Raw genomic sequence first — 57671 nt, 5'->3', positions numbered from 1 at the left:
CAATACTCTCTTCCCCTGAATCGATAATATCGGCTTTTTCAATCAAATTTTCCATCGCTTGATCAACAAAGCTGGGTAAAGGCAGTTCTTTTATCGCTTTGGCCATTTTTTCTGGATAGATATGCCCGTAGATTTCAATAGCCATAGAGAGCTCAGATACCGATAATTCCCTTCCGTATTTCTTTTGATAGTTTGCTTTCAGTTTCCTTGCCAGCTTAATGGCTGTTTTAGGGTTTGGGATGATGGATTCCAATTCTTTATTATTGTCTATATGAACAGCTTTTTCACTCAGAAAATAGGTTATAGGTACTCCGCCCACTTCTACTGTCTCTTTTTCCTTCATTCTCTAATCCCCCTTTTATTAATAAATGTTATTTTCTTATATCCAAGTCACCAATTTATAAACCTCTTTAAGGATTGTCCGTTAGTCGGATAAAGCTAGAATTTTAATTAAACGCTTTTTACAACCTCAATAAAACTGTTATACATACTTATCCACATTTCTTCATAATATGTACAAGTTACTAATACATAAGAAGATGGAGTGAAAGCGTGAGCGGACATATTATGTTTAGTTATTTTTTGTTAGGAATAACATTGGCGGCACCCATTGGTCCGGTTAACTCAGCCCGAATTGATAAGGGGATCAAAAACGGTTTTTTACATGCTTGGATAGTAGGCGCAGGATCTATGATTGCGGATGGAATATTCATGTTATTGGTCTATTTGGGTTTTGTACAATTCATTACGATTCCATATGTCCAGATTTTCCTGTGGCTCTTCGGAGGATTTGTTCTTATTTATACCGGAATTGAAAGCATTTTGAGGGTCCATACACTTTCATTGGAAGATTATCGTACGAAGGACTCGTTATCGAAATCTTTTTTAACTGGATTTATAATGTCCATTACAAGTCCATTATCCATCCTCTTTTGGATAGGGATATATGGGTCAGTTCTCGCTAAAACAGTCACTTCATACGGCACTAGCTCTCTTCTCGTATACAGCTTGATGATTTTTCTCGGGCTAACTTTTTGGGACATTACCGTTGCCTTTCTAACAACCGGGTTCAGAAGATTTCTGAATGACACTAGCTTGAAAGCTATTTCAGCCTTTTCTGGAATTTCTCTGGTCGGTTTTGGAGTATATTTTGGTTTTCAGGGCATAAAGACATTGTTTTTTTAAGCATTAAAAATAGGAACAAGAAAAAATGGAGTTCCCTATATGGGAATCTCCATTTTTATTATCACAATTCTATTCATTTAAATGATAGTGTCTTCCTTTAATCATATAAAGGGTTTCTTCTGCCATATTTGTTATATGATCGCCTATTCTTTCATAGTGACGGACAATAAATAATAACTGAGAATTTTCGTTAACCGTAGCAGACTCAGGATGCTTCATTTCAAGTATTTTACGGATTTCCTGTCCATATAATTCATCTACTGTATCATCGAGCTCTGCGAGTTCCTTAGAAAGGACAATATTTTCCTCCATAAAGGATTTATTAAACATATCAAGCATCTTCATACAAGTGGCGTGCATTTCGGCTACAGCCTCATTAACAAATGGCCTTTCTTCCTTTGATAATCTAATCGCGGTTTTGGCAATATTCTTTGCATAATCACCAACCCGTTCAATTTCTGAACCTATTTTAATAGCTGAAACAATATGCCTTAAATCCGTTGCAACAGGCTGCTGCTTTGCAATCATCAGGATAGCCAGTTCATCAAGCTCTTCTTCCATTTTATCAAGCTTTTTATCATCCTCTATAACAGAAAGTGCTAGCTCTACATCATTTTTCAGCAACGCTTGGTACGATTTATTCAAGGCAGATGAAGCAAAACGTTCCATATCTATTACTTTAAGCTTTAATTCCTTTAGCTCGCTCTCGAATTTTTCTCTTAAAACCATTTTTTATTCTCCCTTCAAAATGATCTGGCTTATCCGAAACGTCCTGTTATATAATCTTCTGTTCTCTTATCATATGGGTTTGAGAAAATCTTATCTGTCTTGTCATATTCAATGACTTCACCGTTCAAGAAGAAGGCAGTTTTGTCAGATATACGAGCTGCTTGCTGCATATTATGCGTAACGATAATAATACTGAATTTCTCTTTCAACTCTTGTACGAGTTCTTCAACCTTTAATGTTGAAATTGGATCTAATGCGGAAGTCGGTTCATCCATTAATATCACATCAGGAGAAACGGCAAGGCATCGTGCCAAACAAATACGTTGCTGCTGTCCGCCTGATAGTCCGTTGGCGTTTGTATGCAATCGATCCTTAACTTCGTCCCAGATTGCTGCACCACGCAAGCTTTTTTCTACAATTTCATCCAATTCTTTTTTGTTTTTAATACCATGTATTTTAGGTCCGTATGCTACATTTTCATAAATAGACTTTGGAAAAGGATTTGGCTTCTGAAATACCATGCCAACTTTTGTCCGTAATTCTTCCACTTGAAAATCTTTATCAAAGATATTCTGTCCCCGGTAAAATATATCACCAGAAGTACGAACACTTGGAATAAGTTCAATCATTCTATTTAATACTTTAATATAAGTAGATTTCCCACATCCAGATGGGCCAATAATGGCTGTAACCTCATTTTCATTAATGGCAAGATTAATATCCTTTAAAGCATGGTGATCACCATACCACAAATCCAAACCCTGTGTATCGTAAACAAGTTTACTAGACTTTTCCGTTTTAGCCGGGTTGGCTTCTTTTAATTCTATCATCTCAATTTCCCCCTTGGTAATGGTGATTTCACTTAAGACACAGATGCCTTTTGTTTTGTTTTACTTTTGCCGCCTTCAAAATGTTTTTGGATAATTTTTGAGAATAAACGTGCAAGGAGATTAAAGATTAATACCATTATAATCAATACTGCTGCTGATTTAGTCGCGATTGCCGTTGCATCCGGAACAATTCCTTCAGAATTTAATTTCCAAATATGAACAGCCAATGTCTCTGCAGGTCTGAATATATTAAAAGGATTAACCGGACTTGTTAGATCGGCTGCTGTATTCAAGATTGGTGTTGTCAATCCTGCTGTAAAAATTAACGCTGCTGCTTCACCAAAAATACGACCAGCTGCCAGGATAACTCCCGTTATAATTTGAGGCATTGCTGTAGGAAGAGCAATTTTTACAATTGTCTGCCATTTGGTAGCCCCAAGTCCCAGACTGGCTTCTTTAACACCGGCTGATACCTCTGTAATTGCCGCTTCACTGACACGTGTTAAACTCGGTAAATTCAGAATCGTAATTGCTAGTGCCCCTCCGATAATGGTGTACCCCCAACCTGTAGCTGTGACAAATACCAATAAACCAAATAAACCAACTACAATGGACGGGAGAGAGGCCATCGTATCAATGCATAATCGGATAAACGTTAATAACTTTCCGGGTTTGGCATACTCCGCCAAATAAATACCTGCGCCTAAGCCAAGCGGTACAGAGATTATCAGAGTAATAATTAACATATAGAAAGAGTTAAATAGCTGATATCCGATTCCCCCACCAGCATCCATATTGCTAGAACGACCAGTCAGAAAAGATGGGTCCCAGAAACCCCAGCCCTTTTTGAGTATTTCAAATACTAAATAACTCAATAAAATAATGACAAAAATAGCAACGATATAGAAAATACCCGTCCAGATTTTATTTACTGTTCTAGCGCTCATTTCTGTGCCCCCCTATTCCCAATAAAACGAATAATCATGATGAATAAGAATGACATGATTAAAAGTATTAGCGCGAGGCTCCATAATGCATTATTCCATGCAGTTCCATTCATTGTATTAGACATGTCCATCGTTAAAATTCCAGTTAACGTTGCCGTGGGATCATTTAAGCCAGTCGGCAATTTAACCGTATTTCCGATAACCATCTGAACGGCAAGTGCTTCACCAAAAGCACGGGCAAGCCCCATAACAATTCCTGTAAAGATGCCATTCTTTGCGGCAGGAATGATTACTCGGCTGATTGCCTGCCATCTCGTGGAACCGAGCCCATAGGAGGCTTCCAGAAGCTGTGGCGGGACATTTTTTAACGCATCTGTTGCCAAGCTTGCAATAGTCGGTAATATCATGATACTAAGTACAATTATCCCGGCTGTTAAACTGAATCCTACTCCGCCGAATGTGTTTCTAAGTAGGGGAACTAATAAAGTCACACCTAGCAAACCATAAACAACGGATGGAATACCAACCAGCAATTCCAAAACCGGCTGCAAGACCTTTTTTCCGAATTTCGGGGAAATAAAGTTCGTAAATATTGCTAGAGCTATTGCAATAGGTGCGCTGATAACAATGGCACCAATTGATACAAGTATAGAACCGATGATAAATATCAAAGCTCCATATTCCCCATCATTGGGACTCCAGTTTGTTGAGGTCAACATCTCCACTATAGAGATATTACTGTTTGTAAATGACTGAATACCCTTTCCTGTTATAAAAACAATAATAGCCAAAGTTGTTACAACAATTAATAGTCCACATAATGTAACAAGAATCCGTCCGATATATTCACTTTTCCAATAGTTGATTGGTTTATGATCATTCAAGCCTTTTCGCTCCTTCCGGCAAACAGATGATAACCAGGCTGTTTGACTTCCTGTTTACTTCATCCTTGGAATTATTCTTTATTTTCTAGCTCTAACATTGGAATGTATCCCATTTTCGTAACGGTTTCGGCAAACTCATCACTCCTAATGAAATCCATATAACCTTTAACAGCTCCGCCTATTTCGCCTTTCGTTACCATATATTCATAGGACCAAAAAGGGTAGCTGCCATTTACCACATTCTCAATTGTGGGTTCAGCCCCGTTAATAGTTACCGGTTTTAAGGATGAGCCTTTCCCCTCAGCGAGGTAGCTCATAGCCAGATAACTAATAGAACCAGGTGTGGAATTAATCGAGTTTTCTACAGCACCGTTAGAATCCTGAGTTGTTCCAACCCCTGTATTCATGCTGACATCCTTCATGATTGTTTTTTCAAAGGCATATCGGGTACCTGATGATTCTGGTCTATTCACGACATTTATTTCTGAATCAGCTCCGCCAACCTCTTTCCAGTTTTTAATTTTTCCGGAGAAGATTCCTTGAATTTGTTCAATTGTTAAATTATCTACATTGGCATCATCATTCACCACTATGCCAAACGCAATACCGGCTACTTTATAATCCACCAGTTCTTCTGCTAATTTCTCGTCTTCAATTTTATCTGCTGAAGGTAGATCAGAGTTTCCGATATTGACTGCACCACTCGCCACTTGATTTATACCTGTTCCGCTTCCACCGCCTTGAACAGTAACCGATACATTTGGATTTTTCGCCATAAATTCAGTTGCTGCTTCATCTGCCAATGGTAGTAAAGCTGTAGAACCAGCTGCATTTATGATCCCTGTGTATCCTTCTTCTTCAGAGCCGCTTCCCGCCTTTGCTCCTCCCCCATTATTACTGGTACAAGCTGCCAGCAATCCGATCATAAGTATCAAAGTAATCATAAATGCTGATTTCCTTCTACGCATTTCCAATCCTCCCGTATACTCTTGTTTTTATTTGTAATTTTTAATTTTCGTCCTTTACATTTTCTATAGTAAAGAAAGATTTTAAATACTCTATTAAGGAATTGTAAACGTAGTGTAAAAAATCATAATTTTATTGTAAAGATGCCTGGAAAGTACTAGAAACCACACTGTTTTTTGTAATAATAATCCAAAATGAATGATAATTAACCAAATTATGAAGGCAGTAAATAAAAAAGGGTCTGCCCCATAAACCCAGGCAGACCCCATTTTCTATTAATCTTTTATTTTTGTTTAGCTCGTTCTTCTTTTAATTCATAGTATTTTTCATAAACTTCTTTTGCGATTTCGAGATTCATTTTATGTCCTGACGAATTTTGATAAGCCCAAGGTACTACTACACTCATGGCAATTTCCGGGTTATCGGCAGGAGCATAGGTGACAAAGGTTATATTATAGGTTTCTGGCTGTACAGTACCCTTTTCCCATTTAGGTCCATCATAAAAGGCTTCCGCTGTCCCTGTTTTACCTGCTGGTTTATAGTCAGCATTTCCAAAATAAGAGTAGGCGGTTCCTCCGGTGGATTGGGTAACTTGTCTAAATCCTTCCTGGACACGTTCAATCCATTCAGTTTTCATCGGAAGAGTATTCAGCACTTCTGTTTTAACCTCTTTAATAACTGGTCCAAGCGTATTATCTTCATCATTATCCACTGGCTCACGGACTTGTTTTAACACATGCGGTTTTATACGGTTACCTCCGTTTGCAATGGTAGAAACATATTGAGCCAACTGCAATGGAGTATACGTATCGTATTGGCCAATGGAAAAGTCCATTAATAATCCGGCACCCTGCGAGGATCCTTTATAGCCGATTTGTTCACCAGGTAAGTCTATACCTGTTTTAACACCTAAACCAAATTGACTGTAATAATTTCTCATTGTGCTGAATGCTGAGTTATTAACTTTCAGGGAGCCTCCCGGAACATAGTTTCCCTTACCAAGAGCAATCGCTGTTTTAAACATGTAGACATTGGAGGATACTTTAAGTGCTTCAATGTCACTAATATTCCCAAAATTCTTCCATGATTTTTTAATTGGCGTGGCTTTAATCTTCATTGGTCCATCATAAATGACTTGTCCAGGTTTTATTGCACCGGTCTGGTATCCAGTTAAAATAGTTGCTCCTTTAACTGAAGAGCCCATGGCATAGGATGAAGTAAATGTTCCCAATGCCATATCATTCATTTGCATTTTCCCTTTATCATCGGCTGCATATTGTTTACCAGCCAGAGTTAAGAGTTCACCAGTATTAGGATTCGTTACAACAACAAAAGCACGATCGAGATATTTTGTATTCCCGCTTGCTTTCTTTTCCTTCAATTGCTTTTCAATAATTTCTTCTGTAGCTATTTGAAGATCCATATCAACAGTTAATACAAGATCCTTACCTCTTTGTCCTTCAGAAATAACCTCCGTGCTGACAATATCGCCGGATGTATTTGTTACATTTCTAATTTTCTCCTGTTGACCGCGTAATAAATCTTCATATTGCTGTTCTAAGTAGGAGGTTCCAACTCTATCATTTCGACTGTAGCCCCGAGCTAAATAATAACTTGTTTTATCAGAGGGCAATCCTTCGCTGGCACTTGATACTTTACCTAAAACAGATTTAAGCGTATCGCCATACGCATATTTACGTTCCCAATCTGTTGTTGTATCAACGCCTGGAAGAGATTCAATCTGCTCATTAACTCTCGCTACCTCTTCATATGTTGTTCCTTTATTTTTCACAATTTGCGGAGTTAAATAGTAACCGGCAATAAACTTGCTATAGATCGCCAGCACTTCCAACTCACTTTGACTATAATCAATTTCTTTTTCAGTAATTCGATCAAGCTGTAATTTGTAAATATCATCATCTGTCAGCTTTCCATCACTTAATTGCTGATATTCTTTTTCTGTTACTTTCTTTTTAGCAGCTTCTGGATTATTTAAAATCCAGAAGTCTTTCATATCCCTTTCTCGAACTTTATCAGTATCAACCTCAATTAGCTTGGAAAGTTTTTCAGCAGTTTCAAGCATCTCTTTGCTTGAGGTTTTTTGTGTACGTGTGTAAGTTATCGCATATAAAGGTTGATTATCAACGATGATTTTTCCATTTCGGTCATATATTTTTCCCCTCGGCACAGAATTGCTCACAGTTACATCTTCTGTCCGCTCTATTTCGCGTTTATAGTCATCTCCATATACAATCTGAACAATTCCTAAACGGAGTATTAATGCAGAAAACATTACAAATACTGCAAAAAACAGTAAATTCAGGCGAACAGGTACATGTTTTTTCTTTTTCTTTTTTCTGACTTTCACTGTCCCCATCCCTTCTAATACACATTTCTTATCATTTTATTATCAATTTTTAAAGATTAACAGAAGTAAAAGATTCCAGCAACTTTTAGTTGCTTACATCTTGATGTCTTTTACAAAATAATAAACAAACAGATGGCCGGACCCTAATAATAATAGCAATATTTTGATGCCGGTACTTTCCGGCAAAGTTTTAATGAACAATATAAACATAAGAATTGATGCGGCTCTTCCCATATTTAAAAATAATTCCCGGATTACCACATATTCGATACGATGTTCCCCTGCTTCCCATGATCGTCCTATAACATCATACGTGACAGACATATAGGGGACAAGCAATAAGGGATAAGCTACTGCAAGAATAGACGCATATGTAAGCAGTTTAGTGAATGACACTTGATATATCAAAAAAAAGATTGAACCATAAAGGAAAATAGCCCCCACCAGCATCGACCATTTTCGGTAACGAACCTTTATATATCTGCTGACTAAAAAATATGCAATAAATGATACTCCTGAACTAATTAATCCATATGTACCTAAAGCCATTTCGCTACCCGTTTCGACAAATACAAAAACGGAAACAACAAAGAGAAACGTCCCTTCCCTTAGCCCCTGCGAAAAATTGGCATACGTAATTCTTCTCCAATCTTTATTATTTTTTCTTTCATCAAGAATACGCTTCAGCATATACTTTCCATTAGCTGCTCTGCTTTTTAATAAGAAACTAACAAGTACTGCCACGATAAACAAACATAAGGAAAGTCCAAAAATGAGCAGATAGCCATTGTTACCAGTCAAAACTGTAATAATATATCCCGCAAAAAAAGGACCAATCATCCCACCAATGGATCCCGTTATCCCCTGGAGTCCGTTAAATGTATCTCTTGTTTCAGGTTCAGTTATTTCAAAGGTCAGTACATTATAAGCAAGCCAATAGAATCCATAGCCAATCCCAAGTAAACCACCAATCATAACAAGATAAAAGTGATTTGTAGAACTAAAGGTCAGTACCGCTATATAAAATGCAGCTAAAAATAAAATCCCGATCCTTAGCACAATAATACGATCTATGTGTTTAGCCAATTTTCCTGCCAAAATAAAGGTGACTCCCTGAAGGACTACAACGGATAGATTATAAATCCCCAGATTGATCAATGCCTCAGACTGTTTCCATAAATAGATATTAACAAAAGTATTGGAAAGAGCCGTACTTAATGAATAAAGTGCTCCAATCAACAAAAGGATATAAAGTTCTTTATTTGTTTTTATTTTATTGACAAATTGATTATCCATTTTCATAAAAACTCCCCTTCACTTCCGGTTAGTTTTCCTGTAGATAATCCTCTTATGTAGAATTAAATCATTTGGTATTTGTTAACAGCACACTTTATTTTTTGCACAAAAAAAGATACAGGAAACGAATCGAATCCGTTTCCTGTACCTACACTTATTATACGATTATTTTGCTGCTGCGTAGCGCTTAGAAACTTCATCCCAATTTACAACATTCCAGAAAGAATTAATGTATTCAGGACGACGGTTTTGGTAGTTTAAGTAGTATGCATGCTCCCAAACATCAAGACCCAGGATTGGTGTTTTACCTTCCATTAATGGAGAATCCTGATTAGCAGTGCTGTAAAGTTCTAGTTCGCCATCTTTAACAGTAAGCCAAGCCCAACCAGAACCAAAACGAGTTGTAGCAGTTTTTGCAAACTCTTCTTTAAAGTTTTCAAAGCTTCCGAATTTAGCTGTTAGTGCATCAGCTAATTCACCTTCTGGTTGTCCGCCTCCATTAGGAGATAGAATATCCCAGAATAAAGTGTGGTTAGCATGTCCACCGCCATTGTTTCTAACAGCAGTACGAATGCTTTCAGGTACAGATTCAATGTCAGCTAAAAGGTCTTCCAAGCTCTTAGCCGCTAATGCTTCCTGTCCTTCTAAAGCATTGTTTAAGTTAGTCACATACGTGTTATGATGTTTTGTGTGATGAATGTTCATTGTTTCTTTGTCGATATGAGGCTCCAACGCATCATACTCATACGGTAATTGTGGTAAAGAATAAGCCATAATTCTCTCCTCCTAATAATTGTAAGAATAAGTACTTTCGGGCAATTCTGTAAGTTCATGTGTTACGAAAGTCTTTATCTTTAGATTAGCAATTGAAACCGTTTATTTCAACCTTTATGCCTTATCAGAGTACTCGGATAAAGAAATAGACAATCATAATAATCTGAATGATAAATTTGGTTATCACACTGCCAACAAATCCAACGACAGAACCCATACCAATTTTCACTGCATTTTTTAGCGATTGTTTATGTACCAACAATTCAGCTATGACTGCACCTAAAAATGGTCCCAGTATAATACCAAGAAAAGGAATAACAAACGGTCCAATCAGCAATCCTATTGTACTACCCCAAACACCTGCTTTTGAACCTCCAAATTTCTTAACACCAAAAAGATTGACCAAATAATCTGCTCCAAACAACAGTAAAACAAACATTCCCTGTACAATCCAGAAAAACCACGAAAACGGTTCAAATGAAAAGAATACCCCGTATAAAAGCATTCCACCTACTATAAATAGAACGCTTGGAATGATAGGATATATCAATCCTACAAACCCAATAATAAATACCAGCCAAATAATAAGCCAATACATCCAATCCATCTTCGACACTCCTCTCAAATACCCTAATTCAATACACATTTAACACTTTTTCGATTTGTTTCGCTATAATAAGCAGAACATTCTTGTCTTATCAACATAAGCCAGATAGAATAAAGAATGAATTTAAAAAAAGGTGTTGTAGCCCATGAATATATTCTCACAATTTATTAAAAGCCTATACTCGCCAAAGCATATTGCGTCCTTTCGCTTTCAGGGTATAGGGAAAACCATCCTCTATGCTTTTTTATTATCTCTATTAACTATTTTACCATCATCGATCTATCTTACAAATGCAATCCTAGATGGGGCAGATCATATGGCAAAAGCATTAACGACAGAATTTCCTGACTTTGAAATTAAAGATGGCAGACTTCATTCAGATGAATCATTACCTGTCATTATTAATGATGATGTAGCTACGTTCCATTTTGACAGCACTGGTAGTCTGAATGCAAATGATATCACCAGCCCTACTGGAGTAGACTTTGGAATACTACAGGATGAATTTGTCATTGCTGCAGACGGGGAATCACAAACCATTCCGTATTCTATGATACCTGGTCTTGAATTAACGAATGAGAAGGCCAGCGATTATATTAAATCTGCAAAAACATCTTTATACATAATAATCGGTCTATGTATGTTAGTCATGTATTTATTTACAGCAGCCATATTCTTCTTGGAGATTACACTTCTAGCCTATCTTACCGGCTTATTTGTAACTTCTATGAACAGAAAAGCTACTTTTGGACAGCAGTGGAGGATAGCCACTTACAGCTTTACATTAGCCGTAACGTTCTTTACTTTTATGAATTTTATTCAGGTTCCTGTAATAGGTGATGTTTATGTCAAATGGTTTATTACATTAATGATGATCTACCTGACTATTAAAGAAATGCCTATTCCAAAAAGTAAACAAAAGACCATACAATCATAAAGTGCAGCCCTTCCGAATTTTTGCGGAAGGGTTTATTTGTATCCTCTATTATTAAATGCTGATCATCATTCAGCTCATAAACCTCCTCTATTCTATCTAAACGATAAATCTAAAAAATCCTTCAAAATCAATTCTATTATCTCTACTAACTTCATATACTCTAGTAAAAGATGGAGGGAGTGCTAAAAGAGATGAAAAGAATAATCCTGTTTATCGGCTTTTGTATAGTAGCTTACTCAATATATTTTGATATAAGTGTAGGCACCCTTCCTGCCTACTCCTCCGAGAATATGGATAAAATGAATGAAAACTACTATAATGTAAAAGTAGAGCCGGGAGATACCGTTCTTACTATAATAGAGAAAAATGAAGGTACTATCCCAGTACCGATTGATCAAATGATTGAAGACTTTTCTTTATTAAATAACGGAATGAAACCGGAAGAAATAGAAATCGGGCAAACTTACCGATTTAAAAATTACTAAATAGCCAATTCATAATCAACTTTATTGTTATTTTAGCTAAAACGCTGATACAATAATTTAGAAGATAATATATTTATTGGTATTGAGGCAAACAGCCTAAAAGGAGAGAATGACCAGTGAGTGAACTAATACATCGTACAAAAACCCGCCCCGTAAAAGTGGGACCACTTACTATCGGTGGCAACGATGAAGTTATAATACAAAGTATGACGACAACGAAGACACATGATGTAGAAGCAACAGTCGCGGAAATAAATCGTTTAGAAGAAGCGGGCTGCCAAATTGTACGTGTAGCTTGTCCTGATGAACGGGCTGCTCATGCAATTTCTGAAATAAAAAAACGTATTAATATACCTTTAGTAGTTGATATTCACTTTGACTATCGTCTGGCTTTAATCGCGATTGAAGGCGGAGCTGATAAAATCCGTATTAATCCAGGTAATATCGGCAGACGCGAAAAAGTGGAAGCCGTTGTAAAAGCAGCTAAAGCGAAAGGAATTCCAATTCGTATCGGGGTCAACGCAGGATCATTAGAACGTAAAATCCTTGAAAAATACGGTTACCCAACTGCTGACGGTATGGTTGAGAGTGCTTTACATCATATAAAAATTCTTGAGGACTTAGACTTCCATGACATTATCGTATCAATGAAAGCATCTGATGTACGCTTGGCAGTTGAAGCCTATGAAAAGGCAGCACAGGCCTTTGATTATCCACTTCACCTTGGAATCACAGAATCCGGTACATTATTCTCAGGAACGATCAAGAGTTCTGCCGGTATTGGTGCCTTATTAAGTAAAGGCATTGGGAATACATTGCGTATTTCTTTAAGTGCTGATCCAGTAGAAGAAGTCAAAGTAGCCAGAGAGCTGTTAAAAGTATTTGGTTTATCAGCCAATTCTGCTACCTTAATATCATGTCCGACATGCGGACGTATAGAGATTGATTTAATTTCCATTGCTAACGAAGTGGATGAATATATTCAAAAAATTAAAGCTCCAATTAAAGTGGCAGTATTAGGATGTGCCGTTAACGGACCTGGTGAAGCAAGAGAAGCAGATATCGGCATTGCTGGTGCTCGCGGAGAAGGTCTATTGTTCCGCAAGGGTAAAATCGTTCGTAAAGTACCGGAAGAAGTAATGGTTGAGGAACTTAAAAAAGAAATCGATATCCTTGCTGAAGAGTATTACGAAAAACAAAGAATTGAAAAAGAAAAAGCAAGCCTATCTTAAATCAAGCAGAAGCCATTCAGGTTTGAATCAGAAAAGGGATTAGAATTTATTCTTTTGCCTAATATATGTAAACAAAGAACTTCAAAATAATTATTATTTTGAAGTTCTTTGTTTTATATCTGTTAATTATGAATGGAGGAATTGGATAAAAATCCAATCCCTAAACTAGTTGAGATTTGGAACGATTCAGGCCTACTGTATTAGAAAAAGGGATATACTAAAAGACCAGCAGCAACAGAAAATACACCAATTACTATTGCTGCTATCCCCATCATACGCGATTCAGTTTTCATCGCAAAAATCCCTGCGACAATGCCAATGGTTCCAAAAATCACCGGCATAAAAAATAGAGAGGCAATTGATAAGGCTAACGCCACTATACCAAAGCTGCTAGCCTTAGAAGTGGTCTTATTATTATTTTCCGTTTGACTTTGACGTTTGTATGCAGCAGAATCCATAAATTCTGCTCCGGTCTCCTCACGATAATTGAGCTTTTGACACACGTCTTCATTTTTAAATTTATCTCTTTTATTTCTGGCATTCCAATGTCTTTTTGAGCCTGACATAGCGTTCCCCACCTTCCTTTATTGGAGCCTTCCTAGTTTGCTCCATAAAAGGCTTACTCATAAGCAGAGATTGTTGCATGAATCTACAAAATTTAGAAAAGCAATTTGTCGCATTTTGATGTAAACTACAGACAAACATATTTTGGAGGAAATGCTTCATGTCAAAACCTAAACGTTTTGGAATAGATATTGATGGTACCATCACTACACAGGATTCCATGCTTCCTTATATCAACAAAGCCTTTCGCTTACAATTAACATTAGAGGATATTAACCAATATGAATTTTATCCGTTTGTAAATGTTCCAGAGCATGAATTTGATCTTTGGTTTCAAAAACACGAACCCATCTTCTATTCTGAATCACCTATGGCAAAGGATGCCAAACGAGTTTTACAGGAATGGAAAGAACTGTATGAATTATATTTCATCAGTGCCAGAAATCAAACTTTACTGCCAGTTACAAAGGAGTGGTTCAGTAAAAACGATTTACTCTATCACCACATCGAATTAATCGGTACGCATAATAAAATTGCAACCGTAAAAAAACACGAAATCGATCTTTTCTTTGAGGATAAGCACGATAACGCCGTTGCAATTGCTGAAGAATGTGAAATTCCGGTCATCCTATTTGACGCTCCTTATAATCGGATGGCCATTCCAAACAATGTGATTAGAGTGGAAAATTGGATGGAAGCCTATCAGTGGGTAAACCATTGGACTAAGAAAAATCGATAATAAAAGGGAGCCACTCTCAAATCACAGAATGGCTCCTTTCTAGTTACTTTGTTGTATATTCTCCTGCAAACAATCCGGGCATCTTCCGTATATTTCAAATTTATGTCCTGAAATATCATACCCTTTAAAGTCCTCTGTTATTTTTTCCATTGGACATAACTCTACATTACGAGTTTTCCCACATTCCATACAAATGAAATGATGGTGATGATGATTTCCAACACAAGCAAAACGGAATCTTTTTTCACCAGATAGCTCAGTGGTTTCCAGAATTCCTAAGTTTGCATACAGGGATAAGTTTCGGTATATCGTGTCATAGCTCATACCCGGGTATGAGCTTTTCAATTTTTCAAGGACTTCTTTGGCTGTTAAATAACGATTGCTCTTCGAAAAAAGTTCAAGCATATCTTCACGCTTCTCAGTGTATTTGTATCCCTTATCTTTCAAGAGTTGTATTGCTTCTTTAACATCCATCTTCAGCTACCTCCCTACGCAGTCATTCTCCATTTCTTGATAAAAATTGTGATTAAAAGAATGATGATTGCCAATACAACGATTGTACCACCCGGAGCAAGATTTAAGTAATAGGATGTGAATAGCCCCCCTATTACAGCCAATTCTCCAAACAGAATGGAAATAAAAATGGTTTGTTTAAAGCCCTTTGCTACTTTTAAGGCAGCCGCTACCGGTAAAGTCATTAATGAAGAAACAAGCAGGACACCTACAATTCTCATAGAAATGGCAATGACCAAAGCAACGAGCACGATAAAGATAAAGTGAATCGCTTTAGCCGGTATTCCGGAGGTTTTAGCATGCTCCTCATCAAAGGATAAAAGGAATAATTCCTTATATAAGAATATAACAATTGCGATAACAGCAATACTGATTGCCAAAACAATCCATAAGTCTGTCCGACTTACCGCACTGACACTTCCAAATAAATATCCGAATAAATCAGTCGTGAAGCCATTAGCGAGCGAGATAAAAATTGCTCCCAGCCCTACTCCACCGGAAAGAATGATTGGAATGGCAAGTTCCTGATAATGTTTATACACGGAACGCAGTCGCTCTATAAAAAGCGATCCCGTTACCGAGAAGGCCATCCCCATATATAAAGGATTGATAGGACCCAGTGCAGGCACTTCCTTACTTAGTAACAAACTGAATGCAATTCCGGTCAGGGTTACATGGCTAAGAGCATCTGCAATTAAGGAGAGTTTTCGAACTACAATAAACACACCCAACAGCGGAGCTATAATACCAATAACAATCCCTGCTAGAAAGGCATTTTGCAGAAATTCATACTGAAACATTGATAACATACTACTTCCTCCAAATTAATGATCATGTGTTAATGTATAAACATCATGGCCATAAAAAGCTGACATATCCTTATCATCTAAATGTTCATATTCACATGTATTTCCGTGAAAATGCAATTGTTTGTTTAGACAAGCAATATGAGTGACCTTTTCTGTAATGGTACCAGTATCGTGAGTAACCAAAATAAGCGTCAATCCAAGGTTACGGTTTAAATCGTATAGCAGGTCATAAAAATTAGTGACATTCTTTACATCTACACCAACCGTAGGCTCATCCAGTATTAACATGGCAGGATCGCTGACCAGTGCTCTTGCAATGAATACCCGCTGTTGCTGACCGCCCGATAATTCTCCAATTGGTCTTTTGATGAAATCCTGCATTCCTACTTCTTTAAGCGCTTTTACCACTTTTTGGCGATGGGTTTTATTGTAGAAACGAAAAAGTCCTATTTTCTTCGTCAATCCGCTCGCTACAACTTCTTCCACTGTAGCTGGGAAACCACTGTTAAAGGAGTTGGCCTTTTGTGATACATAGCCAATTTTCTCCCAATTTTTAAATTTGTTTATTTTCTCACCGAACAAGAAAATTTCACCTTGCTGTACTTTATTTAATCCAAGCATCAGCTTCAGCAATGTTGATTTGCCAGAACCATTCGGTCCGACAATAGCGAGAAAATCTCCATCTTTGACGGATAAGTTAATATCTTCAAGAACGTTTTCTCTCTCATATTTATAAGTAACATGTTCAATTTTAATTAAGTCATTATTCATAATCGGCCACCTGTTAATAAGAATGATTACGATTTATCTCAAGTAGTATACAGGACAATTTCAGTAAAGTAAACACATTTACTTAATATTGTATAATTTAGTTCATTTTTTTCTGTCCTATTCATATGGTAAACATGGGGTGGTAATTTGAAGCTATTTGAAAGCATTGTTAACTTAAAAATCAATCGTATCACTGCCAGTGAATTGCTTGATTTTGCCGGACAGAATGGTTTAACTCTAACAAAAACGGAAGCTGAGGAAATAACCAAACTAATCCGGGGGAAATCCGTTAATATTTTTGATCAGGCTGAACGAAAACAGCTTTTAAAAAATATCGAGAAAATTACCGGTACTGAGAAAGCGCAGAAAATCGAGAAAATATTTTATAGCATGACCGGAATTTAAAAAGGAAGCAGTACAGATGTACTGCTTCCCCTTCTCTTTATACCGTTTGTCCAAGCATGGAAGCTTTAAAATCTACCCAAGCTCCATCTCTTAGCATACCAATTTCATGTTTATACGGTGCTTTTTTGTTTGTTTTATCCGTACCAACAAATGGAGTTTCCAATATTTTTGGTACAGAGCTTAATTGTGGATGATGAACAATGTAATGAAGAGGTTCAAAACCAATCTTTCCATACCCGATATTTTCATGTCGGTCTTTTCTCATTCCACATTCATTTTTACTGTCATTTATATGCAGCACTTTAATGCGGTCTACACCGACAGTTTTATCAAAATGGTTTAAAACGCCATCAAAATCATTCACAATATCATAACCCGCATCATGAGTATGACAAGTATCAAAGCAAACACTCAGCTTATCATTATGTGTAACTCCATCGATAATCATCGCTAATTCTTCAAAACTTCTTCCACACTCTGAGCCCTTGCCGGCCATCGTTTCCAATGCGATTTGGACTTTTTGATCAGGGGTAATGACTTCATTTAATCCCTCGATGATCTTTTTAATACCTATTTCTGAACCTTCTCCGACATGAGCACCTGGATGCAATACAATTTGGTAGGCCCCCAGAGCTTCCGTCCGTTCGATTTCCGAACGAAGGAAATCAACACCCAATTGGAAAGTAGCGGGATTTACTGCGTTACCGATATTGATAATATAAGGAGCATGGACAACGATATCGCTCATTCCATTTTCCTTCATATGCAATAGACCTGCCGCAATATTTAAATCCTCGATTTTCTTTCTTCTTGTGTTTTGAGGAGCGCCTGTATAAATCATAAATGTATTGGCACCATAAGAAACTGCTTCTTCACTTGCACCTAAAAGCATTTTCTTTCCGCTCATGGAAACATGTGATCCAATTTTAAGCATCCATCTGCCCCCTGTTATCGTTTATCTTTTCTTTAAGCGTCTTTCTCTCTTTTTGATTTTTTCTACTTCAGCTTTTACTTTCTTTTTATAGCCAGGCTTTACTTTACGTAAATGCTTAGAGAATTTACCATAATTCTTTACCTCACCGGCTGCTTTAGGTGAATTTTTACGTTTTTTACGCTTATTACGGTCATCAATTTCAACCCATTCACCTTTTACCACGTCACGGTTGCTGAATGTTACACCCATGGATTCGAGTTTATTCAGAGCTTGATCATCTTTCTCCTCATACAAGGTAACAGCGACTCCGGACATACCTGCGCGCGCTGTACGGCCACAGCGATGGATATAGAAATCCAGGTCCTGAGGAAGTTCATAGTTAATCACATGACTTACGCCTTCAATATCAATACCTCTTGCTGCTAGGTCTGTAGCTACAACATATTGATATTTAAGAGCATTAATCTCTTTCATAACCCTTTTTCTTTCTCTTGCCGGTAAGTTACCGTGTAGTCTTCCTACCTGCAATCCCTTTTCAAGGAGAGCATCTGCCAGCTCATCTGCGTTTTGCTTTGTATTAGCAAAAATAAGCACAAGGAAAGGATTTTGAAGTTCAATAATTGACTTAACCAATTGAACCTTGTCTCGGTGTCTAACAGGAACGAGAATGTGCTCCAATTTTTCTACAGACACTTTTGTCGGATCCACATGGATATGTTTCGGATTGTTCATATACTTTTTCAAGAAGGGCTGTAGCTTTTCTGGAATTGTCGCAGAAAATACTAGCATTTGCAGCTTAGGAGCCATCCTTGAAGCGATTTTATCCACATCTTCCATAAATCCTAAATCAATCATTAAATCAGCTTCATCAACTACTAAAATATCGGCAGAAAAAACACTCAACGCATTTTCTTCCGATAAATCTTTAATACGACCAGGTGTACCGATCACAAGCTGTGGTTGAACGGTGAGCTTGTCAATTGAACGTTGTTTATCTGTTCCACCTACATAGCTTTTTATATGAATTTGTTTATCTTCAGGAAATTTCTCATTCAAAGAAACAGCAGCTTTATAAATTTGGGCCGCTAATTCTCTCGTCGGTGCCGTAATTACAGCCTGTACTTCCATCTTTTCCTGATTGATTTTAGCCATGATCGGCAATAGAAAAGAATGGGTTTTTCCAGTGCCAGTTTGTGACTGCCCTATAATACTCTTACCGCTAAATACAGCTGGAATGACTCTTTCCTGTATGATTGTCGGCTCCTTAAATCCTACCTTCTCAACAGCTTCCAATACATATTCGGGTAACTTAAACATTTTAAATGAACTCATTTTTTACCAACTTTCTGACATGCTTACAAGCTTTTTAGCAACTATCCTTCTAATATTACCTTATGTGAAGGACTAATAACAAGTTTTTGTAGATTAAAAGCCTATTCTTTCATATATTCGCACTTTACCGTCCCTAACTGACATATTCTATTATGGGAACTTAAGTAAAATATTGAATAGAAAGGAGGGTTAAATATGCCGCCTATGAGACCACCCATTTTCGGCCCGCCACGAGGACCAGGCTTTATCAGAGGTTCTGCCCCACCACAATTTAATACAAGAGGATTATTCGGTCCACCTATGCCAAGGAGAGGAATTCCTTTTGGAGCAGCAAGTGCTCCCAAGCAAGGAGGAGGATTTCTGGCTTCTTTGTTTGGCAGAGGAGGAGGTTCCGGCTTGGCACAGGGTGCCGGTACAGCTGCTAAAGCTGCCGGAGGAGGTTCCACTTTAACAAATTTTATGAACAGTACGCAAAAGGTGTTAGCAGCAGGGGAACGTGTGGTACCAATGGTTCGCCAAGTTCAGCAATATGGACCTTTAATTAAAAATTTACCATCCATGTGGAAAATTTATCGGGGATTAAATGCAACTACAGCAGAAGATCAAGAAGAAGCTATCGATCAGGTCGACTCAAACATTTTGGAGTCATCCAACCATATAGAATCTTCAGCTTCTCTTAAAAGCTCTAAAAAGGAAAAGAATGAATCTAGCGAAATAGACTATTCACACGAGCTTCCTGGAAGCACAATAATAAAATCGAAACCTCAAAATGTGAAACCATCCCTGCCAAAGCTTTTCATCTAACTATACAGCGCCCCTAAAAGGAGCGCTTTTCTACATATGCAATATCTCCCGAAGGATTTCTTTTTGTAAGTTTTTAATCACTCGCTTATAATATAAGAAACACTCCATCTGTCAAACAGACATGGAGCAAGGAGGTTTTTTTGAATTAATGAAAGTAGTTAAAATTTCCCCAAGAGGATATTGTTACGGCGTTGTTGATGCGATGGTTATCGCCAGAAATGCCGCTTTAGATAAAACTTTGCCACGCCCTATTTATATTCTGGGTATGATTGTTCATAATCAGCATGTAACGGAAGCGTTTGAACAAGATGGGATTATCACCCTCGACGGCAAAGACCGTAAAGAAATAATCGAGAAGGTTGATTCCGGCACTGTCATCTTTACTGCTCACGGTATCTCACCTGAAGTAAGAGAAATTGCCAAACAAAAGGGGCTTGTAACGATTGACGCAACCTGTCCGGATGTAACAGCAACTCATAATTTAATTGAAGCAAAAGAAAAAGAAGGATATGATATCATTTATATCGGTAAGAAAGGCCACCCGGAACCTGAAGGCGCCGTTGGTGTAGCCCCGGATATCGTCCATCTCGTTGAGTCCAAACAAGATATTGATGACCTCACAATTGAAAACGAGAAAATCATTGTGACCAACCAAACAACTATGAGTCAGTGGGATGTTGCCGACTTAATAGATGAAGTTAAGAAAAAATATCCTGCAGCAGAAATTCATAAAGAAATTTGCATGGCTACTCAAGTCCGTCAGGAAGCTGTTGCTGAGCAAGCAAAAGACCTTGACGTTCTGATTGTAGTTGGGGATCCTAAGAGTAATAACTCAAACAGATTGGCACAGGTATCGGAAGAAATCGCTCATACAAAAGCCTATCGAATTGCTGATGTCAGCGAGTTGGAAATAGAATGGATTAAAGATGCTCAAGTAGTTGGTGTAACAGCAGGAGCATCCACACCAACACCTATTACCAAAGAAGTCATTACATTCTTGGAACAGTTCGACCCGACTGATTCATCGACATGGAAAACGGAAAAGAAAGTACCTCTTTCCAAAATATTACCTAAAGTAAAAGTGAAATAACGAAAATAGCTAAAAAGAAAAAAAGGACCCAGGTCCTTTTTTTCTTTTTACTTTTGTATTTTCAGGACTTAACCGCTCGAAGTCATAAGTGTAGCTGCTGCGGAGACCAACAGGACGTTGGTCACAAAGACGTTGCCACACGATGTGGCGTTCTTAGCCTTTGTTCCTTAATTAGCCCCCTACTTGCCTTTGTCTTATGCTCCTCGCGGGCCTACAGGATGTAGGTCATGAAGACGTTGCCACAGGACGTGGTGTTCTTAGTCTTCGTTCCTTAACCAGCCGTCTCAGCTTTTTAGCCAATCTAGCTTCAGGGCCTAACCGCTCGAGTCATAAGTGTAGCTGCTGCGGGAGAAAAAAGCGTTCTCCCTACGCACCTCCTCTTATGCTTGTCGCGGCTGAGCAAGGCCCTTCAGCCTTTTAGATTACCTGGAATGGATTTGTATCAATTTTAGATGCTATGAATTCTATTTCATAGCCGGCGTTTTTGCATAGGGATGTCATTTTTTTGGCGACGCCTTGTTTCATGATTTTTTCAACATTATGGCCGGGGTCAATGATATTCATGCCTTCTTGTTTAAAATCAACGGCTGTATGGTAATAAATATCTCCTGTAATAAATACATCAGCTCCGGCAAATTGAGCTGTTCTTACAAATTTATCACCGTCCCCGCCTAATACCGCTACCTTCTTCACCGTGGCATCAAGGTCACCGATGACTCGTACAGAAGTCACATCTAGTGCCTTTTTAACATGCTCTGCATATTCTCTTAAAGACATAGCCTCTGAGACAGCACCTACTCGACCTAAACCAAATTCCTTACCTGACTCGTTTTCAAGAACATACAAATCGTAAGCGACTTCTTCGTAAGGATGAGCTTTGAGCATTGCTTTTACGACTTTGTTTGTAATAGATTCTGGCACAATTACTTCTATCTTTACTTCTTCTACGTGTTCAAACTCGCCAGAAGACCCAATATACGGATCTGCCTCTTGATTTGGCTTAAATCTACCCGTGCCTGATAGGGTAAAACTGCAATGACTGTAATTGCCCAAATTGCCTGCACCAGCTTTTCCTAATGCTTCACGAACTTCAGTTTCAGCTGAAGTAGGCGTATATACGGCTAATTTGTAAAGTTTTTCTCGATGGGTAACCTTCAAAACAGAATTATTCTCTAGTCCCAATGCATCAGCGAGCATATCATTGACACCGCCCTCCGCGATGTCAAGATTCGTATGCGCCGCATACAGAGCGATATCATTTTTAATTAATTTTTCAATCGTTCTCCCGGCAGGCTGATCAGGGGTAATTTTTTTTAATGGCCGAAAAATTAACGGGTGATGTGCAATAATTAAATCTACACCTTGATTTACAGCTTCATCAACCACTTCTTCCGTTACATCCAATGCCACAATTACTTTCTGTACTTTTTTCGCAAGACTGCCTACCTGCAATCCAATTGGATCTCCATCCTCAGCTAAATATTTGGGAGAAAAGCTTTCAAAAAGCTGGATGACTTCATAACCATTCGGTGTTTTCATTATTGAAGCGCCTCCTCTACCAACTCTATAGATTTTTGGATTTCTTCTTTCTTTTCCTGAGTCCGTTCGTTTTCACTGGACTCTATTTGTTTCAAAATCTTATTCCAATGCCTTAACTCCATTGTCCACTTTTTCATAAAGATCGGATTCTTTTCTTTCAATAAATATGGTCCCATTAATTCTGCCGCTTCAAAAGGTAATTCTCGATAAGACTTCAATGGCTCTCCTTTTTCCGCTACTAAAATTTCATATATTTTTTCGTCCTCTTCCAGGATTTCTTCTGCTTTCAATTCCCAACCCTCGGCAATCAGCCATTTTCGTATAAACTGAGCACCAATATTAGGTTGGAGAATTAAGGTCTCCCGTCCGGATAGTTTAGATTTTCCATTTTCTAAAATACTCGTTATTAAAGACCCACCCATACCGCATATTGTAATGGCTGTTACTTCTCCATGAGATATGACGTCCAGCCCATTTCCTTTACGAACGGATATAGAGTCTTCTAGTTTAGATTCCCTCACCTGGTTTAACGCAGATTGAAACGGACCTTCCACTACTTCTCCTGCAATGGCTTTTTGCACGATGCCTTCTTTCACTGCATAGCAAGGCAAATAGGCATGGTCAGATCCAATATCAGCCAAAACACTGCCCTTTGGTACATAGGAGGTTACTCGCGTTAATCTTTTTGATAATTTATCTACATTCATTACTTCATTACTCCACTCTTAATAGGAATTCATTTATTTCTTTAGTATAAGAAAACTCATCCCCTATTGCAAAGGACTTTCTTTTAGAACACATTTTTCAGCCAAAATATTCCTCCTTATTTCAATATTTTGGTTTAATAGAGATAGGAACGTGAAAACTGAAACTATATTAACATCCAAACTATAGTAAAGCAGGTGGGTAAATGAGAAAAAGGTGGGTAACCGGTATAATCCTTATCATTAGTTTACTGACAACGTTTCTATTACTCGTTGGCTTTATTCAGGGTACCCGGGCAGTTATAAACCCTAAGGAGATTACTCAGTATAAAACGGTAAAAGAGAAAGAGCCGCTTACTAAAAAAGACACCAAAAAATTGTCTATTGTTGCTCTTGGCGATTCTTTAACTCGAGGTGTTGGCGATGATACCGGGGACGGGTATGTAAAAAGATTAAGCAATAAATTAACAGAGGACTATAATCAGAAGATTAGCTTGTCCAACCTCTCAGTCAGCGGAGCCAAAACAACCGATTTACTAACCCTTCTTGATACTTCAGGCACCAAGCATACTCTTAAGAATGCTGATTTAATAGTTATGACAATTGGAGGAAATGATCTCTTTCCCGGTGTCGAAACATTAACAACCAACCTCACTGAATATACACCAGATACAAATACTTTTGTTAATAACAGCAAGAAAATTATCGAGATAATCCGATCAAATAATGCGGATGCTCCTATCTATTGGCTCAGCCTGTACAATCCCTTTGAAGAATTCAAGGAATTAGGGGACACATCTAAGTTTGTTATTGACTGGAATCACCAGCTGCAAACATTAGCTACCCAATACCCCGAATTACATATCATTCCTGTATTTGACTTATTTCAGGGCCAAGGAAAAAACTTTTTGTACACGGATCATTTTCATCCAAATAAAAAAGGCTACGAGGCTATATCAGAACGCTTAATCCAATCCATCGCAAGCCAACAACAGTTGGGAGGGGATTGATTAATGAGTCAATCTGTATTAAAAGTAGAACATTTAACCAAAGTCATTAAGGGGAATCACCTTGTTGAAGATATCAGCTTTGAAGTGAAGCATGGAGAGGTTTTTGGTTTTCTAGGCCCTAACGGTGCAGGTAAAACTACTACCATCCGAATGCTGGTAGGCTTAATTAAACCAACAAAAGGAACCATTACAATTGCTGGTTACAACCTACGAACATCATTTAAGCAAGCCATGCGCCAGGTAGGCTCAATTGTAGAAAACCCTGAGCTCTATACGTATCTGACAGGTTGGGAGAATCTTAAACAGTTTGCCCGGATGCTTGGAGATGTTCCGGATGACAGAATCGAGGATATTATCAGGCAGGTAAATCTTGAAAGCAGAATACATGACAAAGTTAAAACCTATTCTCTCGGGATGAAGCAGCGCCTTGGTATTGCCCAAGCATTACTGGGAAATCCGCAATTATTAATATTAGATGAACCTACTAATGGCCTTGATCCTTCGGGAATAAGAGAATTACGTGAATTTGTCCGTTATTTAGTTGAAACAGAAGGTATCAGCGTATTTATATCCAGTCACTTATTAAGTGAAATCCAATTAATGTGTGACCGGGTGGCCATTATCAATAAAGGAAACATGATTACCGTCTCTACTGTTAAGGATCTACTTGATCATTCCAGAGACAGGGTCGAGTGGAAGGTCACTCCCCTCAAGGAAGCATATGATCTATTAAAAACAAAAGAAAACATACAAGATCTACAAATAAAAGATAACCTGCTGATTTGCAGTTTACAACCGGATTTAATCAGTACATACAATCGATTATTGATTGAAAATGGGATTGATGTACATTCTGTTTATGAAAAGACATTAACCTTAGAGGATCTATTTATGGAGCTGACAGGGGGAATCAACCATGATTGAGTTCGGTAAACTCGTATTTAACGAAGCAGAAAAAATAATCAAAAAACGACGTATTGCGGTTATCATCCTCATCCTACTTGTTCTGATTCCAATTTTCCTTTATGCTCAAAATCAACAAACAAAAGAAACTGAGAAGCGGATGGGTACAGATGACTGGCGCGTTGTTCTTCAGCAGAGAATTGTCGAAGGTCAGAACCGTCTCAGCAGTACCGGGATATCAGAGGAATGGAAACATTATTTAAGCATTCAGGTTAAACAGCAGCAATACTATTTGGAACATGATATTAATCCGAGCTCACCGGGTGCACCAACATTTGTAAGGGAGTTCCTAAAGCAGGGGATCGGTATGTTTATACCTTTACTCGTAATGATTGTGGCGATTGATATAATTAGCGGAGAACGCAGTGACGGTACAATTAAATTATTGCTAACCCGACCGGTGAAAAGGTGGAAGATTCTTTTAAGCAAATATGTGACACTTCTGCTGTTTATTTCATTAATTGTTTTAATTGTTATAGCCATGGCTTATTTGCTGGCGGGAATATTCTTTGATTTTTCAGGCTGGAAATTACCGATTGCGACAGGGTTTGAATATGTTAATGGCAACTTGATTACTGATTCCATCCGGCTCATTCCACAGTGGCAATATATTTTAATGTCAGCAGGACTCGTATGGTATGTCAGCGTAATCGTAGGTACAATCGCTTTTATGGTCTCTATACTGATTCGTAACACTCCAGGTGGTATGGGGGTTATGTTTGCTTCCCTCATAGCAGGCGCTATTTTAAAGGGATTTGCAACGGCCTGGGATGGGGCGAAATATATTTACAGTGTGAATATGGAATTAATCGATTATCTTTCAGGTAGTATGCCCATGATTGATGGAATGACCTTACCTTTCTCTTTGTCCGTTTTAGCCATATGGGGACTTGGCGCCCTGCTTGTTTCCTTTATTGTATTTACCCGACAGGATATGCTTAGCTAATGTAATAGACCTCCGACACTACGGTAAGCTTATTCTCAAATAACGGCAAAAACAAAAACAGGTTAAGGAAAACGAAATCGTTTCCTTAACCTGTTTTTAAAATAGGGAACCTCTTGGAGAGTCCCGCGCGTATACTTATTTTAAGCCAGCTATAAACTCAACCATATCGTCCACTTTGTCTTCTGGGACAAGTCCAGGAGGCATCATGCCTTTACCATTTACGATACGATCTTTAATAAGCTCTTTATCCGTAACCCCAATTAGCTTCGGACCTGCTCCACCTTCATAATTACCGCCATGACAAGATAAGCATTGTGCTTTATAAATGTCTTCAGGTTTATCAGCACTTGCTGTTTCTTCTGTTTTTCCACCTTCTTCATTCTCCTTGGCCATTTTATCAGCATCCCCAAGGCCCTTAATGGATAAGAAAAAGACTAGTGTAAGACCAATCACCATAATTAGAATGTATGGCATAACTGCATTGTTTTTCATAGTAGTTCCCTCCCCTATGTAAATACTAATTAACCATCAACTTACATTTACCCCTCTTTATTTTACTGTAAAAACCAATTTTGGAAAAGTTATAACTTGCATTTTCTTCAAAGTTTTCCATAGTTTCTACAATTCAAATCAATATTCGGGATAACACTCGAAGTCAATGACAACGTATTTCCCTATATTACAAACCACTGAAAGCTCTTTAAATACACTCCCCTAAGCCAGTTTATTGATCTCAAACAACTTTATTATGTACTGTGAATCGAACCACTCAAGGTCAAAATGAATCGTTCTACTTTATTCCAATAAATAATAAAACAGCTCTACTTGGAAAATCCAGTAGAGCTGTTTTATTTTCGAACCAATTTATGGTATATTCTATTCTAAGAAATCCTTAAGACGTTTACTGCGACTCGGATGGCGCAATTTACGAAGAGCTTTCGCTTCGATTTGTCGAATACGCTCACGTGTTACACCAAATACTTTACCTACCTCTTCTAATGTACGGGTTCTGCCATCATCTAACCCGAAACGTAAACGAAGAACATTCTCTTCACGGTCTGTTAAAGTATCCAATACATCTTCCAGCTGTTCTTTCAACAATTCATATGCTGCATGATCAGAAGGAGATGTAGCATCCTGGTCTTCAATGAAATCTCCTAGGTGAGAGTCATCTTCTTCACCAATTGGTGTTTCCAAAGATACAGGTTCTTGAGCAATTTTTAAAATCTCGCGAACTTTTTCCGGTGTTAAGTCCATTTCTTCAGCTATCTCTTCTGGAGAAGGCTCGCGTCCTAAATCTTGAAGGAGCTGTCTTTGGACCCGGATTAGTTTATTAATGGTTTCTACCATATGCACCGGAATACGGATTGTTCTGGCTTGGTCAGCAATAGCACGAGTGATAGCTTGTCTGATCCACCATGTTGCATACGTACTGAATTTGAAACCTTTACGGTAATCAAATTTCTCAACTGCTTTAATTAACCCCATATTACCTTCCTGAATCAAATCAAGGAACAACATGCCGCGTCCTACGTATCTTTTCGCAATGCTGACAACGAGACGAAGGTTAGCTTCCGCCAGACGTCTTTTCGCTTCTTCATCGCCTTCTTCTATACGCTCCGCCAAAACAATTTCTTCTTCAGCAGATAATAGATCAACACGACCAATTTCCTTTAGGTACATGCGTACAGGGTCATTAATTTTTACACCTGGAGGAACACTTAGATCATTTAAATCAAACTCTTCTTCTTTTTCAAGTTCCTGAGTTCCTGGATTATCATCAGCATCACTTTCATTCACTATATCAATACCCTGTTCTCCAAGATATTCATAAAATTCATCCATTTGTTCTGAATCAAGCACGAAGCTGGAAAGTCTTTCTGCTACATCCTCATAGGTAAGGCGGTTTCGTTTTTTCCCTAGCTCTGTAATAAATTCTTTTACCTGATCTAATGTCATTTCTGTGTTGTTATCTACTTCTTTTTCTTTGGAACGTGCTGACTTTTCAGCCATTTGTTCCCCTCCTTCTCAATCCACTTCTTATTTAAAGTCATAAAGAGTTTCTTAACGAGATGAGCTCGATTCCTAATTCGACAGCACGGCTTGTGTCCTGTCTTCTTGTGGCCTCGAGTAGCTCTGCCTCTTTTTCTTTAATGACTAATAATTTTTGATATTTAGTGATTTGGTGGACATAATCATTTAATTCCTGTTCACTCGGATCTTGATTATAGGTCATCATTTCAATTTCTGTTACTATCTTACGTAAATTTGGATCTGGAAGAAAATGCAGAAACAAACTTGTGTCAGCTTCGTGGTCTTCTTCATAAAAAGCAAATAAATACGTAATAATGGCCTGGTGATCATCCACTATCATCTGATTTTCTCCAAGCATTTTTTGAATACGAAATGCAAGTTCACGATCATGCAGCATTAAAGCCAGCAAGGTCTCCTCTGCTTTTATATAAGCAGGTTTCATCCGATTATCCCTACGCACAGTAGCAAATGCTTGCATTTGATTATTCGGATTAGGAGAGTTTTTTGCCTTCTTATTATGTTTACCCACTTTGCTCTGTTGATTAAGCAAAGAATCAAGAGAAAGTGTGAATTCTGTAGCAATTTGCCTCAAATAAAATTCTCTTTCCACTTCACTATCAAGCTTTGCTGTTTCACGAAGGACTTGATCGATGTAGTCCATCTTATCTCCTTCGTTTGCAAAGTTCTTCCCTCTTTTATGGTAAATCATTTTAAAAGAGATATACGTATGAGCGGCCCCTATTATATCATTTTGGAATTTTTCTTCTCCAAATTCCTTGATATAGTCATCGGGATCATACCCATTAGGCATGACTGCAATTTTCACCTGACAGCCGCTCTCCCGGATCAAATCAGCCGTTTTATTTGCTGCCTCTATCCCCGGGGCATCCGAATCATAACAGATGATAATGGTATCTGTACTTCGTTTAAGCAATTGAAGGTGCTGTTCCGTTAATGCTGTACCCATCGTTGCAACACCATTGTGTACCTCTGCACGATCTGCAGATATACAATCAGCAAATCCTTCAAACAAGATAGCTGCGCCTTTTTTTCTTATAAACGGGCGAGCCAGATGATAGTTATATACTATTTTGCTCTTGTTAAATAGAGGTGTCTCAGGACTATTTAAATACTTTGGTTCATCACCGGCTGCAAGCGCTCTTCCAGAAAAAGCAATTGTTTTACCTTGCCTGTCAAAGATCGGAAACATAATTCTATTTCGGAATCGATCGAAATAATTCTGTCCGTCTTCCCGTTTAACCAGCAAACCTGCTTTTTCCATACGTTCGATTGAAAAGTTTCGCTTCTTTAGGAAATTATGCACATAATCCCAGGAATCCAATGAGTACCCTATCTGAAATTTTTCTATGGATTCCATTGTAAATCCACGACTCAGCAGATATTCCAGGGCGTCCTGACCCTGTTTTGTATTTACAAGCAAATGATGGTAAAATTTCCTTAAAAGCTCATGTGCTTCCTTCATATCATCGAGCTCATGACGGGGCTTTGTCCCATCCGAAGATTCATTTTCATGAATTTCTAATGGTATATTGGCCCTCTCAGCCAAACTTTTTGCAGCTTCTGTGAAGGAATATCCTTCTATGTCCATTAAAAATGTAAATACATTCCCTCCGGCACCACATCCAAAACAATGGAAGATTTGTTTATCAGGGGCTACAGAAAATGATGGACTGTTTTCATTATGAAATGGACATAGACCAAAGTAATTTCGACCTTGTTTTTTTAGCTGAACATATTCACCAACGACATCAGCGATATCATTTTTATTGCGAATTTCGTTCACCGTTTCTTCTGGTATTAATTGGTTTTTCAAATTTTAACACCTGTTTCATAATAAGCATGAATAACTTAATTCTATATCGGTCCCTGAAATCCTTCAATTTTCGACAATATTTTTTGTAATGCTTCCGAAAATTTCATTTTATCAAGGTCCTTTATTTTCCTTGGCCCTTTTTCATACTTGCCGGATCTTCTTGCTTTCGCATTCAAATGCCTGGTTTCAAGAAATGAATCAATTTCATTATCTGTTATCTCTTTACCTCTTGATGTTAAGACGTAAGCATGTTTAGCAAGACATCCTGCTGCCAATCCTATATCTTCAGTAATTACAATATCATGCCGCTTTAAATGATTTAATATATATAAATCTGCCGCATCTCTTCCCGGTTCTACCCATCTCCAGGTAACATCAGGATAACGGTCGGTAGTGTTGGTATAGGCTGCCACAAAGTTAATCTCTACTTCATATGGTTTGCATACGCTCAAAACCTCTTCTTTAACCGGGCAGGCATCCGCATCTACAAAAACCGTTAAACGACTCTTCCTTTGTATTTCTACATCTCTCATCTTAATCCTTCTTTTTTCCAGGCTGATTATCCATTTGTCGAATTATTTTTTTTAGGACTTCTTGACTTTTTGTTTTTTAAAAGCTTATTCTAGTTTATTCCTTTATAAATAACTCTAAACCTGATGAAAGGTATTTTATCACGATTTTTTATTATAAAATAAATCTTGTCAAATTGCCACACTTTTAACTCGCTTAACATAATCCTTTATTTTACATGTAAAAAACATGCTTCCGCATGCTCTTTTTTATTGTTGTTTATTTACGATATTAACAATAATATTTGCGGTTTCTTCTACAGCCTTATTCGTTACATCAATAACGGGGCAATTAAGTTTGTTAACAATGGCTTCAAAGTAGGCTAATTCTTCTTTTATGCGATCCATATTTGCATAAACCGCGCTATCATTCAATCCGAGAGACTTTAGACGTTCTCTTCTGATATTGTTCAACTTTTCACTGCTAATCGCTAATCCAATACATTTATTAGGATTTATCTTGAATAATTCTTCAGGAGGTTCAACTTCTGGAACAAGCGGGACATTCGCCACCTTAAATCGTTTATGTGCCAAAAATTGAGATAAAGGAGTTTTTGAGGTACGTGATACACCCAATAGTACAATATCAGCCTTGACAATTCCTTTTGGATCTCTGCCATCATCATATTTCACTGCAAATTCAATTGCCTCAACACGCTTAAAATAATTTTCGTCCAACTTCCTAACCAATCCAGGTTCATTTAAAGCTTGTTCTCCAAACTGTTTTTCAAGCGTATCAATGAAAGGACCAATTATATCAAAAGACACGATCTTTTTTTCTGCAGCTTTTTCAGCCATATACTCGCGTATATCTGGCTTTACCAACGTATAAGCTATAATAGCATTATCCATTTCAGCTAAACTTAACACCTCATCGATGGTCGATATATCTTCCACGAAAGGTATTCGTTTAAGCGTAATATTATGATTACTAAATTGACTCACTGCCGCCTTTGTCACAAGGTCCGCTGTTTCACCCACTGAATCCGAAACCACATATATGATAGATTGATTCATTGTCTCCTCCAATAATGAATAATTTCTCTTTTATCTGAATTGATTAATGGTCGTCTCGCGCCAAACCAACAAACGCCTTTGTTATGTTTGTTTTAGTTAACCGGCCTATGACCTCAAAGCCCTTTGGACTTTTTTTGACAACCGGTAGGGCATCAATTTGCTTATCGATTAATTTCTCTGCCACATCAATCAGTAAATCTTCTTTCGTGCACACCGTAATATTAGGCATTCTTGTCATAATAATATGTACCGGAATACTGCTTAATTCCTGTTGACCGAGACTAGCTCTTAACAGGTCTTTCCTGGAAAGAACACCAACAAGAAGCGACTCTTTATCCACAACAAATAAGGTACCCACATCTTCTAAAAACATGGTGCATATTGCATCGTAAACAGATACACCTTCACTGACTACAATTGGTATAGACTGATAATCTCCGACCAATAGCTTTTTAAGATTATCTGTGAGCAATTGGGTTTCCGTCCTGCCTGTATAGAAATACCCTACACGCGGCCTTGCATCCAAATAACCGGCCATTGTCAAAATCGCTAAATCCGGGCGCAATGTAGCACGTGTTAAATTTAATTGTTCGGCAATATTTTCGCCAGTAATCGGCCCATTATCTTTAACAATTTGAAGGATTTGTTCTTGTCTTTTGCTTAGTTCGATCTTACTCACCACCCTAAAGTGCCCATATACTTAAATTATATAATTTAAGTATAAACTATTTATACATGAAGTGTAATAAATCCACTTAATTTAAAATAAGCCTGCCCAATAAGGGGAGATTGCATTCCTTATTGAGCAAGCTTTACATTAAAATTTAATTTTTGTTTGTAAAAAGGCTGGAAGTTCTTCGATGCTGATACGAGTTTGCTCCATTGTATCACGGTCACGTACAGTTACTTGGTTATCCTCAACTGAATCAAAATCATATGTGATACAGAAAGGTGTTCCAATTTCATCATGACGACGATATCGTTTACCGATAGAACCGGCTTCATCATAGTCTACCATAAAGTCCTCTGACAGTTTGGCAAATACTTCTCTTGCCCCCTCAGAAAGCTTTTTGGACAGCGGCAGTACTGCAGCTTTAAATGGTGCCAGAGCTGGATGAAGATGCATTACCGTACGGGAAGTACCATCTTCAAGCTGTTCTTCTTCATATGCATCAATTAAGTAAGCCAATGTTACGCGGTCTGCTCCCAGGGATGGCTCAATACAATAAGGAATATACTTTTCGTTTGTCTCAGGATCCAAATAGTTGAAATCTTCTCCTGAGTACTCCATATGTCTCTTTAAATCAAAGTCTGTACGGGATGCAATGCCCCAAAGCTCTCCCCAACCAAACGGGAATTTATATTCAAAATCAGTGGTTGCATTACTGTAATGAGATAGTTCTTCCTCCTCATGATCACGAAGGCGGAAGTTTTCCTTTTTCATACCTAATGATAACAACCAGTTTTCAGCATAATCTTTCCAATATTGGAACCATTCCAGTTCTGAACCTGGTTTGCAGAAAAATTCCAATTCCATTTGTTCAAATTCACGTGTACGGAATGTAAAGTTACCTGGTGTAATCTCGTTACGGAAGCTCTTACCAACCTGAGCAATACCAAAAGGCAATTTTTTTCTCATTGTACGCTGTACATTTTTAAAGTTAACAAAAATACCTTGTGCTGTTTCTGGACGAAGGAAGATTTCATTTGTACTCGTTTCAGTAACACCCTGGAATGTTTTGAACATTAGGTTAAATTGTCTAATTTCTGTAAAATCCTTTGCTCCACAATCTGGACATGCAATATCATTCTCTTGAATCAATTCTTGCATTTTATCAAAAGATAAGCCATCCACGATCATCTCTGTACCTTTAGCCTGCAATGCATCCTCAATCAATTTATCCGCACGATGACGAGCTTTACATTTCTTACAATCAATCATTGGATCATTAAAGTTTCCGATATGACCGGAAGCCTCCCACGTACGTGGATTCATTAGTATTGCAGAATCAAGGCCCACATTGTATGGTGATTCTTGAATAAACTTTTTCCACCATGCTTTTTTAATATTGTTTTTTACCTCTACGCCAAGAGGGCCATAATCCCATGTATTCGCAAGTCCTCCGTAAATTTCGGAGCCGGGAAAAATAAATCCTCTGTGTTTCGCGTGTGACACAATTTGATCCATTGATACTGTCATATTCGTTCTCTCCTTTGTACAAATTAAAAAACTCTCGTCTCTATGCTTTTTAAGAGCATAGGGACGAGAGTTAACCCGCGGTTCCACCCTATTTGCCGGATTTCCGGCCACTTTGTATGCGTTACTCCAGACTGCCTTCTTTGGTTGATATGTTCCGGCTTACACCAGTCCCGGACTCGCTTAGCATATCGTAATCCAAATACTACTTTCCTTCACTGTAACTACATATTAATTTATCTCACATTCTATACAATAATGACCTGTATTGTCAATACAATCACCTAAAGGAAATGATTAAAAATTCCCTTTGAATTTATTCATTTGGTTTAGAAAACGTTTTGCTTTTAATTCTACACCTAAATACTCACCATAGTATGCATCCAGGACTTTTCTGATTTCCTGTTTGGTCTCATCTTTAATAGATATGGTACCAAGGCGATTTAAGTCCATGTAATACAAGATACGCAAAATCCTAACGACAGCCGGTGATATCTTAATTTTATAGGGATCAATATGCTCACATCGATGACATAATAGACCACCTTCTCTTACAGAAAAGGAAAACGTACCATCCTGTGCCCCACAATTCACGCATCGGCTTAACTCAGGTGCGAATCCAAAAATGTTTAACATCTTCAATTCGACTATATTCATAATGACTTCCGGATCATATTCCTCATCGATATAATGGAGCGATAGATAAAATAGGTCATATAAGGATGGGTGAGGTTTTCTCTCCTCTGTTCCTTTATCCAATAATTCTGCGATAAAGGCAGCATAGGCAGTTAAGAAGATATCCTCTCGAATGGAACGGAAGGATTCTTTGGTCTCCGCTTGCTGTAATTGACCCAGTCCACGGCTTCCCTGAAATAAATATGTACCATAATGAAACAACTGGGTGACAGCTGAGAAGCGGCTGTTGGGCTTTTTCGCTCCTCTAGCCATCACTCCAATTTTCCCAAATTCTCTGGTATATAACGTAATAATTTTATTTGTTTCACCATAGTCAGTACTGCGAATGACAATTCCTTCGCACTTTGTTAGCACGTCACTCACTCCAATATGACGGCAAGATTATTAAATTATAGGGATTTCCATTTCTTCGTGATCCTCTTTAATCACATCAGGTTGGCCTTCATTCTGTCTTTCAAGTTCCTTAAAAAGAAGATAAGTATCCACACTGCCGGTTTGTCTAAAAACATTCCAGGTAAAGCTAATCATACTTATTCCACCTTTCGTTCATAGAAACGCTAATTGTCTCCCCTTACCTAACATTAGCTTCACCAACCTGAAAAAAATCATGTGATTAAAAATTTACTAATTCCGTTTCCCTATATTGCCGAATAAAATTATTTTTTAATGTAAAAGCCTGCAGGAAGTAGGTCATGAAGACGTTGCCACAGGACGTGGCGTTTTTAGTCTTTGATCCTTGATTCAGCTCCTACGTCCTGCCCTTTATGCAATCGAGCTTCAGGGCCTAAGAGCTCGAGTCATAAGCAAATACCCTACGGGAGAAAAACCCTCCCTTCGAGTATTCGTCTTATGCTTGTCGCGTCTGACCAAGGCCCTTCAGCATCTTAATTAATCGAGCTTCGACGGCTAGACATAAGCATAGCCACTGCGGGGGAGAACCTTCCCCTTCGTGCCTCTGTCTTATGCTCCTCTCTCCTGACCAAGCCGTCTCAGCATCTTAATAATCATCTTCTCTAAATCCAATATCCCTTAAATGGGAGGCTTTGTTTCTCCAGTCTTTTTGGACTTTTACCCATAGTTCTAGGAATACTTTGGAGCCTAGTAGGTTTTCGATGTCGGTGCGGGCGCGTTGTCCTATTTCTTTTAGCATCGCGCCTTTTTTCCCGATAATGATTCCTTTTTGGGAGTCACGTTCTACAATGACTGTTGCCATAATGTGGACGGTCTCTGATTTTTCTTTTCGCTCAATTTTATCAATCACTACTGCAAGGGAATGTGGGACTTCTTCTCTTGTTAAATGTAATGCTTTTTCACGAATCATCTCTGAAATAATGAAACGTTCTGGGTGATCTGTTATTTGATCGGCTGGATAATATTGCGGTCCCTCTGGTAAATAAGCATTAATTTGCTTTAATAAAGTTTCAATATTATTTCCTTCAAGAGCAGAAATAGGAACAATTTCAGCAAAGTCATATTTCTCTTTATACTTATCTATGATGCTGAATAATTCATCGGGATGAATCTGGTCGATTTTATTAATGACAAGGAAAACAGGTGTCTTACATGTTTTTAACTTTTCAATAATAAATTCCTCTCCGCGTCCAAAGCCCTCCTCGGCGTTTACCATAAAGAGAATGGCATCTACTTCCTGCAATGCAGTTGAAGCCACTTTCATCATAAAATCACCAAGCTTGTGCTTTGGTTTATGGATTCCCGGTGTATCAATAAAAATGATTTGACTTTCATTTGTTGTTAATACGCCTTGAACTTTATTACGTGTGGTTTGCGGTTTATCGCTCATAATGGCAATTTTTTGCCCAATAACTCGGTTGATAAAAGTCGATTTACCTACATTTGGTCTTCCAATAATAGATACAAATCCTGATTTAAATGATTTATTAGTTTGATTAGTCATGCATTTCCTCCGGTGTAAGGCTCCGGATAACAGCTCTTGATCTTTCGAATCCTCTTTTATCATCTTGTAAGTTAGTTGAAATTACCGATATACGCTATCTCACAATCCGAAATAGCCTACCTTCAGTCCCACAAGAAGTAACAGGATGCTCTCTTTCAGCTGTTACCGCCAATTTTTTATATTTGGTTAATCCATGAGAAAAAGATTGAAAAAATGCGTTTATTTATACAATCATATATAGAATAAGCTGCATTTCATGTAACAGCAATGAATCAGTCACCTTTTTCGACAGCTGCTTCAATTAGGGTTAGTACATATACCTTAACACGCTTTTTACTCAATAATTAAACCTTGATTATCCATATCTTACTTTCTCTTCTTCAATTAAACAAGCATGCTCCAGATCCTAGGCAGAAAAATAATAAAACCGATAATAGCCGAAAGAATAGCATATACCAATACAGCTCCAGCAGCTAAATCTTTTGCTGCCTTAGCAAGCGGATGATATTCTCCTGTTACCAGATCCACCACTTTTTCTATCGCTGAATTAATAAGCTCTAACATCAGCATACCACCAATCGCTATAAGGACAAATAACCATTCTATTTTTGTAATAGAGAAGGAAAAAGCCGCTATACAAACGACTATAGCGGCAGTCAAATGGAACCTGAAATTTGCTTCTTTTTTTGCTCCATAGAGAATTCCCTGCCAGGCATAATAAAATCCTTTTAAAAAACGGTACAATGCTTTCTTATCTTGTGAGCCCATACTGTTCCAACAACTCTTTTTGTCTTGAAAACATTACTTTTTCATCTTCTTCATTCATATGGTCATAGCCAAGCAAGTGAAGGAATCCGTGGATTGCCAAAAAACCAAGTTCACGTTCATATGAATGTCCATATTCTTCAGCCTGTTCCTTCGTACGGTCAATCGAGATAATAATATCCCCTAAGACTGCCGGAACGTCCTCACCGATAATCTCAATTTCTCCCTCTCCCATTTCTTCCATAGCAAATGAGATAACATCGGTTGGCGCATCTTTTTGACGGTACTCTTTATTAATTTCATGAATACGTTCGTTATTTACAAAAGTTACAGAAACTTCGCTGCCCTCTGTCACCTTTTCCTGCATAGCTGCAAATTCAAGCAATTTTGCGACGAGCTCCTGTTGTTGTGGAGTTACTTGCTCCGTTTCATCTAAGATATCAATGGTTAGAATCATTTCTTTCACCTACTCTATTCTTTTTCTAATTCTGGATATTCAATGCGGTTATGAAATATGCCCGCTAACGTTTCACATAAAGATTGACTTACTTTATTCAATTCCTTAAACGTTAAATCGCATTCATTCAACTGTCCATCATTTAGTCTATCAGCAATTATGGACTTTACAAGCTTTTCGATTGTAGCCTGCGTAGGAGACTTCAAGGATCGTACAGCTGCTTCTACACTATCCGCTATCCCAATAATAGCTGCTTCCTTCGTTTGCGCTTTCGGCCCTGGATATCTGAAGTTTTCATCCTTAACCTCGCCCCCTGCTTCACATGCTTTGTGGTAAAAGAACTTTAGCAGGGTTGTCCCGTGATGCTGTTCAACAATATCGACAATCTCTTTCGGCATCTTATATTTTTTCACCATTTCAGCCCCATCAGTCACATGGGAAACTATAATTTTTGTACTTTTCTCCGGTGACAGATGATCATGAGGATTTTCAATATTGACCTGATTCTCAATAAAATAATAAGGTCTCTTCGTTTTCCCTATATCATGATAGTAACATCCAACCCTTGCAAGCAACCCATTGGCTCCAATCGCTTCACAAGCGGCCTCAGCAAGGTTTGCAACCATCACACTATGATGATAGGTACCGGGAGCCTCCGTTAATATTTTTCGTAAAAGCGGATGATTCGGATTTGATAATTCAATCATCCTCATAGAAGAGAATATACCAAATCCTGTTTCAATAAAAGGAAGGATTCCAATCGTAAAGACAGCAGAGATGACCCCTGACGCAATCGCTGCAACAAGAATCATAATGTGATTAATACCGCTCCCGCCAATCCAGATCAGACCTAATACCACGATCAAATTAATGATTGCATTGATCATACCTGCTCTTAATATACTAGTGCGCGCTATCCCCTGTTTCAATAGAAGGATTCCCGAGATGCCGCTTACAAGAATATAAATCCCCATCGTCACATGTACAGTTCCCGCTAATTCCTCTTTAAACATTATACTGCCGATAACGGAAAGGACTATTGTTATTCCCACAGCATAGCGCTCTCTCATTAGGATTGTTACAAGCATGGCCGCCATCGCTGCGGGGAAGAAATAAGCGATTGATTCCTGGCTTAACATTACAAATATATGAATTATCTTCATAAATAGCAGTGCCAGGAGATAGACGATACTGAAAATGAATAGATTATCCCGATAATCTTCATGTTCTTCGTTTCTGATTGTATTACCAAACATCATATAGACACCAGCAAAAATTAATACAATAACCGCAGCCAATCCAACATATGGAAGAAGGGAGTCCTCACTATTCAGAAGACCAACCAGCTTTAATTGGCGATAAACTTCTGCGTCAATTAAATATCCTTCCTCGGCAATGATCTGTCCCTGAAGAATCCTGACAGGCTCAACGGATTCACTTGCATTTTCCCTTGCTCTCTCTGTTGATTCAGGATCAAAAAACACGTTCTGAATAATTGCATACCTTCCTAAATCAACTGATGCTGATTTTAATCTCACAGGAAGACTAGAGTATTTTATTCCCTCTTCGACCTTCTTCTTGGCATTTTCGACCTCATTTGCCCTTATGCCATCTTTCATGGTCTCATTAATGCTGGTCATCGTAATATCCTTGGCAATGGATAAGTCAGATAAGGTCGAGCCCAACAGATTAATCAGTGTTTCATCGGTTAAATCTTTATTAACATTATCAGATAATTTTCCTCTTAAATCAGATACATAATCTGAAGGCTTCAAAAGTGTTTGTGCCGAATTTTTCTTATCTTTCTCCACCTCTTGATTTTTCAAACCGGCACTAACCACACTTTCTGCCGATGTATAGATTTCATTTATTAAATTGACTCTCTTTTTCACATATTCTTTATTAACTGTATAAACATCCTCAACACTATTAACTGCTTTTTGCTGCTTTTCTTTTGTTTCGACTGGATCTTCTATTGTCTTCGGAGACCGAATCGTCGTTTCAGCAACATTGTAAAGCTCAACATCAAGTTTTTCCGGTTTAACGCTATCAAACAAAAAAATAAAGGAAATGAGCGCCATTAATAAAAGAATACCTATCTGCGAAACTGGTTTGGATACCCAATTTTTAAAAGAGCTGCCTATGGTTTTAAATTTCATACGTTTCCCTTTCCGGCGGAGGATTTTATTTATATATAATTTTCTAACACTTTCTGTAATAATAACAGGTTTTATTGTTCCTTTCACTTACAATTGTAAGAATAACAAATTTATAATAAAAAAAGCCACAGTTAATTCTGTGGCATGTTTCTAACTTTATTATCACTGTTGAGTTGGTTCAAAATTTTCATATGCCTGAATGATTTTTGCAACAAGTGGATGTCTAACCACATCAGTTTGATCTAGATGGATAAACTTAATGCCTGAAACATCTTTTAATATTCTTTCAGCTGCCCTTAGCCCTGATTGGACACCACGTGGCAGATCTATTTGTGAAGTATCACCGGTAACGACTATTTTAGAACCAAATCCCAGTCGAGTCAGGAACATTTTCATTTGAGCCTGTGTTGTATTTTGCGCTTCATCCAGAATCACAAAAGCGTCATCAAGCGTTCTTCCCCTCATATAGGCTAAGGGTGCTATTTCAATTGTACCACGCTCAATAAGTCTGGTTGTTTGTTCTAACCCTAAGATATCATGAAGGGCATCATAAAGAGGTCGTAAATATGGATCCACTTTTTCTTTTAGATCTCCCGGTAAGAAGCCCAAGCTTTCACCTGCTTCGACGGCCGGCCTTGTTAAAATAATACGTTTAACATGTCCATTTTTCAATGCAGTCACGGCCATAACAACAGCTAAATACGTTTTTCCCGTTCCGGCTGGACCAATCCCAAATACTAAATCTTTTCCTCTAATAGCAGAGATATATTCCTTCTGGCCCAATGTTTTTACACGGATTGATTTACCCTTAGCGCTTCTGGCAATTTCCTCATCATATAGATCAGAAAAGTATTCCAATGTACCGCTATTTGATAAATTTATCGCATAAACAACCTCACGAGGTCCAATCTTAATCCCTTTTCGTATAATGGCTAAAAGCGTTTGCAGGATCTCATCCGCTTTCTCCAAATTCTCAGGATTACCGGACACACTGATTGTTTCACCCCTGGAAACAATACTGACTCCAAGCTCACTTTCCAATATCTTTAGATTGCTATCATGTACACCAAACAGTTCTGCTGCCTCATTTGGTGATTCCAATTGTAAATTAATCAATTTAGACTTCTCTGACATTCGCTAGTCTCCTTGAATCATCGGTTGTCCGATTGCAATATTTTCTAAAACTTGATAATGTATAGTCATTTTAACTTTACCATTGTCAAGCTGGTTTTTCAAAATTTTTTCATTCATTATGGTTGCATCATCGGGAGCATTCTTCAGAACATCCTTTTTCCCCATATTCATCGCCTGCTTCTCCGCCTCAGTTTTTGTATAGACTCGTGTCACCTTTTCTTTACTGCGATATGTCTTCTTATGAAAGGCAACAGGAACCTCCCACTTCAAAAATTTAAATGTTTTTTCATCCTCTTCCACTTCATATTCTTTAAAATTATGTTCACCAAATCCCCATATCGGCACATGAGTATTACCAAAGCTTAGACTGTATTTATTTTTAGCATCACCATTAAACACATATAAATTCGTTTCGAGCGGAACCTCTACGCTTGTTTTATACCATGCTTCTCCCATGACCTTTCCTTTAGCTCCTACAAATTTTTGATTATCCTCTTTACCAATAAATCCGCTAACCAGGATTTGCCCCTTGCTGACAACCTGATGCTTTTCTACCAAGCCTTGTCCTCTTTCAACCATCGTTTGGACAATGGTCGCTTTTTTTGCGGAAATGAGATTCACATATAAATCAGCAGAGTTCTTCTTAGGCTGCTTTTTTTCAACAACCTGAAAATGAAAGGTCGTCCCTTCCAGCTGTACGCCAATCCAGGTAATGGATGGTACCCGTTCACTGAGCTCCTTTTGTATATCTTCCATATCCCCAACAGCAAACTGAAGCTTCCCGACTTTTATATTCATTTCATCCAATTCTTTACTGATTTGATGTTCAATCGCCGGACTGGCCCCTTCTATTTTTATCCCCCAAATCATATTAGATAGAATAAAAATGATCATAAAAAACAGCATCACACCGACCACCAGACCGCTGTATCTTTTCAGTTTTAAGGCAAAAAAAGGCCCTCCTCTTCTTTCTAAAAAAGAGACCTTACAGCCGCTGTTTCTTACTGCCTTCCTCAATTGAGGAATGTCAGATAGCTTCATATAAAAAACAACTGTTTCTGTGCCCATATTTTTTGCATCCCAAACTTGAATGCCCTCTTTAAGCATCCTGTTTATACATCGCTCTGTACCTTGCCCCTTTATTTTCACTTTAATATAGCCGGTAATAGTATTCGTCCATTGGTTTTTCATAAGAACCTCCTATTAGGTTATTCTTCGAGGAATATAACTTGATCAATTTTCCCTTCAAGTAAAATTTCTTCCGGAAGAATAGTTTTTAATACAAAAGCCTGACCTTTGACAAGGAGTTGTCCGTTCTTAAGCAGCAATCTTAATTCCTGGTCTGAAAATGTAAGTAAGCCTTTATGATTCTCTATGTAAATATGAATTTGACCCACCATCGTAATCCTTGGCAAATCCATCATGATATCCTGGGGCAGGTCCATTGCGGCCGTGACCCACCTCTTTAAACGATACCCCCATGCACGAGCCATAAGGAAACCTCCCTTTCCGCCGGTTAATATCTTCGTAATCATTACAGGCTGTTCTGTAAAATCACCTCATAATCATACTTATTCGTTAAGAGGTCATTAAATGCTTAATTAAAACGTTCCATTATCAATAATCTGACGGAGAGAAAACGTTGTTATCATTTATAATCCGATGTACATTCTAACGTTTACTTGATTAACAAATAGTGTTGTAGAGTTTGATTGGTCAGATTTCATCTGTTTAAATCAATCAAGTAAAATCTATGACCAATTACCATAGGAAGAATTAGGATTAAATGTTAAAATGTTTTGTGAAAGTTAATTCATACTATTCAATTAAATAACCTAAATCATGTAAAAGTGGACTTTCAACTATATAATTGAGGGTAATTAAAGGAGCTGACCGGAATGCCAAAATCTAATGCAAGACCTAAAATACACATACCGAAAACAAAAAGTGAGAGGATATGGGATACTATTGGTTATTCATGTTATATTGGATCTTTACTTTTTTTAATCTATATTTGGGGTGAACTTCCGGATAAAGTACCAGCTCATTTTAATGCTCAAGGCGAAGTTGACCGTTGGGATTCAAAGCAAGTACTTCTTATTTTGCCTATAATAGGTGCATTTCTTGCTATATTGATGCAATTTATTGAAAAATCCCCCCAATCACATAATTATCCTCAACGATTAAACAAAGAGAATGCTAAAGAATTTTATTTAAATAGCAGAAAAATGATAAATCAATTAAAAGCCATTTGTCTCATTATTTTTACATTAATCATAATTGAATCCGTTTCAATAGCACTAGAATGGGGTGGAGGACTCGGAGTCTGGTTCTTACCAATATTAACAGTAGGTTGTGCTATCCCAATCATTTTTGGCCTAATCAAACAAAGTAAAATCAGATAGCTAAGTCCCTTGATTTTTCATATTAATAGAATAACAAAACGCAGAGAGTACCAAACTCTCTGCGTTGTTCTATATAATCCTATTAAATCATTTGTAATGATAAAAAATGCAGACAAAAACTTCAAAAAGTTTCTGCCTGCATTCACTATAGAACTCTTATCTGATCTGTTTCCTTTTTGAACGGGGAGGACCCAATATTTCTGACATAACAAAAGCTTCCTGCAGGTTGATGTTCCGTACATCAAATCCCTGTTTAGAAGGCTTGACATGTCTTTCTGTTGCTTGTTTTACTGCTTTTTGAACTATTGGCTTGAATTCCCTCGGGACACTTACATCAACCGGGGTTTCTTTTATAACAACCGGCTTTTCAGCTTGCATTACTTTCTTTTTCTGAGCCTCATACTGCTCCTTTATTGTTTGAGCTAGAGAGGTCGCTTCTCTTTGCAAATCAGGATGCCCGCTTAATTTCTTTTTAATCTCTCTTTCGCGTTCCTGAATTTTTTTCCGGATATCATCATCCTGTTTCCCACCAATAGGCTGTGATTGTCCCTTAACAGGTTCACTTTTGTTTATTGGAGGAGATGTATATTTTCTATTTTGCGTTTCATCAGGCTTCTCTGTACCTTTATCCCTTTGAAAGAACCAGCTTATTAAAGTTATAATCAAAAACAGGATAATGGGATTATCCCATATAGCTCCCAAACTCATGGGCAGGACCTCCTTTCCCAGCATTCAGATAGGGAAATTATTCATCATCTGTATTTCGATCATCTTTGTTGGCTTTGCTTATGGATTCTCTCATTTGAGTATCAGATGCAAGGTTTTGATAGTTCATATAATCCATAACGCCCATATTCCCCGCTTTGAAAGCATGAGCCATTGCAAGCGGTACTTCAGCTTCTGACTCAACAACTTTTGCACGCATTTCTTCTACTCTTGCTTTCATCTCTTGTTCTTGTGCAATCGCCATAGCACGGCGCTCTTCAGCTTTTGCTTGCGCAATTTTTTTATCTGCTTCTGCTTGTTCTGTTTGCAGCTCTGCACCAATATTTTTGCCGATATCCACATCAGCTATATCAATAGATAAAATCTCAAATGCTGTTCCGGCATCCAGACCTTTACTTAAGACAGTTTGAGAGATACGTTCCGGATTTTCCAACACAGTTGTATGACTTTCACTGGAACCAATGGTCGAGATTACACCCTCACCAACCCTCGCGATAACAGTCTCTTCACCTGCACCCCCAACCAAACGCTCAATATTGGCACGTACAGTGATTCTAGCCTTTGCTTTAACCTCAATCCCATTAATAGCAACACCCGCAATAAACGGCGTTTCTATGACTTTAGGGTTAACACTCATTTGTACAGCTTCCAGCACGTCACGTCCTGCAAGGTCAATCGCTGCACAACGTTCAAATGTCAAATCAATATTGGCACGATGAGCCGCAATTAGTGCATTAACAACCCGATCTACATTACCACCGGCTAGATAATGACTTTCCAGTTGATTCGTTGTTACATTTAGACCTGCTTTTGACGCTTTAATTAAAGGATTGATAACACGGCTTGGAGATACTCGACGCAATCTCATCCCAACCAATGTAAAGATGCTTACTCTCACTCCGGAAGCGATCGCTGAAATCCAAAGCATAACCGGTACAAAAGTGAATAGTACTGCCAATAAAATGATAACTAAAGCAATGCCCACAAGAGCAAAAATAGATGCTGATGTTAATACCATTTGTTTATAACTCCCTTCATACTTCTAATTATTATGAATCTAATGGTCGTACTACTATACGGGAACCTTCTGTTTTAATTACTTTGACATGCGTTCCCTTCGTTACAAAACTACCTTCACTTACCACGTCAATTCTTTCCCCTTCAAGCGAGAGTGTTCCAGAAGGACGCAGGTCAGTGACAAGAATACCTACTTTTCCAACTAAATCATGACGATTAATATTAGAAACATATCCACTCTCCGTATTCGTAGAATCTGTGAGTATAATCCTATTAAAGGCTGTCATTTTCTTTCCAAATACTTTAATTAATATCACACTTGCTATAAATCCTGCAATCAATGCAATTAATATTGCGATTGCCATATGCTCCACATCCCCCGCAGCAAGAAAGAAGCTTGCTATAATTGCCATAAAACCAATAATTCCTACAATACCGCCAGGAAGGAATAATTCCAGTAACAGGAACGCTATTCCAACTATAAATAAAATTAACGGTTCATATCCAGCCAGACCTGATACCATATGTCCATAAAAAAACAATAACAGAGACGTAATACCGGCAAACCCAGGTAAGCCAAAACCAGGTGAATAAAGCTCAACGACAAGACCTATTGTACCAATCGACAATAGAATAGGAATTACAATCGGATTCGTAAGGAAACGGGCTACTTTATCAGCAAAGCTTTCACCAAATTGAATTAATTCAGCTTTTTCATATCCCAGCGTTTTTAATAATTCCTTTTGATTTTCAACTGTACCTTCACTATAACCGACCTTTACAGCCTGGCTTGCTGTGAGCGTAAGCAGCTCTCCTTTTTTCGCTCCATAATCTGGCAAATCAATATCCTCATCAGCCATTGCTTTAGCGTATAACGGATCTCTTCCACTTGATTCAGCAGCCTTTTGCATATTTGCAAGCCAATAGGATTGTGCTTTTTTATCAGCTGCATTTCCATCAGATGTTATGACAGCAGCTGCACCCATCGTTGCACCGGGTACCATATAAATCTCATCTGCATTTAAAGAAATAAATGCACCTGCAGATAGGGCTCGGTTATTAACAAAGGCTATTGTTTTTAATTTAGTATTTGCAAATGTTTCACCGATCTCATCTGCTGCATCTACCGCCCCGCCAGGTGTATTAATATCGAATATAATCGCTTCTGCCCCATCCTTCTCAGCGGTTGCTATCGCTCTTTTCAGAAAGTTAGATAGACCTTTTTCAACCTCATCTTGCAAAGGGACTATGTATACTTTATCAGCATTCGCATTTCCTGACGGTGGACCTGCAATTCCAATTAAAAAAAATGCAAAGATGATCATAACTGACCACCATCTTTTCCTCATACCTATTAACCCCTCCTTTCTTCTCCATTTTTGACGTCTTAATTCATTATACGTTATTTGCATGGATAAGTTTCACAATACTTAGATATTCATCATATAATTAATTTACGGGATATAAAAAACCCGCAAATTAAATTTGCGGGTTTTAAACGTCTTATTTTGTAAGATTTTGCAGTACAAGTTTATTGACTAAAGATCCATCAGCTTTACCCTTCACTTTTGGCATGACAGCAGACATTACTTTGCCCATGTCAGCCTTGGAAGTGGCATTCGTCTCGGCAATCGCTTGAGTAACAATCGCATTTAACTCATCCTCGGATAATTGCTGTGGCAAATATGCCTCGACAATCTCGATTTCTGATTGAAGCTTTTCGACCAAATCTTGGCGTCCTGCTTTATCAAATTCCTGGAGGGAGTCTTTGCGTTGCTTTAATTCGCGAGAAAGTACGGTTAACTCTTCATCTTCGGATAATTCTTGTTTACCAAGCTTTATTCCTTCATTTTGAAGAGAAGCCTTCACCATTCGGATGACGGAGAGCTTGTCTTTTTCTCTGTTCTTCATAGCTTGTTTCATATCGCTGTTTAAACGCTCAACAAGACTCATTTAAGGGCACCTCTTTTAGAACTTGCGTTTTCTCGCAGCTTCAGACTTTTTCTTACGTTTTACACTAGGTTTTTCATAGAATTCGCGCTTTCTTACTTCCTGCATAGTACCTTGCTTGGAAACTGTGCGTTTGAAGCGTCGAAGAGCATCTTCAAGCGATTCGTTTTTCTTAACGACTGTTTTAGACATCTCTTTCCCTCCCTCCGAGCACAACAACTCTAATTTCCTACACATAGAAGGAAACCATGTACCTTCAAATTATAATATATGTGTCGTTCAAGGTCAACTGTTATTCCTATAATCGTGTAGGTTAATTGAATGATTTAGATAATACAGATTTAAACTCTCCACTCTTTCTATCTATATATACCTCATTTTAAAAAAATAGAAACGGGCTGATGCGATCTGCACCAGCCCCACTGCCCAATATTATGAATTAACAACAACAGCTTGTTCAACCATATCATCCATCACACGGACAAATTGTCCTTCATTGTATGGATATCCGGCTTTTGTAATTTTTACTTTTACAATCTTTCCAACCATATCTTCCGTTGCAGGGAACACGACTTTCAAATAGTTATCGGAATACCCTTGATATAGTCCTTTTGTCTCTCCATCCTCATATAGTTCCTCAGGGATTACTTCGAGAACTTCATTTTCATAGCTGGAAGCATATTCTTTCGCAATCTGCTCAGATAGTGAAATCAAGCGATGCACTCGATCGTTTTTAACATCCTCATCCACTTGATCTTCCATGCGGGCAGCCGGCGTACCAGTACGTTTAGAATAAGGGAATACATGCAGTTCAGAGAAACGATGATCTTTAATGAAATTATATGTTTCCATAAACTCTTCCTCTGTTTCACCAGGGAACCCAACAATCACATCTGATGTCACCGCTAAGTCAGGAAGTACTTCACGCAATCTTTCCAGTCTTTCTGCAAAGAATTCAGTAGAATACTTACGGCGCATACGTTTAAGGACCGTATTAGAAGCTGATTGTATCGGAATATGCAAGTGAGGCACTACTTTATCAGACTCACGTAATACTTCAATCACTTCATCTGTTATTTGAGAGGCTTCAATGGATGAAATACGAATTCGTTTCAATCCTGCCACTTTTTGATCGAGTTCTCTCAATAGCATAGCGAGATTATAATCCTTCAAGTCTTCACCATAACCACCTGTATGAATACCTGTCAGGACAATTTCTTTATAGCCCGCTGCGACAAGCTGCTGAGCTTGGCGAATAACTTCCTGAGGATCACGGGAGCGCAGCAATCCGCGAGCCCAAGGAATAATACAGAATGTACAGAAGTTATTACATCCTTCCTGAATTTTCAGTGACGCACGCGTACGATCTGTAAAAGCAGGTACATCCATTTCTTCATAAACTCTCGTTTTCATGATATTTCTTACGCCATTAATAGGCTGTCTTTCAGTTAAATACGTATCGATATAACCTATTAATTTATCACGGTCCTGTGTTCCGACAACTATGTCCACTCCTGGAATTGCCATGATTTCTGCCGGTGAAGTTTGTGCATAACATCCCGTTACACAAATAACAGCATCAGGATTCTTACGTACGGCCCTGCGAATAATCTGCCGGCTTTTTTTATCTCCTGTATTTGTAACAGTACATGTATTAATTACATAAACATCCGAGCGTTGTTCAAAATCGACTCTTTCATATCCTGAAGCTTGAAACAGCTGCCATATCGCTTCTGTCTCATAATGATTCACTTTACATCCTAATGTATGGAACGCTACAGTTGCCATTCCCTTCACCTCGCTAATTCTAATTGATATGATATTGCTGACAATGCGTATAAAGGAGCAGTCTCTGTACGTAAAATACGCGGTCCAAGACTGCATGTTTGAAAGCCATTTTCTAAAAGTTGGTTCACTTCCGCGGTATCTAAGCCGCCTTCAGGGCCAAATACCATTAAAAGAGACTGCCCTGGTACCATCCCTCTAATTGTTTTCGCCAATTGCGAAGATTCCCCTTGCTTAGCGTCTTCTTCATAAGCAACCAGCTTATAATCATAGCTTTCAGCAAGATCTAACAATCTGCGAATATCTACAGGATCGTAAACACTTGGTATTTCAGTCCGATGGGATTGTTCTGCAGCTTCCTTCGCTATTTTCCGAAGCCGTTCTGTTTTCTTTGCAGCCTTTTTAGAATCCCATTTTACAATAGAACGAGTTGCATTAAAAGGGATAAAGGTATTTGCACCCAATTCTGTCCCTTTTTGGATAATCAATTCTAGTTTATCCCCTTTAGGCAAACCGTTCACAATAGTTACTTGAATGGGCAGTTCTTTTGTTCCTTCTATCCAATCAATAATGCGGCCAGTCAGAGCTTTATCTTGAATGGATTCAATTTTGACGATCGCCGTTTTTTTATCAATAACCCCATAAAATGTATCACCTGGATTCATTCGCATGACCCGGGTCATATGGTGAAAATCATCTCCGGTTATCGTCACTTCAAATTGATTATCTAATTTCTCAATAAAATATCTCTGCATGGCCTGCACCTTTCTATCCTTAAAATCAATAACGACTATAGCATTATTGCGGCGGAAAAACGTTTAGGCGTCTGCCTAATAATCCCTTACGAAATTCCTGCCTTCCGCGTTTAGTCCTTAACTTAAGTATAGTGGGAGTTTGAGCTCCCACTATACTCTAAACACCCACCTGAAGTGGTGATTTCTCTTAAATCAAGTAAGACTTATAATTTACGAGCTGTAATAGAGACCCAGTCTTCCATTGTCATGACATCCTCAATTACAAGTCCGGATTTCTGAATAGCTTCTTCAACTTCCCGGCGTTTTTGCTGGATAATGCCGGAAGATATAAAGGTTCCGCCTGGTTTAAGCACTCTCGCTACATCATCTGTACAACGTACAATAATTTCAGCCAATATATTGGCTACCACTATATCTGCTTCAAATTCAATTCCTTTTAAAAGGTCATTTTGTTTAATTGTAACTTTATCATGGACCTTATTTAATTTACAATTCACCCTGGCACTGTTCACAGCCACCTCATCCAAATCAAGCGCTAAAATGGACTCAGCACCAAATTTTGCAGCAGTGATGGTAAGAACTCCCGAACCGGTCCCTACATCAATCACCTTCATCCCAGGTTTGACTGTTTTCTCAAGTGCTTGAATACAAAGTACAGTTGTAGGATGTGTACCTGTACCGAATGCCATGCCTGGATCCAATTCAATAATTTTTTCATCTGTATGAACCGGAGTGTATTCCTCCCACGTCGGAACGATTGTGACTTGTTCCGAAATCTTTACTGGATGGTAATACTTTTTCCATGCAGTAGACCATTCTTCCTCATTAACCTCACTGATGGTTACTTTATTATGACCTAGATCGATATCATATTTTATTAGATTATTGATAAGGTCCTTAATGCCATCTACTGTGTCACCAAGGAAACTTGTGACAGGGAGATAAGCTTTAATAAGTACGCCTTCTTCAGGAAAATCAGCAGGATTAAGTTGATAGATTTCTCCGAATACATTCTCCCTTTCACGAACCAATTCAAGCGGATCTTCAATCACTACCCCGCTTGCACCAGCCTCATGTAATATATTCGATATTGGTTCGATCGCTTCATTCGTTGTATGAATACATAATTCGGACCATTTCATTTTCTACCAACTCCTACCTGTTTATTCACCTTTTATTGCTCTTTTAACTTTCGCAAAAAAACCTTCATCATGTTCATCTAATTGTCCATGACCACTGATTTCAGCGAATTCGCGAATTAATTCTTTTTGTTTATCGGATAATTTTGTTGGCGTTACAACTAAAATACGGATGTGCTGATCACCTTGACCATATCCTCTAACGTTAGGAACACCTTTTCCTTTTAAGCGGAAGCGAGTACCTGTTTGTGTTCCAGCCGGAACTTTCAGTTTCACTTTACCATGCATGGTTGGAACTTCGATTTCATCACCCAATGCAGCCTGTGCAAAGGTAATAGGCATTTCACAGTAAATATCGTCACCATCACGCTCAAAGAATTCATGCGGTCTGATTTGGAAGACAACAAACAAGTCTCCCGGAGGGCCACCATTAATACCCGGCTCACCTTTACCAGGAACACGCAATTGTTGACCATCATCAACACCTGCAGGTACTTTGATTTGAATTTTATTCCGTTTTTTCACAGAACCTTTACCATGACAGGTAGCACATTTCTGCTTAATAATTTTTCCTGTACCACTGCAATGTTGACATACTCTGCGGTTTACAATTCGTCCGAATGGAGTATTTTGTTCTACATTTAATTGGCCTGTACCATTACAATGAGAACATGTTTCCGGTTTTGTGCCAGGTTTTGCTCCTGACCCTTTACATGTATCACACTCTTCCTCTTTCGGTATTTCAATGGTCGTTTCTGTACCAAATACAGCTTCATCAAATGATAATGTCATTGTATATTGCAGGTCTGCACCTTGACGGGGAGCATTTGGATCTCTTCTTCCCCCTCCGCCAAAGAAAGAATTGAATATATCTTCAAAGCCACCGAAGCCTTCGAAACCAGCTCCGCCTCCACCAAATCCCTGTGTTGGATCTTCGTGGCCAAATTGATCGTATCTTGCTTTCTTTTGATCATCGCTTAACACTTCATAAGCTTCCTGGATCTCTTTAAATTTTTCCGTAGCATCTGCTGCTTTATTGAGGTCAGGATGATATTGCTTGGAAAGGCGGCGATATGCTTTTTTTATCTCATCCTTCGAGGCATTTTTGCCAACCCCCAACACCTCATAATAATCCCGTTTGCTCATTCCTCACACTCCTGATTCTATTTAATCCGTCGTTTCACATAAAAATCATTGTACCACTTGACTAAGCTGCGGCGCAATATAAACAGAAAATGTCCAATCTGTTAAAAAAAGCCAAAGTCAAGGAGATCCTGACTTTGACTTTTTACGTTCAATCATTATTTTTTGTCGTCGTCAACTTCAGTAAATTCTGCATCTACGACATCATCAGCCTTGCCCGCACCATCTTGACCTGGTTGTTGTTGCGCAGCTTGAGCAGCTTGCTCATAAAGTTTCACGCTAAGAGCTTGCACAATTTCCTGCAATGCTTCTTTTTTCTCTTTCATTTCAGCAAGATCATTTTTCTCAATTGCTGCTTTTAAAGCATCTTTAGCTTCTGTTGCTTTTTGAACTTCAGCTTCTTCTACTTTACCTTCAAGATCTTTTAATGTTTTTTCTGTTTGGAATACTAAAGCATCAGATTCGTTACGTAATTCAGCTTCTTCCTTACGTTTTTTATCTGCTTCTGCATTTTCTTCCGCTTCTTTAACCATGCGATCGATTTCTTCATCGCTTAAGCTTGTAGCTGATTGAATCGTAATCGCCTGCTCTTTATTTGTACCAAGATCTTTTGCACGTACATTAACGATACCGTTATTATCAATATCAAATGTTACTTCAATTTGCGGGATTCCGCGTGGTGCCGGTGGAATATCAGTCAATTGGAAGCGACCAAGTGTTTTGTTATCTGCTGCCATTTGACGTTCTCCTTGAAGAACATGGATATCTACTGCTGTTTGGTTATCAGCTGCTGTAGAGAAGATTTGAGATTTGCTAGTTGGGATTGTTGTATTACGGTCGATTAAACGAGTAAATACTCCACCCATTGTTTCAATACCAAGAGATAAAGAAGTTACATCAAGTAATACAACATCTTTAACGTCTCCGGAGATAACTCCACCTTGGATTGCTGCACCCATAGCAACAACTTCATCAGGGTTTACCCCTTTATGAGGCTCTTTACCAGTTTCTTTTTTAATTGCTTCCTGAACAGCAGGAATACGAGTAGAACCACCAACTAAGATAACTTTATCAATCTCAGCTGGAGACAAGCCTGCATCACGAAGAGCCTGGCGAGTAGGTCCCATTGTTCTTTCTACTAAAGAAGCAGTGATTTCATCGAATTTCGCGCGTGTTAATGTTAAATCCATGTGCAATGGACCAGCTTCACCCGCAGTGATGAACGGCAAGGAAATTTGTGTAGATGTTACACCAGACAAATCTTTTTTCGCTTTTTCAGCAGCGTCTTTCAAACGTTGAAGAGCCATTTTATCTTTAGATAGATCGATTCCGTTTTCTTTGCGGAATTCTTCGATTAAATATTCCATTACTGCGTTATCGAAGTCATCTCCACCAAGACGTGCGTCACCAGCAGTAGAGCGTACTTCGAATACACCGTCACCTAACTCAAGGATGGATACGTCAAATGTACCGCCACCAAGGTCGAATACAAGGATTTTTTGATCTTCTTCAGTTTTATCCAAACCATACGCTAATGCAGCAGCAGTTGGTTCGTTAATAATACGTTCTACTTCTAAACCAGCAATACGGCCAGCATCTTTAGTTGCTTGACGTTCAGCATCATTAAAGTAAGCAGGTACTGTAATAACAGCTTTTGTTACTTTTTCTCCCAGGTATTCTTCAGCATAGGATTTTAAATATTGAAGAATAATCGCAGATACTTCTTGTGGAGAGTAATCTTTTCCTTCGATATTTACTGAGTAATCTGTACCCATATGGCGTTTGATGGAGCTGATTGTATTCAGGTTTGTGATAGCCTGGCGTTTTGCTACTTCCCCAACTTGACGTTCTCCGTTTTTAAATGCAACAACAGATGGAGTTGTTCTATTACCTTCTGGATTTGGAATAACTTTTGGTTCTCCGCCTTCTAATACGGATACACAAGAGTTGGTAGTTCCTAAGTCAATACCAATAATTTTACTCATTTACTTTTTACCTCCCATTAATATGTAGCCTATGTGTTTGATTACTGATTCACTTTAACCATTGATGGTCGAATAACCCGGTCTTTTAATTTATAACCCTTTTGGAATTCTTCCACAATGATATTTGAACCGTATTCTTCGTTATTGTCCTGCATAATTGCCTGATGAACATGAGGATCAAATTCTTTACCTACTGATTCAATTACCTCTACACCTTCTTCTTTCAAGGCAGATAAAATACCTGTTAAAACCATATTCATTCCTTGAAGAAGCGGTTTTGTTTCATCTGTTTCAGTTGTACTATTTATCGCCCGATCAAAATTATCTAAAGCAGGCAATAGGTTTGTTACAAGAGACTGAGCTCTGTATTTTTGCGCTGCTTCAGCATCCAATTTAACACGGCGGCGATAGTTATCAAAATCTGCATAAAGACGAACATATTTTGCTTCAGCTTCCTGCAATTTTTTTTCTAGTTCAGCTACTTTGCTATCCCCTTCATTTTCGGAAGCTTCCTCAACAGGTTCACTTGTTCCAGTGGTTTCCTCAGAGGCTGTATCATTCATTTTATTTTCTTCTGCTTCATCAAATATTTCTTCAATATTTTCTTGATTTTTTTCAGACACTGCTTCTCACCTCCCTGAAAGTGTTGTTCTATATACGTTAAAGCAGTATTACTACTATTACCGTTACTTTTTATTTTGATACTGTTTGGTCAGCATCTCAGTTAAGTCATTCGCGAAAAATGACAATAAACTCATCACTCTGGAATAATCCATCCGAGTTGGCCCAAGAATAGCTATTGTTCCAAGATTTTCGTCTCCAATGGAGTAGGTAGTGCTTATAATACTGCAGTTTTCAAGCGCCATATTATTATTTTCGGTGCCTATTTTCACATTGATTCCTTCATGTGTTTTACTGACCAACTCATACAAGTCTCTTTCCTGTTCCATGATTTTAAAGATTGCCTTTACTTTTTCAATATCATGAAATTCAGGTTGGCTTAGCATATTCGCCTTACCGCCAAAGAAAAGTTTCTCATTCTCTGGCAATTGCAGAGATGTTGCCAGCATTTGCAGAACCATATCATAATTTGTAATATGCTGTTTTAATAGTACAGCTACTTCCCTGAATATCTTATCTTTCAGCTGCACCAATGGTACACCTCTCAAGCGATCATTCAGGATATTTACCACTCTCTCCATTTCATTCATATCAAATCCTGGAGGAAGATAAATCATTTTATTTTCAACATGACCAGTATCCGTCACGATGATAGCAATTGCCTTATTTGTATCAAGCGGTACAATTTGGATTCGACGTAAGTGATTCTCTAGAACAGCAGGTCCCAGCATAATCGCCGTATAATTTGTAATCTCGGATAGTATGCCGGCAGAACGTTGCACTATCTTCTCTAACTCAAATAATCTCTCTTTAAAAACAGATTTAAGCTTAAGAACATCATCCTTTTGCAGCTGCTGAGGTGATACAAGATGATCCACATAGTACCGATACCCTTTTTCAGAGGGAATACGCCCTGAAGAGGTATGTGTTTTTTCGAGATACCCCATTTCCTCTAAATCAGCCATTTCATTTCTAATTGTGGCAGAACTTAGCGAAATGCCTTCTTTTTTGGAAATATTTCTGGACCCCACAGGTTGGGCGGTAGAAATAAAATCATCGATGATCACCTGTAAAATTGCCAGTTGTCTATTTGTTAACATCGATAATCACCCCTGTTAGCACTCTTTACTACTGAGTGCTAAGTCTATAAATAAAGTAACAAAACCGTCGTTATGTGTCAACGGTTATGATTATGTTTTCTCACTCATTTTTAAACTATAATAAAAATGCCTGAAACACTTCGTTCCCCATTAATTTACCCGGATGTGTCAGTCGTACTCTTCCGTTTACCAGCTCCAATAACCCCTCTGAAACCATTCTTTTTATTGTTTCCCCAAATACGTCATTTATGTTTACAGAAAATCTCTTTTGAAAATGCTCCAGAGAAACTCCCTCCATTTTTCGAAGCCCCAAAAACATCTCTTCTTCCATTTGTTCCTTTCTAGAAACAGTTGCTTGTTCAACGATCGGCTTCCTGCCATCCTGAATAGCATTCATATATTTCTTTAAGGGTCCATGATTATGATAACGGACAGCATCGAGGTATCCATGAGCACCAGCACCAAGCCCATAGTATTCTTCATTGTTCCAATATACGAGGTTATGCCTGCTTTCAAATCCTTTTTTTGCAAAATTTGAAATCTCATATTGATCGTAGCCCGCTTTTACTAAACGTTCCATCACATATTCATACATAGTTGCTTCAGCATCCTCACCAGGTAAGGATAATTTGCCTTTATTGAGCATGATATAAAACACAGTCTTCGGTTCAATAATTAATGAGTAAGCCGAAAAATGCGGAAGGTTTAATTGTAAAGCGCGATCTATTGTATCCTCCAGATCACTGAGTGTTTGACCTGGCAAGGAATAAATCAAGTCAATGCTAATGTTGTCAAACCCTTCTTCTCTAGCCATATCAATGGTTTCATACACATCTTTGACGTTGTGCGCACGACCAATCTTTTTCAATAGCTCTTCGTTGAAGGATTGAACACCCAGACTTAATCGGTTAACGCCCGCTTCCTTCATAATTCTTAATTTTTCCTTTGACAAATCCCCAGGATTTGCCTCAACTGTGTATTCATACCCTGGCGCAAGCGTAACTTTTTCTTTCATGGAAAATAACAATTGTTCCAGCTGCAGAGGTTCTAAAGCAGATGGAGTACCTCCCCCAATAAAAACGGTGGATAATGGTTCATTTTGAGACAGATTATATAAATCCATCTCAGTCAATAACGTTTGGATATATTCATCCACCGGCTGGTTCTGAATAAAAAATTTATTAAAATCACAGTAGTGACATATTTGTGTACAAAATGGAATGTGGATATATAAACTTTTAACCAATTCCAACACCCCTTTCTAAGATCAAAAAAACGTTATATCTATCATAATAAAATAGAGGCCAGAACAAAAATGTCTGGCCTGCTTTTCTTACTATTTTATTTTTTTGAATTGGAATCATCCATCTTCAGAACTGCCATAAACGCTTCTTGTGGAACTTCTACAGAACCAACTTGTTTCATGCGTTTTTTACCTTCTTTTTGTTTCTCCAATAATTTACGTTTACGTGAAATATCTCCACCGTAACATTTTGCAAGTACATTCTTCCTCATTGCTTTAATCGAAGAACGTGCAATAATTTTATTGCCGATCGCTGCCTGTATAGGCACCTCAAATTGTTGTCGAGGAATAAGCTCCTTCAACTTTTCTACAATAATTTTTCCACGCTCATATGCAAAGTCTCTATGAACAATAAAGCTCAATGCATCAACGGTTTCACCGTTTAATAAGATGTCCATTTTAACCAGTTTGGATTCTTGGTAGCCAATTAACTCATAGTCAAAAGATGCATATCCTTTTGTATTGGATTTTAATTGGTCAAAGAAATCATAAACAATCTCGGATAATGGCAGTTCATAAATGATTGTTACGCGGTTCTCATCAGCATATTGCATATCGATGAAATTCCCACGCTTCATTTGACAAAGCTCCATAATCGCACC

Annotated in this window: 60 protein-coding genes (2 of these 60 running past the window's edge); 12 read left to right on the top strand and 48 right to left on the bottom strand. The window is 38.2% G+C overall.

Translation table 11 applies throughout. The features are described from left to right. On the bottom strand, positions 1–343 hold the 5' portion of the coding sequence (locus tag AC4D4A_RS15255; RefSeq protein ID WP_490996659.1) for a hypothetical protein. Its footprint begins 50 nt before the window's first position; only the first 343 of its 393 coding nucleotides appear in the window; the start codon lies at positions 341–343; its stop codon lies off the left edge, out of view. A gap of 224 nt (positions 344–567) precedes the next feature. Here AC4D4A_RS15255 and AC4D4A_RS15250 point away from each other — a divergent pair, with 224 nt between their 5' ends. Then, the gene (locus AC4D4A_RS15250) at positions 568–1185 is read left to right on the top strand and encodes a LysE family transporter (RefSeq protein WP_490996681.1); all 618 of its coding nucleotides are present in this window, start codon (positions 568–570) and stop codon (positions 1183–1185) included. 69 nt (positions 1186–1254) lie between these two features. Here AC4D4A_RS15250 and phoU read toward each other — a convergent pair whose 3' ends face one another. The 9 genes from phoU to AC4D4A_RS15205 form a co-directional block, all read right to left on the bottom strand. Then, entirely contained in the window at positions 1255–1914 is a 660-nt protein-coding gene (gene phoU, locus AC4D4A_RS15245; protein ID WP_490996658.1) for a phosphate signaling complex protein PhoU, read from the bottom strand. 29 nt (positions 1915–1943) lie between these two features. Next, positions 1944–2744 carry a phosphate ABC transporter ATP-binding protein PstB gene (gene pstB, locus AC4D4A_RS15240; RefSeq protein WP_140462017.1) on the bottom strand — a complete coding sequence of 267 codons (801 nt, stop codon included), beginning with the start codon at positions 2742–2744 and terminating at the stop codon, positions 1944–1946. Positions 2745–2776: 32 nt separating this feature from the next. Beyond that, positions 2777–3691, bottom strand: coding sequence for a phosphate ABC transporter permease PstA (pstA, locus tag AC4D4A_RS15235; protein WP_066105131.1), 915 nt, complete (start codon positions 3689–3691; stop codon positions 2777–2779). Then, complete coding sequence (gene pstC / locus AC4D4A_RS15230) at positions 3688–4575, bottom strand: phosphate ABC transporter permease subunit PstC (RefSeq protein ID WP_140462016.1); 888 nt, start codon at positions 4573–4575, stop codon at positions 3688–3690. The genes pstA and pstC overlap by 4 nt, the downstream gene beginning before the upstream one ends. A 71-nt stretch (positions 4576–4646) precedes the next feature. Continuing rightward, on the bottom strand, positions 4647–5543 hold the full coding sequence (locus tag AC4D4A_RS15225; RefSeq protein WP_490996657.1) for a phosphate ABC transporter substrate-binding protein PstS family protein: 897 nt from the start codon (positions 5541–5543) through the stop codon (positions 4647–4649). A 281-nt stretch (positions 5544–5824) separates the two neighbouring features. Further along, positions 5825–7909 (bottom strand): peptidoglycan D,D-transpeptidase FtsI family protein, encoded by a 2085-nt coding sequence (locus AC4D4A_RS15220; RefSeq protein WP_490996656.1) that lies wholly within the window; start codon positions 7907–7909, stop codon positions 5825–5827. Between the two features lie 93 nt (positions 7910–8002). After that, positions 8003–9211 (bottom strand): MFS transporter, encoded by a 1209-nt coding sequence (locus AC4D4A_RS15215; protein ID WP_490996655.1) that lies wholly within the window; start codon positions 9209–9211, stop codon positions 8003–8005. Between the two features lie 159 nt (positions 9212–9370). Beyond that, positions 9371–9979, bottom strand: a complete 609-nt coding sequence (locus tag AC4D4A_RS15210; RefSeq protein ID WP_490996654.1) for a superoxide dismutase — start codon at positions 9977–9979, stop codon at positions 9371–9373. 124 nt (positions 9980–10103) lie between these two features. Next, entirely contained in the window at positions 10104–10586 is a 483-nt protein-coding gene (locus tag AC4D4A_RS15205) for a DUF456 domain-containing protein (protein WP_490996653.1), read from the bottom strand. Between the two features lie 145 nt (positions 10587–10731). Between AC4D4A_RS15205 and AC4D4A_RS15200 the strand changes: the two genes are divergently transcribed. The 3 genes from AC4D4A_RS15200 (at position 10732) to ispG (ending at position 13240) form a co-directional block, all read left to right on the top strand. Continuing rightward, positions 10732–11523: a DUF1189 domain-containing protein gene (locus AC4D4A_RS15200; RefSeq protein WP_490996652.1), complete on the top strand. Its 792-nt coding sequence runs from the start codon at positions 10732–10734 to the stop codon at positions 11521–11523. Between the two features lie 191 nt (positions 11524–11714). After that, positions 11715–12008 carry a hypothetical protein gene (locus AC4D4A_RS15195; RefSeq protein WP_490996651.1) on the top strand — a complete coding sequence of 98 codons (294 nt, stop codon included), beginning with the start codon at positions 11715–11717 and terminating at the stop codon, positions 12006–12008. 116 nt (positions 12009–12124) lie between these two features. Continuing rightward, on the top strand, positions 12125–13240 hold the full coding sequence (ispG, locus tag AC4D4A_RS15190; RefSeq protein ID WP_490996650.1) for a flavodoxin-dependent (E)-4-hydroxy-3-methylbut-2-enyl-diphosphate synthase: 1116 nt from the start codon (positions 12125–12127) through the stop codon (positions 13238–13240). A gap of 200 nt (positions 13241–13440) precedes the next feature. Here ispG and AC4D4A_RS15185 read toward each other — a convergent pair whose 3' ends face one another. Continuing rightward, a complete protein-coding gene (locus AC4D4A_RS15185) occupies positions 13441–13806 on the bottom strand; it encodes a hypothetical protein (RefSeq protein ID WP_490996649.1) in 366 nt (121 codons plus the stop codon). Between the two features lie 158 nt (positions 13807–13964). On the opposite strand from AC4D4A_RS15185, the gene AC4D4A_RS15180 reads away from it, so the two are divergent. Then, positions 13965–14543 carry a 5' nucleotidase, NT5C type gene (locus tag AC4D4A_RS15180; RefSeq protein ID WP_490996648.1) on the top strand — a complete coding sequence of 193 codons (579 nt, stop codon included), beginning with the start codon at positions 13965–13967 and terminating at the stop codon, positions 14541–14543. A gap of 39 nt (positions 14544–14582) precedes the next feature. On the opposite strand, the gene AC4D4A_RS15175 is transcribed toward AC4D4A_RS15180, so the two are convergent. From AC4D4A_RS15175 to AC4D4A_RS15165, 3 genes are read right to left on the bottom strand one after another with little or no spacing between them, the layout of a single operon-like run. Then, complete coding sequence (locus AC4D4A_RS15175; RefSeq protein WP_066105166.1) at positions 14583–15017, bottom strand: Fur family transcriptional regulator; 435 nt, start codon at positions 15015–15017, stop codon at positions 14583–14585. A 14-nt stretch (positions 15018–15031) separates the two neighbouring features. Further along, positions 15032–15865 (bottom strand): metal ABC transporter permease, encoded by an 834-nt coding sequence (locus tag AC4D4A_RS15170; RefSeq protein ID WP_066105169.1) that lies wholly within the window; start codon positions 15863–15865, stop codon positions 15032–15034. A gap of 15 nt (positions 15866–15880) precedes the next feature. Continuing rightward, positions 15881–16636, bottom strand: coding sequence for a metal ABC transporter ATP-binding protein (locus AC4D4A_RS15165; RefSeq protein WP_066105172.1), 756 nt, complete (start codon positions 16634–16636; stop codon positions 15881–15883). A gap of 147 nt (positions 16637–16783) precedes the next feature. Between AC4D4A_RS15165 and AC4D4A_RS15160 the strand changes: the two genes are divergently transcribed. Beyond that, entirely contained in the window at positions 16784–17041 is a 258-nt protein-coding gene (locus AC4D4A_RS15160) for a DUF2624 family protein (RefSeq protein ID WP_490996647.1), read from the top strand. A 37-nt stretch (positions 17042–17078) separates the two neighbouring features. Here the strand turns inward: AC4D4A_RS15160 and AC4D4A_RS15155 are convergent, their stop codons facing one another. Continuing rightward, complete coding sequence (locus AC4D4A_RS15155; RefSeq protein ID WP_490996646.1) at positions 17079–17975, bottom strand: deoxyribonuclease IV; 897 nt, start codon at positions 17973–17975, stop codon at positions 17079–17081. Positions 17976–17996: 21 nt separating this feature from the next. After that, positions 17997–19292, bottom strand: a complete 1296-nt coding sequence (locus AC4D4A_RS15150) for a DEAD/DEAH box helicase (RefSeq protein ID WP_225983608.1) — start codon at positions 19290–19292, stop codon at positions 17997–17999. Between the two features lie 210 nt (positions 19293–19502). Between AC4D4A_RS15150 and vrrA the strand changes: the two genes are divergently transcribed. Further along, on the top strand, positions 19503–20111 hold the full coding sequence (vrrA, locus tag AC4D4A_RS15145; protein WP_139892582.1) for a VrrA/YqfQ family protein: 609 nt from the start codon (positions 19503–19505) through the stop codon (positions 20109–20111). A 148-nt stretch (positions 20112–20259) separates the two neighbouring features. Beyond that, positions 20260–21201 (top strand): 4-hydroxy-3-methylbut-2-enyl diphosphate reductase, encoded by a 942-nt coding sequence (locus tag AC4D4A_RS15140; protein ID WP_490996645.1) that lies wholly within the window; start codon positions 20260–20262, stop codon positions 21199–21201. A gap of 417 nt (positions 21202–21618) precedes the next feature. Here AC4D4A_RS15140 and AC4D4A_RS15135 read toward each other — a convergent pair whose 3' ends face one another. Together AC4D4A_RS15135 and AC4D4A_RS15130 are read right to left on the bottom strand one after the other, a co-directional pair. Continuing rightward, positions 21619–22743, bottom strand: coding sequence for a Nif3-like dinuclear metal center hexameric protein (locus AC4D4A_RS15135; RefSeq protein ID WP_490996680.1), 1125 nt, complete (start codon positions 22741–22743; stop codon positions 21619–21621). Then, on the bottom strand, positions 22740–23447 hold the full coding sequence (locus tag AC4D4A_RS15130) for a tRNA (adenine(22)-N(1))-methyltransferase (RefSeq protein WP_490996644.1): 708 nt from the start codon (positions 23445–23447) through the stop codon (positions 22740–22742). Before AC4D4A_RS15130 ends, AC4D4A_RS15135 begins: the two co-directional genes overlap by 4 nt. Positions 23448–23650: 203 nt before the next feature. On the opposite strand from AC4D4A_RS15130, the gene AC4D4A_RS15125 reads away from it, so the two are divergent. Genes AC4D4A_RS15125 through AC4D4A_RS15115 form a run of 3 tightly spaced genes read left to right on the top strand, consistent with a single transcriptional unit; the run spans position 23651 to position 26363 of the window. Further along, positions 23651–24454, top strand: coding sequence for a GDSL-type esterase/lipase family protein (locus tag AC4D4A_RS15125; protein ID WP_490996643.1), 804 nt, complete (start codon positions 23651–23653; stop codon positions 24452–24454). A gap of 3 nt (positions 24455–24457) precedes the next feature. Then, complete coding sequence (locus tag AC4D4A_RS15120) at positions 24458–25378, top strand: ABC transporter ATP-binding protein (RefSeq protein ID WP_490996642.1); 921 nt, start codon at positions 24458–24460, stop codon at positions 25376–25378. Beyond that, positions 25371–26363: an ABC transporter permease gene (locus AC4D4A_RS15115; protein WP_490996641.1), complete on the top strand. Its 993-nt coding sequence runs from the start codon at positions 25371–25373 to the stop codon at positions 26361–26363. Before AC4D4A_RS15120 ends, AC4D4A_RS15115 begins: the two co-directional genes overlap by 8 nt. 135 nt (positions 26364–26498) lie before the next feature. On the opposite strand, the gene cccA is transcribed toward AC4D4A_RS15115, so the two are convergent. From cccA to yqfC, 16 genes are all read right to left on the bottom strand, one after another. Further along, a complete protein-coding gene (gene cccA / locus AC4D4A_RS15110) occupies positions 26499–26855 on the bottom strand; it encodes a cytochrome c550 (protein ID WP_490996640.1) in 357 nt (118 codons plus the stop codon). Between the two features lie 384 nt (positions 26856–27239). Next, a complete protein-coding gene (gene rpoD, locus AC4D4A_RS15105) occupies positions 27240–28376 on the bottom strand; it encodes an RNA polymerase sigma factor RpoD (protein ID WP_066105200.1) in 1137 nt (378 codons plus the stop codon). 37 nt (positions 28377–28413) lie between these two features. Beyond that, entirely contained in the window at positions 28414–30231 is a 1818-nt protein-coding gene (gene dnaG / locus AC4D4A_RS15100) for a DNA primase (RefSeq protein ID WP_490996639.1), read from the bottom strand. Positions 30232–30272: 41 nt separating this feature from the next. Next, the gene (locus AC4D4A_RS15095) at positions 30273–30764 is read right to left on the bottom strand and encodes a YaiI/YqxD family protein (protein ID WP_490996638.1); all 492 of its coding nucleotides are present in this window, start codon (positions 30762–30764) and stop codon (positions 30273–30275) included. A 246-nt stretch (positions 30765–31010) separates the two neighbouring features. Continuing rightward, complete coding sequence (locus AC4D4A_RS15090; RefSeq protein ID WP_490996637.1) at positions 31011–31817, bottom strand: pyruvate, water dikinase regulatory protein; 807 nt, start codon at positions 31815–31817, stop codon at positions 31011–31013. 43 nt (positions 31818–31860) lie between these two features. After that, positions 31861–32499 (bottom strand): transcriptional regulator CcpN, encoded by a 639-nt coding sequence (gene ccpN, locus AC4D4A_RS15085; RefSeq protein ID WP_490996636.1) that lies wholly within the window; start codon positions 32497–32499, stop codon positions 31861–31863. Positions 32500–32634: 135 nt separating this feature from the next. After that, entirely contained in the window at positions 32635–34017 is a 1383-nt protein-coding gene (locus AC4D4A_RS15080) for a glycine--tRNA ligase (protein WP_490996635.1), read from the bottom strand. A gap of 294 nt (positions 34018–34311) precedes the next feature. Then, entirely contained in the window at positions 34312–35064 is a 753-nt protein-coding gene (gene recO / locus AC4D4A_RS15075; protein ID WP_490996634.1) for a DNA repair protein RecO, read from the bottom strand. A gap of 30 nt (positions 35065–35094) precedes the next feature. Next, on the bottom strand, positions 35095–35238 hold the full coding sequence (locus AC4D4A_RS15070; RefSeq protein ID WP_066105219.1) for a YqzL family protein: 144 nt from the start codon (positions 35236–35238) through the stop codon (positions 35095–35097). Between the two features lie 469 nt (positions 35239–35707). Next, complete coding sequence (gene era / locus AC4D4A_RS15065) at positions 35708–36625, bottom strand: GTPase Era (RefSeq protein WP_490996633.1); 918 nt, start codon at positions 36623–36625, stop codon at positions 35708–35710. A gap of 384 nt (positions 36626–37009) precedes the next feature. After that, on the bottom strand, positions 37010–37393 hold the full coding sequence (locus AC4D4A_RS15060; RefSeq protein ID WP_490996632.1) for a diacylglycerol kinase family protein: 384 nt from the start codon (positions 37391–37393) through the stop codon (positions 37010–37012). After that, positions 37377–37847, bottom strand: coding sequence for an rRNA maturation RNase YbeY (gene ybeY / locus AC4D4A_RS15055; RefSeq protein ID WP_490996631.1), 471 nt, complete (start codon positions 37845–37847; stop codon positions 37377–37379). The genes AC4D4A_RS15060 and ybeY overlap by 17 nt, the downstream gene beginning before the upstream one ends. Positions 37848–37861: 14 nt before the next feature. After that, complete coding sequence (locus AC4D4A_RS15050; RefSeq protein WP_490996630.1) at positions 37862–40006, bottom strand: HD family phosphohydrolase; 2145 nt, start codon at positions 40004–40006, stop codon at positions 37862–37864. Between the two features lie 162 nt (positions 40007–40168). Then, complete coding sequence (locus tag AC4D4A_RS15045; RefSeq protein WP_490996629.1) at positions 40169–41140, bottom strand: PhoH family protein; 972 nt, start codon at positions 41138–41140, stop codon at positions 40169–40171. A 3-nt stretch (positions 41141–41143) separates the two neighbouring features. Continuing rightward, complete coding sequence (yqfD, locus tag AC4D4A_RS15040; RefSeq protein ID WP_490996628.1) at positions 41144–42331, bottom strand: sporulation protein YqfD; 1188 nt, start codon at positions 42329–42331, stop codon at positions 41144–41146. 17 nt (positions 42332–42348) lie between these two features. Then, positions 42349–42633: a sporulation protein YqfC gene (gene yqfC, locus AC4D4A_RS15035; protein WP_066105239.1), complete on the bottom strand. Its 285-nt coding sequence runs from the start codon at positions 42631–42633 to the stop codon at positions 42349–42351. 405 nt (positions 42634–43038) lie between these two features. On the opposite strand from yqfC, the gene AC4D4A_RS15030 reads away from it, so the two are divergent. After that, positions 43039–43545, top strand: a complete 507-nt coding sequence (locus AC4D4A_RS15030; RefSeq protein WP_490996627.1) for a DUF1648 domain-containing protein — start codon at positions 43039–43041, stop codon at positions 43543–43545. 156 nt (positions 43546–43701) lie between these two features. Here the strand turns inward: AC4D4A_RS15030 and AC4D4A_RS15025 are convergent, their stop codons facing one another. The 14 genes from AC4D4A_RS15025 to lepA all read right to left on the bottom strand — a co-directional run. After that, on the bottom strand, positions 43702–44253 hold the full coding sequence (locus AC4D4A_RS15025; RefSeq protein WP_490996626.1) for a YqfB family membrane protein: 552 nt from the start codon (positions 44251–44253) through the stop codon (positions 43702–43704). A 37-nt stretch (positions 44254–44290) separates the two neighbouring features. Continuing rightward, positions 44291–45289 (bottom strand): flotillin-like protein FloA, encoded by a 999-nt coding sequence (gene floA, locus AC4D4A_RS15020; RefSeq protein WP_490996625.1) that lies wholly within the window; start codon positions 45287–45289, stop codon positions 44291–44293. A 31-nt stretch (positions 45290–45320) separates the two neighbouring features. Beyond that, the gene (locus AC4D4A_RS15015; protein WP_490996624.1) at positions 45321–46637 is read right to left on the bottom strand and encodes an NfeD family protein; all 1317 of its coding nucleotides are present in this window, start codon (positions 46635–46637) and stop codon (positions 45321–45323) included. Between the two features lie 154 nt (positions 46638–46791). Then, the gene (locus AC4D4A_RS15010; RefSeq protein ID WP_066105252.1) at positions 46792–47241 is read right to left on the bottom strand and encodes a GatB/YqeY domain-containing protein; all 450 of its coding nucleotides are present in this window, start codon (positions 47239–47241) and stop codon (positions 46792–46794) included. A 15-nt stretch (positions 47242–47256) separates the two neighbouring features. Then, positions 47257–47430, bottom strand: a complete 174-nt coding sequence (gene rpsU / locus AC4D4A_RS15005) for a 30S ribosomal protein S21 (RefSeq protein ID WP_066105253.1) — start codon at positions 47428–47430, stop codon at positions 47257–47259. A 240-nt stretch (positions 47431–47670) separates the two neighbouring features. Then, positions 47671–49026: a tRNA (N(6)-L-threonylcarbamoyladenosine(37)-C(2))-methylthiotransferase MtaB gene (gene mtaB, locus AC4D4A_RS15000; RefSeq protein ID WP_490996623.1), complete on the bottom strand. Its 1356-nt coding sequence runs from the start codon at positions 49024–49026 to the stop codon at positions 47671–47673. 5 nt (positions 49027–49031) lie between these two features. Beyond that, positions 49032–49778, bottom strand: a complete 747-nt coding sequence (locus tag AC4D4A_RS14995; protein WP_490996622.1) for a 16S rRNA (uracil(1498)-N(3))-methyltransferase — start codon at positions 49776–49778, stop codon at positions 49032–49034. A gap of 203 nt (positions 49779–49981) precedes the next feature. Continuing rightward, positions 49982–50920, bottom strand: a complete 939-nt coding sequence (gene prmA / locus AC4D4A_RS14990) for a 50S ribosomal protein L11 methyltransferase (protein WP_490996621.1) — start codon at positions 50918–50920, stop codon at positions 49982–49984. A 21-nt stretch (positions 50921–50941) separates the two neighbouring features. After that, positions 50942–52063 (bottom strand): molecular chaperone DnaJ, encoded by a 1122-nt coding sequence (gene dnaJ / locus AC4D4A_RS14985; protein WP_490996620.1) that lies wholly within the window; start codon positions 52061–52063, stop codon positions 50942–50944. Between the two features lie 155 nt (positions 52064–52218). Continuing rightward, on the bottom strand, positions 52219–54045 hold the full coding sequence (gene dnaK, locus AC4D4A_RS14980) for a molecular chaperone DnaK (RefSeq protein WP_066105268.1): 1827 nt from the start codon (positions 54043–54045) through the stop codon (positions 52219–52221). 41 nt (positions 54046–54086) lie between these two features. Next, positions 54087–54668 carry a nucleotide exchange factor GrpE gene (grpE, locus tag AC4D4A_RS14975; RefSeq protein ID WP_490996619.1) on the bottom strand — a complete coding sequence of 194 codons (582 nt, stop codon included), beginning with the start codon at positions 54666–54668 and terminating at the stop codon, positions 54087–54089. A gap of 63 nt (positions 54669–54731) precedes the next feature. Then, entirely contained in the window at positions 54732–55766 is a 1035-nt protein-coding gene (gene hrcA, locus AC4D4A_RS14970) for a heat-inducible transcriptional repressor HrcA (protein WP_490996618.1), read from the bottom strand. A 115-nt stretch (positions 55767–55881) separates the two neighbouring features. Further along, positions 55882–57012, bottom strand: a complete 1131-nt coding sequence (gene hemW, locus AC4D4A_RS14965) for a radical SAM family heme chaperone HemW (protein WP_490996617.1) — start codon at positions 57010–57012, stop codon at positions 55882–55884. A 95-nt stretch (positions 57013–57107) separates the two neighbouring features. After that, on the bottom strand, positions 57108–57671 hold the final stretch of the coding sequence (gene lepA / locus AC4D4A_RS14960) for a translation elongation factor 4 (RefSeq protein ID WP_066105279.1). The gene runs 1272 nt beyond the window's last position; the window shows 564 of its 1836 coding nt (coding positions 1273–1836); its start codon lies off the right edge, out of view — the gene reads right to left on this strand; its stop codon occupies positions 57108–57110.

It is taken from the genome of Pradoshia sp. Z5_111 (genome assembly GCF_058267535.1).
This window is presented reverse-complemented; position numbering and strand designations above follow the sequence as displayed.

Excerpts from the sequence above, each read along its gene's own strand:
- AC4D4A_RS15225 (WP_490996657.1), bottom strand. The coding sequence starts at position 5,543 with ATGCGTAGAAGGAAATCAGCATTTATGATTACTTTGATACTTATGATC.
- AC4D4A_RS15120 (WP_490996642.1), top strand. The coding sequence starts at position 24,458 with ATGAGTCAATCTGTATTAAAAGTAGAACATTTAACCAAAGTCATTAAG.
- AC4D4A_RS15215 (WP_490996655.1), bottom strand. The coding sequence starts at position 9,211 with ATGAAAATGGATAATCAATTTGTCAATAAAATAAAAACAAATAAAGAA.
- AC4D4A_RS15060 (WP_490996632.1), bottom strand. The coding sequence starts at position 37,393 with ATGGGCTCACAAGATAAGAAAGCATTGTACCGTTTTTTAAAAGGATTT.
- AC4D4A_RS15030 (WP_490996627.1), top strand. The coding sequence starts at position 43,039 with ATGCCAAAATCTAATGCAAGACCTAAAATACACATACCGAAAACAAAA.
- AC4D4A_RS15155 (WP_490996646.1), bottom strand. The coding sequence starts at position 17,975 with ATGCTTAAAATTGGATCACATGTTTCCATGAGCGGAAAGAAAATGCTT.
- AC4D4A_RS15050 (WP_490996630.1), bottom strand. The coding sequence starts at position 40,006 with ATGAAATTTAAAACCATAGGCAGCTCTTTTAAAAATTGGGTATCCAAA.
- AC4D4A_RS15045 (WP_490996629.1), bottom strand. The coding sequence starts at position 41,140 with ATGTCAGAGAAGTCTAAATTGATTAATTTACAATTGGAATCACCAAAT.
- AC4D4A_RS14995 (WP_490996622.1), bottom strand. The coding sequence starts at position 49,778 with ATGCAGAGATATTTTATTGAGAAATTAGATAATCAATTTGAAGTGACG.
- AC4D4A_RS15185 (WP_490996649.1), bottom strand. The coding sequence starts at position 13,806 with ATGTCAGGCTCAAAAAGACATTGGAATGCCAGAAATAAAAGAGATAAA.
- pstA (WP_066105131.1), bottom strand. The coding sequence starts at position 3,691 with ATGAGCGCTAGAACAGTAAATAAAATCTGGACGGGTATTTTCTATATC.
- ybeY (WP_490996631.1), bottom strand. The coding sequence starts at position 37,847 with ATGATTCTAACCATTGATATCTTAGATGAAACGGAGCAAGTAACTCCA.
- AC4D4A_RS15200 (WP_490996652.1), top strand. The coding sequence starts at position 10,732 with ATGAATATATTCTCACAATTTATTAAAAGCCTATACTCGCCAAAGCAT.
- AC4D4A_RS15140 (WP_490996645.1), top strand. The coding sequence starts at position 20,260 with ATGAAAGTAGTTAAAATTTCCCCAAGAGGATATTGTTACGGCGTTGTT.
- AC4D4A_RS15080 (WP_490996635.1), bottom strand. The coding sequence starts at position 34,017 with ATGACAGTATCAATGGATCAAATTGTGTCACACGCGAAACACAGAGGA.
- dnaJ (WP_490996620.1), bottom strand. The coding sequence starts at position 52,063 with ATGAGCAAACGGGATTATTATGAGGTGTTGGGGGTTGGCAAAAATGCC.
- AC4D4A_RS15090 (WP_490996637.1), bottom strand. The coding sequence starts at position 31,817 with ATGAATCAATCTATCATATATGTGGTTTCGGATTCAGTGGGTGAAACA.
- yqfC (WP_066105239.1), bottom strand. The coding sequence starts at position 42,633 with ATGGCTCGTGCATGGGGGTATCGTTTAAAGAGGTGGGTCACGGCCGCA.
- phoU (WP_490996658.1), bottom strand. The coding sequence starts at position 1,914 with ATGGTTTTAAGAGAAAAATTCGAGAGCGAGCTAAAGGAATTAAAGCTT.
- rpoD (WP_066105200.1), bottom strand. The coding sequence starts at position 28,376 with ATGGCTGAAAAGTCAGCACGTTCCAAAGAAAAAGAAGTAGATAACAAC.
- dnaK (WP_066105268.1), bottom strand. The coding sequence starts at position 54,045 with ATGAGTAAAATTATTGGTATTGACTTAGGAACTACCAACTCTTGTGTA.
- AC4D4A_RS15095 (WP_490996638.1), bottom strand. The coding sequence starts at position 30,764 with ATGAGAGATGTAGAAATACAAAGGAAGAGTCGTTTAACGGTTTTTGTA.
- floA (WP_490996625.1), bottom strand. The coding sequence starts at position 45,289 with ATGGTATTAACATCAGCATCTATTTTTGCTCTTGTGGGCATTGCTTTA.
- rpsU (WP_066105253.1), bottom strand. The coding sequence starts at position 47,430 with ATGTCTAAAACAGTCGTTAAGAAAAACGAATCGCTTGAAGATGCTCTT.
- prmA (WP_490996621.1), bottom strand. The coding sequence starts at position 50,920 with ATGAAATGGTCCGAATTATGTATTCATACAACGAATGAAGCGATCGAA.
- AC4D4A_RS15115 (WP_490996641.1), top strand. The coding sequence starts at position 25,371 with ATGATTGAGTTCGGTAAACTCGTATTTAACGAAGCAGAAAAAATAATC.
- mtaB (WP_490996623.1), bottom strand. The coding sequence starts at position 49,026 with ATGGCAACTGTAGCGTTCCATACATTAGGATGTAAAGTGAATCATTAT.
- AC4D4A_RS15125 (WP_490996643.1), top strand. The coding sequence starts at position 23,651 with ATGAGAAAAAGGTGGGTAACCGGTATAATCCTTATCATTAGTTTACTG.
- AC4D4A_RS15195 (WP_490996651.1), top strand. The coding sequence starts at position 11,715 with ATGAAAAGAATAATCCTGTTTATCGGCTTTTGTATAGTAGCTTACTCA.
- era (WP_490996633.1), bottom strand. The coding sequence starts at position 36,625 with ATGACTAATCAAACTAATAAATCATTTAAATCAGGATTTGTATCTATT.
- AC4D4A_RS15015 (WP_490996624.1), bottom strand. The coding sequence starts at position 46,637 with ATGAGGAAAAGATGGTGGTCAGTTATGATCATCTTTGCATTTTTTTTA.
- AC4D4A_RS15205 (WP_490996653.1), bottom strand. The coding sequence starts at position 10,586 with ATGGATTGGATGTATTGGCTTATTATTTGGCTGGTATTTATTATTGGG.
- AC4D4A_RS15150 (WP_225983608.1), bottom strand. The coding sequence starts at position 19,292 with ATGTTTAAGTTACCCGAATATGTATTGGAAGCTGTTGAGAAGGTAGGA.
- AC4D4A_RS15170 (WP_066105169.1), bottom strand. The coding sequence starts at position 15,865 with ATGTTATCAATGTTTCAGTATGAATTTCTGCAAAATGCCTTTCTAGCA.
- pstB (WP_140462017.1), bottom strand. The coding sequence starts at position 2,744 with ATGATAGAATTAAAAGAAGCCAACCCGGCTAAAACGGAAAAGTCTAGT.
- hrcA (WP_490996618.1), bottom strand. The coding sequence starts at position 55,766 with ATGTTAACAAATAGACAACTGGCAATTTTACAGGTGATCATCGATGAT.
- AC4D4A_RS15175 (WP_066105166.1), bottom strand. The coding sequence starts at position 15,017 with ATGGATGTTAAAGAAGCAATACAACTCTTGAAAGATAAGGGATACAAA.
- cccA (WP_490996640.1), bottom strand. The coding sequence starts at position 26,855 with ATGAAAAACAATGCAGTTATGCCATACATTCTAATTATGGTGATTGGT.
- yqfD (WP_490996628.1), bottom strand. The coding sequence starts at position 42,331 with ATGAAAAACCAATGGACGAATACTATTACCGGCTATATTAAAGTGAAA.
- AC4D4A_RS15010 (WP_066105252.1), bottom strand. The coding sequence starts at position 47,241 with ATGAGTCTTGTTGAGCGTTTAAACAGCGATATGAAACAAGCTATGAAG.
- AC4D4A_RS15180 (WP_490996648.1), top strand. The coding sequence starts at position 13,965 with ATGTCAAAACCTAAACGTTTTGGAATAGATATTGATGGTACCATCACT.
- vrrA (WP_139892582.1), top strand. The coding sequence starts at position 19,503 with ATGCCGCCTATGAGACCACCCATTTTCGGCCCGCCACGAGGACCAGGC.
- AC4D4A_RS15250 (WP_490996681.1), top strand. The coding sequence starts at position 568 with ATGTTTAGTTATTTTTTGTTAGGAATAACATTGGCGGCACCCATTGGT.
- AC4D4A_RS15210 (WP_490996654.1), bottom strand. The coding sequence starts at position 9,979 with ATGGCTTATTCTTTACCACAATTACCGTATGAGTATGATGCGTTGGAG.
- AC4D4A_RS15070 (WP_066105219.1), bottom strand. The coding sequence starts at position 35,238 with ATGATTAGCTTTACCTGGAATGTTTTTAGACAAACCGGCAGTGTGGAT.
- AC4D4A_RS15130 (WP_490996644.1), bottom strand. The coding sequence starts at position 23,447 with ATGAATGTAGATAAATTATCAAAAAGATTAACGCGAGTAACCTCCTAT.
- AC4D4A_RS15165 (WP_066105172.1), bottom strand. The coding sequence starts at position 16,636 with ATGAATAATGACTTAATTAAAATTGAACATGTTACTTATAAATATGAG.
- AC4D4A_RS15025 (WP_490996626.1), bottom strand. The coding sequence starts at position 44,253 with ATGAGTTTGGGAGCTATATGGGATAATCCCATTATCCTGTTTTTGATT.